Here is a 46,342-nt window from a genome sequence, read left to right as displayed (position 1 = left end):
ATGTCCGGGCGCGGGCCAAGGCCAGTGGCCGCAACCCCGATGACATCAAGTTGTTCTTCGTGGTGTCCCCGACGATCGCTGCCACCGAAGCCGAAGCCCGCGCGAAGGTGGCCCGGTTCGCGGCCGCCCCGAACTTCGAGGAGAAGGCCCTCGTCGGCATCTCGTCGAACACCGAGATCGACTTCAAGCAGTTCGATCTCGACGAACCGCTACCGGCCGACCTGACCACCAACGGCGAACGCGGATCACTGGAACACTTCATGCGCGGCAACGGCGCACCCGGACCCAAGACCCTTCGCGAACTCGTGCGCGAGCGGACCACCCGCGGTTTGGAACTCGTCGGAACCGCCGACCAGGTCGCCGAGAAGATGGGTCAGGCCATGGAGGAGATCGGTGGCGACGGCTTCCTGATCAGCAGAGGTGGGCGCGACCTGTCCCGTGAGTACATCACCGAAGTCTGCGACGGGCTGGTGCCCGCCCTGCAGCGGCGCGGGCTGATGCGCACCGAGTACACCACATCCACGTTGCGCGAGACACTGCGCGAGTTCTGAACGCACACCCCTCACAACAATATTCAGGAGAATCGAGATGCCCAAGAAGTTTCACCTCGGCTGGTTCATGAACTTCATCCCGCCGGAGTGGGACACCGACGATGCTAGCCCAGACGTGCAGAACTGGCCGAACGGTCGGTTCTACGTGGACATGGCGCGAGCCATGGAACGGGCCTGCTTCGACCTCATCATGATCGAGGACACGGTGATGGTGGCCGACGCGTATGGCGGCACCATGGAAGGCGCGCTGAAGCACTCGGCGTTTGCGCCGAAGCACGATCCGATTCCGCTGGCCGTCCAGGTGGCGTGCAGTACCAGCAATCTCGGCGTGGTGTCGACGATGTCGACGAGCTTTTATCCGCCGTATCTGTTGGCCCGGTTGTGTTCGACCGTTGATTCGATTGCGCAGGGCCGGTTCGGGTGGAACATCGTGTCCTCGGCTGAGGATCGGGCGGCGCAGAACTTCGGGCTCGAGGGGTTGCCTGAGCACGACGAGCGTTACAACGTGGCCGAGGAGTATTTTGATGTGGTCAACCAGTTGTGGGATTCCTGGGAGGCCGATGCGGTGGTGATGGATCGCAAGACCCACACGTTCGCCGATTTCAACAAGGTTCACACGATCGATTTCGACGGGAAGTATTTCAAGTCGCGCGGTCCGTTGAACACGGTGCCCTCTCCGCAGCATCGGCCTGCATTCCTGCAGGCGGGTGCATCGCCGAAGGGCCGTCAGTTCGCGGCAGGTGCCGCGGACGCGATCGTCGCGGTGGGTACCGGGCTCGAGGGGATGAAGGAGTACCGCGACGACATCCGGGCGCGGGCCAAGGCCGCTGGGCGAAATCCCGATGACGTCAAACTGCTCTTTGTCGTCTCACCGACCATCGCTGCCACCGAAGCTGAGGCGCGAGCGGAGGTTGAGCGACTGCTCGATCATCCTTCCTACGTGGAGAAATCGTTGGTCAGCATCTCGTCGAACACCGAGATCGACTTCAAGCAGTTCGATCTCGACGAGCCGCTGCCAGCGGACCTGACCACCAACGGTGAACGCGGGTCACTGGAGTACTTCATGCGCGGTGACGGCAGTCCCGGGCCCAAGACGCTGCGCCAACTCGTGCTGCACCGGGCCAAACGTGGTCTGGAACTCGTCGGCACCCCCGAGCAGGTCGCCGAGAAGATGGGTCAGGCCATGGAGGAAGTCGGTGGCGACGGCTTCCTGATCGCCAAGCCCGGCTGGGACCTCTCGCGAAAGTACATCGAGTCGATCTGCGATGGCCTGGTACCGGCTCTGCAGCGGCGCGGGCTCACCCGGACCGCCTACACCACTACGACGTTGCGCGACACGCTCCGCGAGTTCTGAGGACACCGACATCAACCAGACGCCGCGTGGTCAGCGGTGACCACGCCGATACCGCCCGCGACGCCGGCTCATATTCCAGGCGCACATCCATGGAGCTATTCGGTCACCATGGTTCTGGTCGGGTTCATCATGGCGATGACCGCGCCGATCGAACTGCTCTATGCCATCAAACTCGGCCTGTCCACCGCCGAAGTGACCGCGTTCATCTTGGTCTCGGCGCTGGGTATCGTCTCCGTCGATGTGCTCGGTACCCGCGTGATCACCCGTGTCGACGCCCGAGCGTCCATTGCGATCGGACTTGGACTGTTCGCGGCCAGCGAGGGGTGCTTTGCGTTGTCCGAGGGCACAAGTGGGCTGATCGGCTCCCGGGTGCTACAAGGCCTGGCAAGCGCCGTGGTCGCCGGGGCGGCGCTGCAAGTCGCCGTCCGGATGCACAGCCGTCCTCAACAGGTGTTGGGCTCCAATCAAGGGCTCCAACTACTCGGTGCGGCCCTTGGGGCACCTACCGGCGGCACCATCGCCGGGCTGCTTTCCGGGCTGGACGGCTATCGGCTCAGCTTTCTGGTCTGTGCCGGGCTCGGCGTTGTGGTTGCCGTGGCAGCGGTCCTCCTGTTGCCCGGATTGCCGCCCCCGGCCGGAGGTTACCGGCCCCGAATCGGACTGCCGGAACTCAGCTTGCCCCCGGTGTTACGGATGGCGCTCGCGCTGGGCCTATTTGGCAACTACCTACGCAGTGGCATCGAGAACACGGCGCTGCCGTTGGTCGGCCACGCCTACGGCATGTCTGCGGCCAACATCGGCGTCGCGCTGGGCATTCTGTCCGCCGTCCAGATCGGTGTGCTCGCGCTGTCCGGGCGGCTATTCGAGCGAATGCCCCCGGCGCGTTGCCTGGCCGTCGCGCTGCTGCTGGGCATCGCTGCGGTGACCCTGCTGGCTACCGTGCATGATCTTCGAGGGTTCTTCGGGTCGGCCGCTCTGTTCGGGGTGGTCCACGGCATCGCCCTGTCCGCGCCCCCGGTACTGATCGTGGCGCTGAGCCCGAATCCGTCTACTGGCGTCGCCACCTACCGGATCGCGTGCGGAATGGGTTCATTTCTCGGTGCCGGAAGCGTGAACCTCCTCATCGCGGTGCTCGGTGCCGGCGGTGGCCTGGCGGTGGTATCAGGGATCCTGGCGGGAGGTGCGATGCTCGCCCGCAGCACCGCTCGCCGGTTCCCGCCGGCCGCGCCCGCCCCGAGCTGACGGCGCCGGCTGAACAAATGTGACGTTCGGTGAAACGTCATGGCCTGACGCGCAATAGCCCCGCAACGTGATTGATCTGTCCGCGATACCGGTTGCGTGTGAACTTCGCAGCAGAGACGTCCGATGCAGTCGCTACAGGAGGAACCGTGGCAGTCGCACAACCGTATGTACCCGGAATTCGAGTTCCCATTCCTTCAGGCAGAAAAGCCACCCTGGCGGTCAAGGACTACTTTCGCGGCACCTCGGCGCCGAGCTGGCTGGCCTTCGGCGCGCTCGCGGCGATGTTTCTGGTCGCGATCTTCGCCCCGCTACTCGCCCCCTTCGACCCGCTGGTGCCGGCCGGGAAAGCCATGGCCGCGCCCAGTGCCGAGAATTGGCTGGGCACCGACACGGTTGGCCGTGACGTGCTGTCGCGGGTCCTGGTCGGCATGTCCACCAGCTGGTGGGGCGCTCTCGCTGTGGTCGCCTCCGGAGTGCTCATCGGCGGCCTCATCGGCCTGATCGCCGGCGCCGTCGGAGGCGTCGTCGACGCCGCACTGATGCGGATCACCGACGTCTTCCTGTCCCTCCCCGGGCCAATCCTGGCGATCGCGGTGGTGGCCGCGATGGGCCCGTCCTACATCCACACGCTCATCGGGGTCGCGATCGTGTGGTGGCCGCTCTACGCGCGGATCGTCCGTGCCGAGATCCGCAAGCTGCGCGCCTCGCCTCACATGGAGGCGGCCCGCATCGCTGGTGCCGGCCGGCGACGCCAGCTCACCCGCCATCTGCTGCCAGGTGCGGTGCCGGTCACCATCGTTACTGCCAGCCTCGATATCTCGGCTCTGGTGCTGCTGTTGGCCGGTCTGTCCTTCCTGGGACTCGGAGCGCCACAGCCCGCGCCCGAGTTGGGCGCGATGAGTGCCCAGGGTCTGACCCACATCTTCAGTGCCTGGTGGATTCCCATCTTCCCCGCCGTGGCCGTCGGGCTCATCGCCATCGTCAGCAACTTCGCCGGTGACGCGCTGCGCGACCGCATCCGCGACCGCTGAGGAGGAACCGCCATGCTGATGACGCTCGGCCGGCGTTTCCTGGGAGCCGTTCCCGTGTTGCTCGCGCTCGTCGCGGTCGTGTTCACCCTGCAAAAGATCGCTCCGGTCGACCCGGTTGTGGCGTTGGTCGGTGAGAAGGCACCTCCGGAGGTCTACGAGGCCGCTCGGGAGAAACTCGGGCTCAACGATCCGCTACCCGTCCAGTTGCTCGGCTATCTCGGCAAGGCATTGCAGGGCGATCTCGGTGTGTCCACCGTGACGCGGACGCCCGTCGCCGACAACATCCTCGAGTTCCTACCTGTGACTCTGGAATTGGTCTTTGTCGCCGGAATCCTCATCGCGGTCATCGGGAGTTTCCTCGGCCTGGCCACCGCGCAAGGCTGGCGCGGTTCGGGGGTGCTCCGAGTGGTGATGATCTCCGGCGCGTCCGTGCCGGTCTTCCTTGCCTGTTTGTTGGCGATGCTGATCTTTTACCGATGGTTGGATATTCTGCCGGTCACCGGGCAGACCTCGTTCTACGACGCCCCGACCGGGCCAACACATTTCCTGCTGATCGACAGCCTGCTGGCGGGCCGCCCAGTGCTGTTCTGGGATGCACTGAAGCACCTCATCCTGCCGGCGCTGTGTATCGCCATCACACCCGCGGTCGCCGTGGGTCGAGTGTTGCGCAGCAGCCTTGAGGGCACCATGCGGGCCGAGTACATCCGCACTGCCCGGTCCAAAGGCATTGGTGAGAAGAGTATTCTGATTCAACATGCACTACGCAACGCGGTAGGCCCGGTGTTCGCCCTGCTGGGTCTGCAGCTGGCCGGGATGATCGGCAACAGCATCGTGGTGGAGTTGATCTTCGCCCGGCCCGGCATCGGCCTGTTCATCGCCCAGGCCATCTCCAAGGGAGACTTCAATACGATCGCCGGTGTCACGTTGGTGATCGGTGTGCTCTACGTGCTGGCCAACATCATTGTTGATCTCATGCAGGCCGTGGCAGACCCCCGCGTCACCGTCTGAGATGCCCCGGTAGCGCAATCCGCCCGCAACAGCGACGTTTTCGGCCGGAATCGCAGACACTGTGCTATCGAGTGATGACGACTCCACTCGACATTCGGGAAGCGAAAGCCGGCAACTCCTCTCCGTTGCCCCCGGTCGAGTCGAAGCACCACGGACGGTTCGGACGCGGCACCTTGCGCCTGCTGGCGCCGGTGCTGAGCCGGCGCAACCGATTCGGGATCTGGGCCGGGGTGGTGCTCGCCATCATTGCCATGGGCCTGATCGGCCTGGTTCCGCTGATCCAACAGATCATCCTCGACGACACGATCGTCGAACGGCGGCGCTCCCTGCCACTGTGGCTGGGCATCCTGCTTGTCACGGGCCTTGCGAGTTTTGTGGCCAACTATCTGCGGCGTTCCGTCGGCGGGCGTGCGGCGGTCCGCGCCCAGCGCGACCTGCAGGTCAGGGTGCACCATCACATGCAGTATCTGGATGCCTCCCGACGCGACGAGTTGCGGGCCGGCGACATCATGTCCCGGGCCACCTGCGACCTGACCCTGATCCAGATGTTTCTGCAACAACTCGGCGTTGCCTACGGCAACATCGCCCTGCTTCTCGTCTCGCTGGTCGTCATGGTGGTGTTGTCGCCGCTGCTCGCGCTGACCATGGTGGTGTCGGTGCCGACTTTCCTGATCGTGGCGATGCGGTTCCGCAGCAAGTCTTTTCCGGCCAGCTGGATGGACCAACGCTTCCAGGGCAGCGTCGCGGGAGTGGTCGAGGAAGCGGTCACCGGAGTCCGCGTCGTCAAGGCGTTCGGCCAGGAAAGCCAGGAGCAGGACGCGTTGCATGCTGAGGCGGGCAAGCTATTTCAGTCCCGGCTGCGTACCGCGCGGATCACCGCTGTCTATTCGGCCGCACTGGACGCCATTCCGGGGCTGACCCAGCTTGCGATGCTCGCACTCGGGGGGTGGCTGGTGATGGAGGGCCAGGTCTCCCTGGGCGTGTTCCTGGCGTTCGGCAGCTACATCCTGCAACTCGTCGCGCCGGTGCGCTTCCTGTCCGGGCTGATGGCCACCAGCCAACAGGCGCGGGCCGGAGCGCAACGGATCGTGGAGCTGCTTTCGATCGAGTCGCGCGTCCAGGAGCGGCCGGACCCCGTCGTGCTCACCGAACCGGTCGGCTTGGTCGAACTCGACCACGTCGACTTCGGTTATCCCGGTGGCGAGACGGTCCTGCACGACATTTCTCTGCGGGTCGCGCCGGGCGAGACGGTGGCCATCGTCGGCGCGTCCGGGTCCGGCAAATCGACGTTGGCCCACCTGCTGGCCCGCTTCCACGACCCCACCGCCGGGACGGTTCGGATCGACGGGCGCGACATCCGCGACTACAGCCTGACCTCGCTGCGCGCGGCAGTCGGCATCGTCTTCGAGGAGGGTTTCCTGTTCTCGACGACGATCAGGGACAACATCGCATTCGGCCGCCCCGATGCCAGCGATGACGAGGTCGAGCGTGCCGCAGTGGCCGCGCACGCACACGGATTCGTCGCTGGGCTGCCCGAGGGCTACGACACCCTGGTCGGGGAGCGTGGCTTCACCCTGTCCGGTGGACAGCGGCAGCGACTCGCGCTTGCTCGCGCGGCCCTGACCAACCCGACGGTGCTGATCCTCGACGACGCCACCTCCGCAATCGACGCACGCACCGAACACGCCGTCCACCGCTCGCTGGAGGAGGTGCGTGCCCGACACACCACGGTGCTCATCGCGCACCGGCGCTCGACCCTGATGCTCGCCGATCGGGTGATCGTGCTGGACCGCGGCCGGATCATCGACACTGGGACCACCGAGGAGTTGCTGGCACGGTCGGCGCTGTTCCGCGAACTGCTGACCGGACCCGATGCCGAGTCCTCCAGTTCGGCATCAGCTGATCCGCCGGTGACCGCGCTCGATCCGGCGGCCTGGCCCCAGGGTGTCTCGCGGCTGGGTGCGCCGAAGATGAGCAGTTTCACCAGCGAGGCGGCTACCCGGGCGGCCTCGGGATCGCAGGGGCCCGGGATGAGTGGAGATGCCTCCACGCTGGCCGGGCTGTCCAGTGTTTCCCCCAAGCTGACGGACGCGGTGCGGGCACTGCCGCCTCTGCGTGACCAGCCGGACATCGACATGGCAGAGGCGACCGCGCCGGTCCGGGAGCTCTCGATGGCCAGCGTATTCCGGCCGTTCCGCCGGCCGCTGCTGTTGGCGAGCCTGCTGGTGGTGATCGACGGGATGTTGTGGATCTCCGCGCCGATGCTGATTCGGTACGGGCTCGACCATGGTGTGCTGAAGAACTCCCACCGGGCCCTCATCGCAGTGTGCCTGGTGCTTGCGGCGGTGCAGGTGTTGATCTGGATCAACACCAGGGTGATGGTCGTCTACACCCAGCGAACGGCGGAGCGGGTGCTGTTCGGTCTGCGCGTGCGCACCTTCGCCCACCTGCAGCGGCTTGCGCTCAATTACTACGAGCAGTTCATGGCGGGCCACATCATGACCCGGATGACCTCCGATGTGGAGGCCTTCGCCCAGCTTCTCCAGCAGGGCCTGCTGACGGCGATGGTGAGCCTGCTGTCCTGCGCCGGGGTGGCGGTGGCGCTGGCCATCTTCGATCCACAGCTGGCTGTGGCCACCGCAGTGGTGCTGCCGTTCCTGATCGCCGCAACGCTGTGGTTCCGCCGCGAGTCGGGGCGGACCTACCTGCTGGCCCGCGAGCGGGTCTCGGTGCTGTACGGCAACATGCAGGAGAGCCTGGCGGGGGTTGCGGTGAGCCAGGCCTATTGTCAGCAACCGGCCAACGAAGCGCGCTTCGCGGTGCTCGCGGACTCCTACTGCGCGGCGCGGGTTCGCTCGGCGGAGTTGATGGCCCGGTTCTTTCCCTTCCTGCTGCTGCTCAGCATCGTTGCGAAGGTGATCGCCCTCGCGTTCGCGGCACCGCGCCTGGCCGCGGGTGACCTCAGCTACGGCGTCCTCATCGCCTTCCTGCTCTACCTGGATCTGTTCTTCACACCGATTCAGCAGCTGTCCTTCGTGTTCGATCAATGGCTGCAGGCTGGTGTTGCGCTGACCCAGCTGCGCGAGCTGTTGAGGACGCCGAGTACTACCCCTGCGGCGGCGTCGGGCGCCCGGAGGGAGCGGCTCGACGGTCGGATCCAGCTCGAGCACGTCACGTTCGTCTACCCGAGCACCGGCCTGGTCGCGATGAACGATGTCTCCCTGGAGATTCCGGCGGGGCAGACGGTCGCGCTGGTGGGCACCACCGGAGCGGGCAAGTCGACGCTGGTCAAACTCATTGCCAGGTTCTACGACCCTACCTCTGGCACGGTGTTGATCGACGGATTGCCGCTGCGGGAACTCGACTTGGTGGCGTACCGCCGCCAACTTGGCTATGTCCCGCAGGAGCCGTTTCTGTTCTCGGGCACGATCCGCTCCAACATCGCCTACGGCAACCCGGATGCACCCGACCTGCTCGTCGAACAGGCGGCCCGCGCGGTCGGAGCGCACGCCTTCATCGCCGAATTGCCTTACGGCTACCACACTCCCGTCAGTGAGCAGGGCGGGTCATTGTCGGCGGGGCAGCGCCAACTGCTGGGGCTGGCCCGAGCCCTCCTGGTCGACCCGCGCATTCTGCTGCTGGACGAGGCGACGGCAAACCTGGACCTGGCCACCGAGGCGCAGGTGCAGCGCGCAATGGGTCAGGTGTCGCGGGGCCGCACCACGATCGTGATCGCCCACCGGCTGCAGACCGCCCGCGCTGCGCAGCGTGTGTTGGTCGTGGACAACGGGCTGATCGTCGAGGACGGCGCCCACGAGCAGCTGCTGGCACTGGGCGGCCGCTACGCCGCCCTCTGGTCCGCCAACACCCAGCACCACTCAGTGGCGCGACCCCACGAAACGGTGTGTCGCCCAACGGCGCCGGCTTCAGGGAGGCCATCGGGTGAGCGCCGCGGACCCGGGGGAGGGGTCAGGCCGACCGCGACGCACACGCCGTAAAGGCGATCCGGTCACTGCGCATCCGGAACTGCGACAGCGCGCGCGGCTGCCCGCTCGCATCCTCGAGAATGTCCTCCAAGAAGATCATCGGTGCGCCGAGCACAACGCCCACCAGGGCCGCGGACTGTTCGTCGGCCGCGGTAGCGCCGATCGTCGTACGACTGCCGGTGATCTTGACGTCGAGTTGCCGCTCCAGGAACAGGAGGGGGTCTGGCTCGTTGAACTCGAGGTCGCGGGATTGGTCGGGGTGCATCGCGATGTAGCTCACCGAGATGCCCAGCGGCTGCGTGTCCTGCATGAGCAGCGACTCGATCATCAGCACCGTCCAATCGGGCGGGAGCCGCAGGCGCTCGCGCACCAAACGGAGGCCTCCCAGGGTTCGATATTCGAGCGTCTTGAGCTCGGTTCGGATGCTGGCGTCACCACCGAATTCCCTTACGGGAGAGAGTTGGTTGATGCGCAGCTTCACTGCCGCCGCCGAGCGGGTGCCGCGTTTGGGGCTGCGGGTCACCAGACCGTCTTTGGCGAGCTGCTGCAGCACGGCGCGAACGGTGTTGCGGCTCGCCGACAACGCATCGATCAGCTCGCCCTCGACCAGGAACTGGTCACCATGTCCGTTCTGCAGGGTCGAGCGCAGCAGGTCGTAGGTCCGTCGCAGCGAGTTGTTGAGTCGGTCCGGAGTCTGCCGGTTCCTCTGGTAGAGCGTCTCAGGCCGCACGGGGCGGGTCAGGCTGGGTCTCAATGCACACCGCCGCCGGTCCAGAGCTCGTGAAGGCCGATTCCCATGAAATCCTCCTCGTCAGGCGGGTGAGCGGAAGTGGTGACATCAATTAACAAATGGATTTGTTTCAACTCTTCGCCGCTGAGAAGTCGAGCGCTTTACGCGGGTGCTTGGGGCAGGTGATGGGGGTCACGCGGATGTCGAAGCCATGGGTGTAACCAATGCTCTGCGGCGCAATGGAGTCGTTCGGTATCCGACACACCCCGATGACCCGCGCCGCATTGAGTGATCCCACAACTGTTGAACGGCACCGGAACCGGGGTGCCGACGTCGGTGAGGAGGCGCTCAGGTGAATGGCGACAGGAGGATGCATCTGGCCTGGTTCCTCGGCAACGGTTTCGGGGTGCACGACTGGAAGAGCCAGTGGCGCGGCACGGCCGCGACGGACTGGATGAACGGCGAGTTCCACGTCGATTTCATCCGCGCGCTCGAACGTGCCTGCTTCGACTACCTGATCATCGAGGACTCCGCCTACGTGCCCGACGGCTACGAGAAGTCGATGCGGTATTACCTGCAGAATGCGCGGGCGGTACCCAAGCACGACCCCGCGGTCCTGGCCACCGTGATGCTCAGCGCGACACGCAATATCGGCGTCGTACCGACACTCGCGGTGACTGAGTATCAGCCATATCTGCTGGCTCGTTTGGTCGCGACCCTGGACAACCTGTCCGACGGCCGAGCGGGGTGGAACATCGTCACGGGAAGCTCCGACCGGGCGGCCCAGAATTACGGCAAGAAGGGCCAGCCCGCGCATGACCTCCGCTATGAGATCGCCCAGGAGATGACCGACGCTGTCTGCGCTTTGTGGTCCTCGTGGGACGCCGACGCCGTCGTCGCCGACCTGGAGGCCGAGGTCTTCGCCGATCACACCAAGGTGCGTTCGGTGGACTTCAACGGCAGGTTCTTCCGCAGTCGCGGTCCGCTGAACACGGCGCCGCCTCCGCAGGGGCGGCCGGCACTGATCCAAGCAGGCGGATCGTCTGCCGGGCGCGAATTCGCGGCCCGAAACGCGGATAGCATCATCGCCGCCGCGACCTCCGTGGAGGAGATGAAGGAGTACCGCGACGACGTCCTCGGTCGCGCGGAGGCGGCCGGGCGAGATCCGGCCGAGGTCAAGGTGTTGTTCCTGTGCACGCCGTACCTGGGGGAGACCCATGCCGAAGCGGTGGACCGGAAGAAGCGCCACGACGACGAAGTCTGGGCGAACCCCGAGGCAGGGCTGGCGGGACTGGGCTTCATCACCGATATCGACTTCTCGCCCTATGACGTCGACACCCCGCTGCAGGATCTGGCCGCGAAGTTCGAGACCAACGGACACCAGAGTTCGCTGGCCGCGCGTCTGGGGGATCCAGGGCGCACCCTGCGGGAAGTCGCGGCCCAAACCCACGCCGTCGAGCCGGTGGGCACTCCGGCCGAGGTGGCCGACGAGCTCGGCAAGATGATCGGCGAAGTCGGCGGAGACGGCGTGCTGTTCGTGGCCGGGCCCCTCAACCGGCGTGTGGTTGCCGAGATCGCCGACGGCCTGGTGCCAGAGCTACAGGTCCGCGGGCTGGCCCGGACGTCTTACGACTCCCCGCACCTGCGCGGTAACCTGGCGAGCTTCTGAAACCTCACATGATTCGACGAGTCATGGCGCTGAACGCGATTCGGTCGCCGCGCAGCCGAAGCTGGGACAGCGCCCTGGGCTGTCCTGCGTCGTCTTCGATGACATCCTCGAGCCAGATCAGTGGGGCGCCGACATCGACACCCATCAGGTCAGCGGTCTGTTCGTCGGCGGTGACGGCGCCGACGGTGCTACGGCTGGGGCCGATGTCTATCCCGAGCTTCTGCTCCAGAATCGAGATGACGTCCAGCCCTTCCACGTCGATACCGCGAGACTGGCCCTCGCTCACGGCGATGTAGCCGACGGTGACCCCGATCGTGAGCCCGTCGTGCACCAGGAGGCTTTCGATCATCAGGACGCTCCAGCCGACGGGCAGTCCCAGGCGGTCGCACACCACCGGTGGGCGGCCGACCTGCCGGCATTCGATCGTGTGAGTTTCGAGCGGGGCAGACGGTTCGCGGGCGAGCTGGTCCATCGTCTTGAGCTCGTCGATGGGCAGTAGCAGCGAACCAATGGCTCGGGTTCCGTTCTTGGGCTCGCGAGTGACCAGCCCTTCGCGGGCGAGTTGCTGCAGCACCGCCCGGACGGTGCTGCGGCTGGCCGAGAGCGCGTCGGTGAGCTCACGCTCGACAAGAAGAATGTTCCTGCTCGTCGACACGAGCGTCGACCGCAGTAGATCGTAGGTGCGCCGATGTGAGTTGTTCAGTCGATCTGGGCTATGCCGCTGTCGTTGGTAGAGCACCTCGGGACGGATCGACCCGGTGTGCCGGAACGTTGGCCTGCACACCCCGAATGGTTCGCCTGCTGACACCAATTGTGCTCCGATCTTCACAACCCCGATCGGCACATGGAAACAGCCATCTGTAAACGCGCTTTGCCGACAGTGATTCGCCTGTGTTACATCACATCCTGTGTCAGGCGGGTAACGGTAGTGTCTCGACGACTTCGAGGCCGTAGGCGCCGAGTCCGCTCCGATTGACCTGGTGGTTCGTCAGCAGGCGCATATGCCGCACCCCGAGGTGCGCGAGAATCTGCGCACCGACCCCCTGGTCGCGGGCATCGGTGCCGCCGTGCGGGTCTGCGTGGCCACGCAGGTACAGCACGACGCCTCGGCCCTCGGCTGCGACCATCTTCATGGCGTACATCAGCTGCAGGTTGCAATCGCAGCTCTCGGAGCCGAAGACATTGCCCATCAAGCATTCGGTGTGGACACGAACCAGCGTCGGTGAAACAGCCTCCTCGGAGATATCTCCCATCACGAGCGCGAGATGCTCGCGGCCGTCGAAAACTGAACGGAACCCGCACGCCTGGAAGACGCCGTGGTCGGTAGGCAGGCGGCTGGACGCCTTGAATTCGATCAACATTTCGGTACTGCGTCGGTATGCGATCAAGTCTGACATCGTGACGATGGGCAACCGGTGTTCGGCGGCGAAAAGGCGCAGCCGTGAACCCCGCAGCGCCGCCCCGTCGTCATCCACCACTTCGCAGATCACCGCGACGGGTGGCAGCCGCGCCAGCCTGGCCAGGTCGACCGCCGCCTCCGTATGCCCCGCCCGGCGAAGCACCCCCCCTTCGACCGCCCGCAATGGGAAAACGTGGCCAGGCCGGTTCAGGTCGCTCGGCGTGCTGCCGGGGTCTGCCAGTATCGATATTGTCCTGGCCCGATCAGTCGCGGAGATCCCGCTGCCGATTCCCCGGCGTGCGTTCACCGACACCGTGTAGCCGGCTCCATTGGGATCCTGATTGAGCGCCACCATCGGGGGTAACTGCAACCGATCGAGGTCGGATGCCTGCATCGGGACGCAGATGATGCCACTCGTGTGGCGCATCATGAATGCCAATCGATCTGGTGTGGCATGCGCGGCCGCGAGCATGAGATCTGCGTCGCCACCAGGGTTTTCAGCGTCGACCACGATCACCATTCGGCCCGCTGTCAGAGCCGCGACTGCGGCGTCGACCGCACAGCTGGCCGGGTCGTCGGCGCCCGGGTTGCGCAGCGGCGCTTCGATGATTGTCATCCTCAGAATTCGCGCAGGTGGTCGCGCAACATCGTGGTGGTGTAGTCGCCGCGGGCCAGGCCGCGCTTCTGCAGTGCCGGTACCAGACCGTCGGTGATCTCGGTGACATAGCGGCGGTTGAGCCGCATCACCGGACTGGTGATGAGGAAGCCGTCGCCGCCGACCTGTGCCATCACCGAGCCCATCTCCTCGGCGACCTCATCGGGTGTGCCGACGAACTGGACATTGCCCGTGAGTCCGCTGCCCGTGACCAGTTCGCGCAAGGTCTTGTCCTTGCCGCGGGAGATGAAGCTCTCCAGCGACCCGCGCTCGCCGTTGGTCGACACCTCCGGCAGCGGCTCGTCCAGATCGAACTGGGCGAAGTCGATTTCGGTGATCGATGAGATCTCGGCCAGCATGTACTCGATGTACAGCGGATCGTTGAACCAGCGCTCGCGTTTGGCCAACGCCTCCTCGTGGGTGTCGGCGACGATCGGGGAGACGAGATAGAACACCTTGCAGTGCTCAGGATCTCGACCGTGTGCGGTCATCCGGGCGTGGATGTCGTCACGATAGGCCTTCATCGCCTCGATGCCGTTGGCGGGTGCCACGATGGTGTCGGCATGTTGGGCGGCCAGCTCCCGGCCCGGTGGCGACGCGCCGGCCTGGGCGATCGTGGGACGGTACTGCGGGGAGGGGGCGGTGTTCAGCGGTCCACGCGACTTGTAGTACTTGCCCACGAAATCGACGGTGTGCACTTTCTTGTAGTTGGCGAACACCCCGGTCGTGTGGTCGCGTTCGACGGCGTCGGGTTCCCACGACTCCCAGAGCTTGCTGACCAGCTCCAGGTACTCGCTGGCCCGCACGTACCGCTCGTCGTGCTCGTAGAGCTTGTCGAGCCCGAAGTTCTGGGCGGCGCGGTCCTCGGCGGAGGTGACGACGTTCCAGCCGAACCGCCCTCGGGCGATGTGGTCGATGGTGCTGCACAGCCGGGCCAGCAGGAAGGGCGGGTAGAAGCTGGTCGACATCGTGGGCACGACACCGAGGTGACTGGTGGCGTTGGCCATCAGCACCGCAAGCGGAACCGGGTCGTGTTTCGGGTTCACCCCGTGCTTGAGGTCGTACTCCATGGTGCCGCCGTAGGCCGTCGACACCATGAGCTTGTCCTCGATGAGCACGTAGTCGAATTTCGCGCGCTCGAGGTCGCGAGCCATTTCGACGTAGAACTCCCCGGTGAAATCCCGCGCCCCGTCACCCCAGGTGCCGTTCCATTCGTCGGCGACAAAATTGAGGAACCACGCCAGGTGGAACTTCTCGGTCATGCGCAAAGCCAAGTTCAGAGGCGTTACTCCGGGGTGACGTGCGGGTAGCGCCGCGATTGCGCTGGAATCCGGCCGCGAGTCAGCGCAGCGGGTGGTCCAATTCGTCGCGGCGCATCTTGGCCGCCCACACCGCCACTGCGGCGAACAACACCGGTGCCGCCCCCGCCGCCAGGAAGATCACTTCCATCGACACGATCTTGGACAGCGGGCCCACGATCGCGAACGACACCGGCATGAATGCCAGTGACACGAAGAAGTCCAGGCTCGACACTCTTCCGAGCATGTGCGGCGGCACCCGGCGTTGCAGCAGCGTGCCCCAGATCACCATTCCGGCACCGTCGGTCACGCCGATCACGAATGTCGCCGCGGCCATCAGCGGGAACGACGAGGTGACCCCGACGATGGCCAACGGGAGCGAGCCCACGCTCCACATCGCCATCATCACCGTCAGGTATCGACGTGGTAGGCGGGTGGACGACACGCCCAAAGCCCCCAGCGCACTGCCCATCCCGAAGAACGCGAGGATGAAGCCGTAGGTCTGGGCACCATGGGCGAACCGCTCCTGAACGATGAAGGGCAGCAGCACCTCGATCGGGCCGAGCACCACCAGCACGAACATGCTGGCGAACAGCAGCGTCCACAGCAACCAGGGTGTACCCAGAACGAAGACGAACCCGTCGCGCAGGTCCCGCAGTAGCCGCGACCGTTGTTGATCAGGTTGGGAGGCAGCGGCTTCGATGGGCTCGCGGGTAGCCAGCAGAAGCACCAGGCCCACGCCGAACAGGGCGGCCACCACCACGGCCCCCAGCGACGGGAACGTCGCCCCGACCACCAGGCCGGCCACAGCCGGTCCGGCTGCGCGCTGGAACACCGGGCGCACAACACCTTCGACTCCATTGGCGGCCAGGAGTTGTTCGGCGGGCACGATGCGTGGCAACAACGCGCTGTAGGCCGGGAAGAAGAATGCCGCGGCGATGCCCAGGGCGCCGGCCGCCACAGCCATGTGCCAGATCTGCAGTGCCCCAACGAGGCCGAGTGCGGCTACCGCAGAGACGACAACGGTGTTGACGGCCTCGACGGTGATGATGATGGCGCGTTGGCTGATCCGATCGGCCGCCAGCCCGCCGACGAGCACGAAGCCGACGAGGCCTGCGGCCAGGCAGGTCGCTACCAGCGACAGCGACATCGGGTCGTTGTCGAGGGCGATCACCTGCAGCGTCATCACCACGGCCCACATGCCCTCGGCGAAGATGGACACCGACACCGCAGCGATCAGCAGTCGGTACTCACGGGACTGAAACGGCGCGAGCACCCGCCAACCGGCGTGTGCTACCGGTTGTTCGATGTCGGGCTGGATGCTCACCGTCAGATGGTCGCCGACGAGAGGTGGCCACGTCGAACGATTTTCCGGCCGGCGACGACCGTGATCGAACAGCTGTTGAGACTGCACTGGCGGCGGCTCCCACTCGCTCTTCTTCGCCAGGAATGCAGTCTCAACGAGGGAGGGGGGCCGCTCGTCAGGAGTCGGTGAAGTTCGCGGCTCTGCGCTGCTGGAAGGCCCGCGTGCCCTCGCGGAAATCGTGGGAGTCCAGCAGCGCCAACTGGCCCTGCTTCTCGAGTTCGAGCGCGCCTTCCAGTTCGGTCAGCGCCGCGGTGTTGATCGCGTCCTTGGTCTTGCGCAGTGCGATCGCCGGACCGGATACCAGCGTCGAGACCACCTGGTCGACGGCGGCGTCGAACTCGTCGGCGGGATGGACGGCGCTGACCAGGCCCCACCCGTACGCGTCGGCGGCCGAGATCCGCTCCGCCAGCAGCGCCATCCGCATGGCGCGGATACGGCCCACCGCCGCGGCGATCAAGGCTGACGCCCCACCGTCGGGCATCAAGCCGACCTTGGTGAACGCCAGCATGAAAAATGCCTTCTCCGAAGCCAATACGATGTCACACGCCAGTGCCAAGGAGGCGCCGACGCCGGCGGCGGCACCCTGGACCACGGCAACCGCCGGTTGCGGGAGGCTCACGATCGCACGGATGCAGCGATTGGCGGCATCCAGCACGTCGGCCGGCGTTCCCGCGGCGCCGGGGTTGGCGTGGTCTTCCTCGCTGATTCCCGCACCGGAGGAGAATCCACGGCCGGCCCCACCGATGCGAACCACCCGCACCCGCGGGTCCTGCGCGGCCCGTTCCAGGGTCTCGGCGAAGGTGGTCAGCATCGGCGCGGTGAGCGAGTTAAGGCTCTCCGGCCGGTTCAACGTCACGACCAGCACCCCGTTGTCGAGCGCGACGGTGAGGTCGTCGAAACCCTGATAACTGCCCGAGTGTGCCTCGGCGCCGGAATCGATGGTGGTCATGCACGTCCCCTTGTCTGGGGTTCGATGCCCCGTGGCCGTCCGACTTGGTTATACAAGTAAGCTATGTCGGCGGTCAACTGAGCGATTTCGATGGAGGGCGGTTTGGCATGGCTGGACCACTGCAAGGACTGCGCGTCGTGGAACTGGCCGGTATCGGCCCGGGCCCGCACGCGGCGATGATTCTCGGTGACCTCGGTGCCGACGTGGTTCGCGTCGAGCGCCCGGGAAAGGGTCCCGGGCCGGCGACCAAGCCCGGAGGCGACTACCTGCTGCGCAATCGGCGGTCGGTGACCGCCAACCTCAAGAGCGACGAGGGTCGCGAGCTGGTGCTGCGGCTGGTGGCCAAAGCCGACGTGCTGATCGAAGGGTTCCGCCCCGGTGTCACCGAACGTCTGGGCCTCGGTCCCGAGGACTGCGCGAAGGTCAACGACAAGCTCATCTATGCGCGGATGACCGGCTGGGGTCAGGACGGCCCGCGTGCCCAGCAGGCCGGCCACGACATCAACTACATCTCGCTGAACGGAACATTGCACGCCATCGGGCGCGCCGGCGAACGACCGGTGCCACCGCTGAACCTCGTCGGTGATTTCGGCGGGGGCTCGATGTTCCTGCTCGTCGGCGTGCTCTCGGCGCTGTGGGAGCGGGAGCGCTCCGGCAAGGGGCAGGTCGTCGACGCCGCGATGGTGGACGGGTCGAGCGTGCTGTCGATGATGATGTGGGCGTTCCGCGGGATGGGCATGTGGAGCGACGAACGCGGCGTCAACATGCTCGACACCGGCGCGCCGTACTACGACACCTATACCTGCGCCGACGGGCGCCACATAGCGGTGGGCTGCATCGAACCGCAGTTCTATGCCGAGTTCCTCAAAGGCATCGGCCTGGACGGCGCCGACCTGCCCGACCAGAACGACATGAGCCGCTGGCCGGAGCTCAAAGAAGCCTTCACCACGGCAATCGCCGCCCACGACCGCGATCACTGGGCCGGGGTCTTCGCCGGCACCGACGCGTGCGTGACGCCGGTGCTGTCGTTCGCCGAAGTCGAATCCGAGTCGCACAACACCGAGCGCGACACCTTCTACCGCGAGAACGGCTACCTGTACCCGGCGCCCGCGCCGCGGTTCTCGCGCAGCGCCCCGCCTGCGCCGAAGCCGCCGGGGGTTCCCGGCGCGGACACCGAAGCTGTTCTGCAGGAATGGGTTTAGAGGAAACACGGGCAACAAGGACAGAGGAAGGAATCGATCTGTGGAGATCAAAGACGCGGTGGCGGTCGTCACCGGAGGCGCATCGGGCCTCGGTCTCGCGACGACGAAACGGCTGCTCGACCGGGGAGCGTCGGTCGTCGTCATCGACCTCAAGGGTGAGGACGCGGTCAAGGAACTGGGCGCGCGTGCCAAGTTCGTCGAGGCCGACGTCACCGACCCCGAGCAGGTCTCGGCTGCACTCGACGCCGCCGAGGAGATGGGCCCGCTGCGCATCGACGTCAACTGCGCCGGGATCGGCAACGCGGTCAAGACACTGGGCAAGGACGGACCGTTTCCGCTCGACGGGTTCACGAAGGTCATCCAGGTCAATCTGATCGGAACCTTCAACGTGATCCGACTTGCCGCTGAGCGCATCGCCAAGACCGGGCCGATCAACGGTGAGCGCGGCGTCATCATCAACACCGCATCGGTCGCGGCATTCGAGGGTCAGATCGGGCAGGCGGCGTACTCGGCGTCCAAGGGTGGTGTCGTCGGCATGACCCTGCCGATCGCGCGCGACCTGTCGCGCGAGTTCATCCGCGTCTGCACCATCGCGCCCGGGCTGTTCAAGACCCCGTTGTTGGGCTCGCTGCCGGAAGAAGCGCAGGCCTCGCTGGGCAAGCAGGTTCCCCACCCGGCCCGTCTGGGTGACCCCGACGAGTACGGCGCGTTGGCAGTGCACATCGTCGAGAACCCGATGCTCAACGGTGAGACGATCCGCCTCGACGGCGCGATCCGCATGGCGCCGCGATGAGCGCTTGCGCGAAGAGTAGACAACACAGGGAGCATTCCGTATGACTATTTCGACGAAGTTCACCGAGGCGTTCGGCGTCGAGCATCCGATCGCCCAGGGTGGCATGCAGTGGGTCGGCCGGGCCGAACTGGTTGCGGCGGTTGCCAATGCGGGTGCATTGGGTTTCATCACCGCGCTGACCCAGCCGACGCCGGCCGATCTGGCCAACGAGATCGCCAAGACGCGGGATCTGACCGACAAGCCGTTCGGGGTGAACCTGACGATCCTGCCCGCGATCAACCCGCCGCCGTATGACGAGTACCGCCAGGTGATCGTCGACGCGGGCATCAAGATCGTCGAGACTGCGGGCTCCAACCCGGCACCTCATCTGCCGATGTTTCACGACAACGGCATCAAGGTGTTGCACAAGTGCACGTCGGTGCGGCACGCGGTCAAGGCGCAGAGCCTCGGTGTGGACGGCATCAGCATCGATGGTTTCGAATGCGCCGGGCATCCGGGTGAGGACGACATCCCGGGCCTGGTGCTGATCCCGGCCGCTGCCGACAAGATCGAGATCCCGATGATCGCCTCGGGCGGGTTCGCCGACGCCCGCGGCCTGGTCGCTGCGCTGGCGCTCGGCGCCGACGGCATCAACATGGGATCGCGGTTCATGTGCACCGTCGAGTCCTGCATTCACGCCAACGTCAAGGAAGCAATCGTGGCCGGCGACGAGCGGGGCACCGAGCTGATCTTCCGCAGCCTGCACAACACCGCAAGGGTCGCTTCGAATGCGGTGTCGCGTGAGGTGGTGGAGATCCTCAAGGGCGGCGGTCAGTTCGAAGACGTCAAGGACCTCGTCGCCGGAGTGCGCGGCCGCCGGGTGTTCGACGACGGCGACATCGACGCCGGCATCTGGACGGTCGGCACGGCCATGGGACTGATCAACGACATCCCGACCGTCGGTGATCTGGTCGCACGGATTGTCGGTGAGGCGGAGCGCCTGATCAGCGAGCGACTGGCCGACATGGTGGTTCCGGCCGCGGAGAAGGCTGCTGTCTAGCGGGAGATGTGACAGAGACGAAGGGGCGCATCGAAGCAGCGCGCGCCGGAGTCCGGCTACCGATCAGCGAGGAACGCGCGCCCCGGTGGGGCGCGCGTTTTTCACACTGCGGTGGGGAGGGCGTGCTCGTCGTCGAGCTGCTCCGCGGTGACTCCCTCTACCAGGACATCGCCGTGGTAGAGAGCCTCGAAGTCAACCTTGATGACATCAGCACTGGTGTCGTCGATCCACATGTACTGAACAGTAACCACCGCCATTAAGGAATCTGTGAGCCGCGATTCGGAAAATGGTGGCAATCGTTACCGCTCGGTAGGGTCGGCGATCTACCGGCGGGTAGCCATCACGGTGTCGGTGTCGTGAGGTGGATCGGATTCACGCCGTACAGCGCCACCCAGGTCAGCACCGCTGCGGCGAACGCGAGGACCAGGAGGCCGACGGCGACCCGCTTCGGCCAGTGCGTCCGGTTGAAGGCCAGACGGTCGACGGAGTAGCCGCCCGCCCCGGTGAACAGCAGCGCGACCGCGCCGACGCCGATCAGGAACGGGATGTTGAACGGTTCGGACCAGAAAGCCGTTCCGGAGACGTTCACCGCCCACGCGCACAGCATTGAGCCGACCGCGGCACATGCCGCCAGCGGAGTGAGCGCCCCGAGTATCAGTCCGATGCCGCCCAGCGTCTCGGCCGCAGTCACCATGAACGCCGCGACCTTTGGCAGCCGCCATCCGGCATCGGCCATGAACTGGGAGGTGGTGGTGAGGTCGAGGGCCTTGATCAGGCCTGCCTGCAGGAGGGCTGCGCCCACCCCGAGTCTCAGCAGCAGCAGGCCGATGTCGCCGCCCCCGGTGGTCGAACGGGTGGCTTGTTCGGTCGTCATCGGGGACGAATCTATCGCCTTGGCCGAGTTCTGTGCAGTGGGCTGGTTCATGATCATGTCGACTCGACACCGCCCACAAAGTCATCGCCGCCCCCCGGTGCCACCTATTGACCCACTAAGTTATCGCTGATAACTTAACGGCGATTTTCACGGAGGTGGCACGTGCTCCAGCGCATCGCTTCGGCGGCGATTGCAGCACCGCGGCGGATCCTGGGCGCCGCGCTGCTGCTGATGATCGGCTGCGGGATCGTCGGCGTGCCGGTGACCCAGCACCTGTCCGCCGGCGGCTTCCAGGACCCGACGTCGGAGTCTGCCCACGCCTCCGCGCTGCTGGTCGACAAGTTCGGCCAGGGCGACATGGAATTGGTGATCAGCGTGACCGCCGAGGACGGCGTCGAGGGCGTCGCCGCGACGGACACCGGCACCGACATCGCCGCCCGACTGGAGCGATCCCCGTACGTCGCCAACATCACCTCGGCGTGGACGGCGCCGCCCGCCGCGGCCCCGGCACTGATCAGTGAGGACGGCAAGACCGGCCTGATCGTCGCGGGTATCACCGGCGGCGAGAGCGCCGCCCAGCGGCACGCCAAAGAACTGACCGACGAACTCGTCTACGACCGTGACGGGGTCACCGTGCGGGCCGGCGGCGTCGCGATGACCTACGTGCAGATCAACACCCAGAGCGAAAAAGATCTGCTGACGATGGAAGCCATCGCGATCCCGCTGAGCTTCGTTGTGCTGGTATGGGTGTTCGGCGGGTTGCTCGCCGCCGCGCTGCCGATGGCGGTCGGCGCGTTCGCGATCCTGGGCTCGATGGCGGTGCTGCGCGCCGTCACGATGGTCACCGACGTCTCGATCTTCGCGCTGAACCTGACGATCGCGATGGGCCTCGCGCTGGCCATCGACTACACCCTGCTGATCATCAGCCGATACCGCGACGAACTCGCCGACGCTGGCCGTTTAGTCGGCTCCGCCGACGCTGGCCGTTTAGTCGGCTCCGCCGACGCTGGCCGTTTAGTCGGCTCCGCCGACGCTGGCCGTTTGATCGGCCCCGAGGATCGTCACCGCGCGCTGGTGCGCACCATGGTGACCGCCGGCCGCACCGTGCTGTTCTCGGCGATGACGGTCGCGCTCGCCATGGTCGCGATGGTGCTGTTCCCGATGTACTTCCTGAAGTCCTTCGCCTACGCGGGCATCGCCGTGGTGGGGTTCGCGGCCGTGGCGGCCATCGTGGTGGCGCCCGCCGCGATCGTCCTCGCCGGCGACCGATTGGACTCGCTGGACGTGCGCAAGCTGTTGCGGCGCATCCTGCGCAGGCCCGAACCCGCACCAAAGCCGATCGAGCAGATGTTCTGGTACCGGTCGACCAAGTTCGTCATGCGGCGGTCGGTGCCGATCGCTGTCGCGGTCGTCGCGCTGCTGGTGTTGCTGGGTGTCCCGTTCCTCGGCGCCCAGTGGGGCTTCCCCGACGACCGGGTGCTGCCGTCATCGGCGTCGGCACGCCAGATCGGTGACGCGCTGCGTGAGGACTTCGCGGTCGACTCCTCGACGAACGTCACCGTCGTGATGCCGAGCACAGAAGGGGTCAGCCCTGACGCGTTCGACGGCTACGCCGCCGAACTGTCCCGCGTCGACGACGTCTCCTCCGTCTCCGCGCCGCGCGGCACATTCGTCAACGGGTCAGTGGTCGGTCCGCCGTCGGCTGCCGCGGGTTGGGCCGACGGCAGCGCCTTCCTCACCGTGGCGAGTTCGGCACCGTTGTTCTCCGACGATTCCGAGACCCAACTCGACCGGTTGCACTCGGTGGCGCCCCCGGCTGGTCAGCAGGTACAGCTGACCGGCCTCGCCCAGATCAACCGGGACAGCGCCGGCGCGATCACCTCCCGGTTGCCGATGGTTCTGGCCATCATCGCCGCGATCACGTTCGTGCTGCTCTTCCTGATGACCGGAAGCGTGGTGCTGCCGCTGAAAGCGTTGGTGCTCAACGTCTTGTCACTGACCGCGGCATTCGGTGCGCTGGTGTGGATTTTCCAGGACGGCCACCTCGGTGCACTGGGCACCACACCGACCGGCACGCTGGTGGCCAACATGCCGGTGCTGCTGTTCTGCATCGCCTTCGGGCTGTCCATGGACTACGAGGTGTTCCTCATCTCGCGGATCCGCGAGTACTGGCTCAAGTCCGGAAAGACGGCCGCGGACAACGACGAGAGCGTCGCCCTCGGGCTGGCCCGAACCGGCCGTGTCGTGACCGCAGCGGCGCTGGTGATGTCGATCTCTTTCGCGGCGTTGATCGCGGCTGAAGTGGCGTTCATGCGGATGTTCGGTGTCGGCCTCACGCTGGCGATACTGGCCGATGCCACCCTGGTCCGGATGCTGCTGTTGCCGGCCTTCATGCACATGCTGGGTCGCTGGAACTGGTGGGCACCCAAACCGCTGGCTCGATTGCACGAACGAATCGGCTTCAGCGAGAACGCCGGAGATGATCGAGCGGCGGGTCCGCCCCCGGTGGCTGAACGCGTCGCATCGGGACGAGAAGCCGGTTAACGTGACCGGCCAGCGGCTGCGGCGGCACCGTGCCCCCCGGGGTTCGGGCGATCAGCTCAGGGACGAGATCCTGGGCGCCACCACCGATCTGCTGTTGGAAACCGGTGACGCGAAAGCAGTGTCGATCCGGTCGGTGGCCGAACGGGTCGGGGTCACACCGCCGTCGATCTATCTGCACTTCGCCGACAAGGACGCGTTGCTGGACGCGGTGTGCGTGCAGTACTTCGAAAAGCTCGACGCAGAGATGCAGGAAGTCGCCGGGTACGCGGGCAATGAGGGTTCTTCGCTGGTCGACGTGTTGCGGGCTCAGGGATTGGCGTACGTGCGCTTCGCGCTGAAAACGCCCGAGCTGTACCGGATCGCGACCATGGGGGAGGGGCATCCCGGCAGCGATGTCGACATGACACTGAACAGTTCGGCGTTCGTCCACATGCGCGCGTCGGTGCAGGCGTTGATCGACCAGGGAATCTATCCGCCGGGCGACCCCACCATGCTGGCTCTCGAACTGTGGACCGCAGCTCACGGAGTGGCGGCGATGCTGATCTCCCGTCCCTATCTGCCGTGGGGGGATGTCGAGGACTTCGCCGACCGCGTGCTGCGAGCGATGTGTTTCGGGCATGTTGTATCCGGGGCCGTCCGGCCCTCCGATTCCCCATGCGAGATGGTGACTTGGCTGAAGGAGACCGTTGATGAGCGACACCGTCGATAACCCGTTCTTCGCGCGGCTGTGGACGGCGATGTCCGCGCGAGAACCTGAATCGCTGCGCCGCCTCCGGCGGGAGAACCTGGCCGGGCTGTCGGGCCGGGTCCTGGAGGTCGGGGCCGGCACCGGCACCAACTTCGAGTTCTACCCCGACACCGTCACCGAGGTGGTCGCCGTGGAACCCGAGCACCGGCTTGCGGTGCTGGCCGAACGTGCCGCGTCGTCGGCCCCGATACCGGTCACGGTCGAAACCGAGACCGTGGAGAAGTTCCTCGACGGTGGGCAGTTCGACGCGGTGGTGTGCTCGCTGGTGCTGTGTTCCGTCGACAATCCGGAACAGGTTGTGGGACAGCTGTTTTCGGTGCTACACCCCGGCGGTGAGCTGCGCTACCTCGAACACATCGCAGGCGCCGGGGCCCGCGCGCGCCTGCAGAGATTCGCCGACGCGACGTTCTGGCCGCGGCTGCTGGGCAACTGCCACACGCACCGCCACACCGAGGCCACGATCGTCGGTGCCGGATTTCAGGTGACCGGCGCCCGCCGTGACTGGACCTTCCCAGCCTGGGTGCCGCTTCCGGTCGCCGAGTTCGCGATCGGCGTCGCGATCAAGCCGGCCTGACCGCGGGAGGCCCTCAGCTGAGCAGGGCCGGTAGCCGCTGCAACAGCCCGGGCAGCACGGTCGCCGCCGACTCGCGAAGCGTCACCGTCGCGCTCGTCGACAGCGGGGTGGGCTCGGGATTGACCTCGATCACCGGGGTGCCGTTGGCCACCGCCAACTCGGGAAGCCCGGCGGCCGGGTAGACCACCGATGAGGTGCCGACCGCCACGACCAGGTCGGCGCCGACGACGGCGTCCACCGACTGCTGCCACGCGTCATCGGGCAGCGCTTCGCCGAACCACACCACATCGGGCCGGATCAGCCCGCCGCATTCGCACTGCGGCGGCGTCACGGACTCGGCCGGCTCGGGCATCGCCGGGATTTCGCCTGCGTACGCGGATTGGCATTCGTCGCAACGGAAATCGAACAAGCTTCCGTGGACGTGGTACACCCGGCTGCTGCCGGCGCGCTCGTGCAGGTTGTCCACATTCTGCGTCACGACGTGCACGTCGGCGTAGTCCTCCCACGCAGCCACCGCGCGATGGGCATTGTTCGGTGCGACGGCCCGCATCATGTGGTGGCGCCACAGATACCAGGCCCACACCCGCTCGGGGTGCTCGCGCCAGCCCTCCGCACTGGAGATCTCGTAGGGGTCGACCTTGGCCCACAAACCCGTCTCGACGTCGCGGAATGTCGGCACTCCGCTCTCGGCGGAGATCCCGGCTCCGCTGCATACCGTCACCTGCACCCCACCAAACTAGCCGCTGTGGGTGATACTGGGCACGTGGCCGAGTTGGGGGATTGGGTACGCGTTGATCCGCACGCTGCCAGGCCGCTGTTCGACCAGCTCAGATCGCAGATCATCGACGGCATCCGAGACGGGCAGCTCACTCCGGGCACCCGGCTGCCGACGGTCCGCGAGCTGGCTGGTCAGATCAACCTGGCAGTCAACACCGTGGCGCGCGCGTACCGAGAGTTGGAAACAGCGGGCATCCTCGAAACGAGGGGACGTTTCGGGACTTTCGTGGCGCGTTCGGATCCCGCCGACGCCGCGATGGCCACCGCGGCGAACACATACGTTTCCGCGGCGCGGGCGCTCGGTATCGACAAAAAGGAGGCCCTGCGCTACGTGGAGACGGCCTTCGGCTGATCAGCCGAACTCGAGCAGGGTCGTGACCGGCCGTACCGGGTCGAGCAGCGGAGTGCGCTGCACTGTCCAGATCAACGCGTTGAGCAGCGCCCCCCGGGCCCGCTCGGGCGGCACGTCGTGCACAGCGCGTACCCCGGGAACGGTGTTGACCAGGTCCGCGGCCTCCGAGACCGACAGCGTGAACGGCATCGGCGGCACCCGGTAACGCAGGGACGTCCGCACGCCGCGTCGCGCCAGGGCGGCGAAGGCCGCCGGCGGCAGGTCGAACATGAACCGGCCGCCGGGAAACCGTGCCGCGCACTCGGTGATCAGCGCCATCGCCTCGTCGGGCTGCAGATACATCAACAGCCCCTCCGCGGTGATGAAGACGCCGTGTTCGGTGGTCACCTTGTCCATCCAGGCGAAGTCCAGCGCCGATTGTGCGCACATCGTCACCCGGTCGGAAGCGGGCAGCAGCTTGCGGCGCAGCTCGACCATCGGCGGCAGATCGACGGTCAACCAGCGAAACTCATGACCCACGTCGGCGGCGTCGAGACGAAAGAAACTCGTCTGCAGACCCTCGGCGAGCGCCACCACGGTTGCCCTGGGGTGGTCGAGCAGGTATCGCCTGGCCTGCTTGTCGAAAGTCAACGCGCGCAACGCCATATCCTGGCGCCGGGTGAACCCGAACTTGGCGAAGTCGTACTGGATGGAATCGACGAGGTGGACCGCCATCGGGTCGTCGAGGATGCCGTCGGGTCGCCTGGCCTCCGACGCGCGTACCAGCAACGTCAGCAGGGCAGTCTCTGACACCCCGGTCAGATCGACGGTGTGCTTTCCGGTCATCGGTGATGTCTCTCCGCTCCGCGCTATCTGCGCAGTACCTTGTCGAGGGTGCGCAAGTTGCGCGTGGTGGTCGACGACTTGTAGCGCTTCTTGCCCATCGTCTTGCCGATGGTGCTGTCGAGTGTGCCGGTACGGGGCACCTGCCAGTAGAGCACCCCGGCCCCGGCGGTGATCTTCTCCCCGGCTCCGGCATCGGTTGCGAGCTCTGTGAGTTCGCGCAGCACGGCCTCGTCGCTGACGAACGTGACGTAGGAGTGGTGGCCCTCGACCTCGCGCTCGAACGGGTACGCCGCCGAAATCTCTGCGATCGCGTCCATTTCGTAGCACAGCACCCAAGCGTCGTACCCGAACTCGTCACGCAGGGCCTGCTCGGCCTTCCTCCTGACCGCGGCCACCCCGGATCGACTGTCGAGCAGAACGTTGCCGCTCGCCAGGATCGTCGTGACATCGGTGAATCCGGCGTCCTGCAGCACCTGGGCGACAGCGGACATCTTGAGGTTGACACCGCCCACGTTCACCCCACGCAGAAATGCGGCGTAGCGCGGCATCAGCCGAACTCCAGCAGAGTGACGCTCGGCCGGATGCTGCGCAGGATTCCGCGGTCGAGCGACGGGTGGGACGCGATCTTGAACCAGCCCCGGCCCGCCGGCAGCCGCATGTCGTGCGCCGTGCGTACCCCGGGGACGTTTCCGGCCAGCGCGGCACTCTCGTCGGCGCTCAGCGCGAACGGCATCGGCGGTGCCACGTAGCGTCTGGAGAGTTTCAGCCCCCGCAGGGTCCGGCCGCTGAACCAGTGCGGGATCGAGTCGAACATCATGGCTCCGCCGGGGAAGCGGCGCGCACAGTCGGTGATGAGCCCGAGCGCCTCGTCCGGCTGCAGATACATCAACAATCCCTCGGCGGTGATGAACACCCCGTGCGTGGCGTCCACGCGGTCCATCCAGCTCCGGTCCAACGCCGACTGCGCCAGCCCGACGATGTGGTCCTCGGCGGGCAGGAGGCGCTCCCGCAGCTCCATGACCGGCGGCAGGTCGATGGAATACCAGGCGGAGTCGGCGTTGGCACGGTCGCGGGCCAGCCGCCAGTAACTGGTTTGCAGACCCTCGGCCAGGGCGACCACCGCGGCCTTCGGGTGGGTCAGCAGGTACTGGCGCGTCGCCGCGTCGAACGCCTGGGCCCTCAGGGCGTGTACCTGGCCCGGTCTGCCGAACTTGTCGTAGTCGTAGGCGATGGCGTCGAGAAGGGTGATCGCCCACGGATCTCGGATCACCCCATCGGAGCGTTTGGCCTCGACGGCACGGTTGCGCAACGTCCACAGCGTGGTGGCGGACACGCCGTCGAGGACGCTGCCGTCGATTACCGGGTTTCGGGCCATCTGTTCGATCATCCCAGACCGATGTGAGTCGTAGGCTCTTGTCATGACGCGCGATGCCTTCGACGACAAGCTGCTGGCCGTGATCGCCGGGAACTCGCTGGGCGTGCTGGCCACCATCAAACGTGACGGGCGGGCGCAGCTGTCCAACGTCTCCTATCATTTTGATGCTCGCGCGCTGACCATCTCGGTGTCGATCACCGAGCCCAGGGCCAAAACCCGCAATCTGCGCCGCGACCCTCGCGCCGCGCTGCACGTCAGTTCGGATGACGGGTGGTCCTACGCGGTGGCAGAAGGCGACGCCGAGCTGACCCCGCCGGCCGCCGACCCGGGTGACGACACCGTCGAGGGGTTGGTCGCGCTGTACCGCGAGATCTCGGGCGAGCACCCCGACTGGGACGACTTCCGCCGGGCCATGGTCGACGATCGGCGGGTGCTGATGACCCTGCCCATCTCCCACGTCTACGGCATGCCGCCGGGGAGGCGTTGAGGCGCTAGGCTTCGGTCATGGCACCCACGGAGTCGGCAGGGTCAACGGAGTCGTCCCAGGACGACACCGAGCGCGAGGACGACACCAAGCGCAAGTTCCGCGAGGCGCTCGAGCGCAAGAAGTCCAAGTCCGCCGCAGGCTCGGCGCACACCGACATCGGGGCCAAACAGCCACGGGCGCACGGGCCGCTGGAGAGCCGTCGCGAATTCCGCCGCAAGAGCGGCTGATCGGCCCGAACTTCTCAACTCCCGACGAGCCGGGCCCGCACGCACCGTTATTCCGCCGGAACGGCATTCCAGCAGGCGCCGCCCGAGATGCGGCCTGCTGGAATACCGTTCCGGCGAAGAGTGGCGCTTAGTGGGCAACCGCCTTCTCGGCGCCGATCCCGGTCAGCGACCGCACCTCCATCTCGGCGGCGACCTTCGGATCCTCGTCGTCAGGCGACGTCAGGGTCCCGACGATGCCGAGGATGAAGGCCAGCGGGATCGACACGATGCCCGGGTTGGCCAGCGGGAAGAAGGAGAAGTCGACGCTGCTGATCATCGACGTCGGCCCGCCCGACACCGCCGGGGACAGCACAATCAGCACGATGGTCGAGATCAGACCGCCGTACATGCTCCACAGCGCGCCGCGGGTGTTGAACCGCTTCCAGTACAGCGAGTAGACGATCGTCGGCAGGTTCGCCGCCGCGGCGACCGCGAACGCGAGAGCCACCAGGAATGCGACGTTCTGTCCGTTGGCCAGGATGCCCAGGCCGATCGACATTGCGCCGAGCACGACCGCGGTGATCCGCGACACCCGCACCTGTTCGGCCTCGGTGACCTTGTGGTCCTTCCTCAGCGTGGCGTAGATGTCGTGGGCGAACGAGGCCGAGGCTGTGATCGTCAGGCCGGCGACCACCGCCAGGATGGTGGCGAACGCCACCGCCGAGATCACTCCCAGCAGGATCACGCCGCCCAGTTCGAACGCCAGCAGCGGGGCCGCCGAGTTGACTCCGCCGGCTGCGCCGAGGATGCGGTCCGGACCGACCAGCGCCGCTGCGCCGTAGCCCAGCACCAGCGTGAACAGGTAGAACGCGCCGATCAGGGCAATCGCCCAGACCACCGAACGCCGGGCCTCCTTGGCGGTGGGCACGGTGTAGAAGCGCATCAGCACGTGCGGCAGACCTGCGGTGCCGAGCACCAGGGCGATCGCCAGCGAGATGAAGTTGATCTGCGAGGTCAGCGACCCGCCGTACTGAGCGCCCGGGGCGAGCACGTCCCGGTCGGCCACACCGGCGGTGGTGGAGCCACTGATCGCCGACTGCGCGGCGCCGAGGATCTCGGAGAAGTTCGCGCCGAACTTCGCGAACACCATGATCGTCATGATTCCTGCACCGGCGATCAGCAGGACGGCCTTGATGATCTGCACCCACGTGGTGCCTTTCATGCCGCCTACCAGTACGTAGGTGATCATCAAGATGCCGACGACGGCGATGACGATGGACTGGCCCGAACGGCTCTCGATGTTGAGCAGCAGCGCCACCAGGCCACCGGCACCGGCCATCTGGGCGAGCAGGTAGAACAGCGACACCGTCAGCGTGTTCGTTGCCGCAGCAAGTCGCACCGGTCGTTGCTTGAGTCGGAAGCTCAGCACATCGGCCATCGTGAATTTGCCTGTGTTGCGCAGCAATTCGGCCACCAGAAGCAGAGCCACCAACCAGGCGACGAGGAAGCCGATCGAGTACAGGAAGCCGTCGTAACCGTAGACCGCGATCGCGCCGGCGATGCCGAGGAAGCTAGCGGCCGACAGGTAGTCGCCCGCGATCGCGATGCCGTTCTGCGTGCCCGAGAACCCGCGCCCGCCGGTGAAGAACTCCGCGGCCGTGGCGTTCTTCTTGCTGGCACGGATCACCACCACCATGGTGACGATGACAAACAGGCTGAAGATGCCGATGTTGGCGATCGGGTTGCCGACCGTCTCGGATTGAGCCAGAAAAGTGGTCATTTGAGCAGCTCTTCCTCAAGTTCGGCGCGGATCTTGCTCGAGCGCGGATCGAGTTCGCGGTTGGCGAACCGCACGTAGATTCCGGTGATCACGAAGGTGGACAGGAACTGGCCCAATCCGATGATCAGGCCGATATTGATGTCACCCCACACCCGGGTGCCCATGAAGTCACTGGCGAAGGCACCCAGGGCAACGTAGATGGCGTACCAGAGTAGAAAGATCGCTGTCATGGGGAACACGAAGCGGCGCAACCTACTTCGGAGTTCCTGGAATTCGGGACTGGCTTGGACTTCCAGATAGCGTTCGCCGCTGATCGCCTCTGGGCGAATGGGAGAATCTGTCTCGGACACCTTGATCTCACGCTCCTGACTGAGTGAACCGGTACTGCGGTGAACCTAGTTGAGATGTGGGTCACATACCCAGGCCTGACGGGGGGTCACACGCTGAGGCCGGGAGTGGTTGCGGTGAGCGGTCGATCGCCGACGACGAACGGTGAAAGGTGTCAGCTCACCCTGGGCATCCGCTCGATGCCCATCCCCAGGTTCTCCGGAACATGCATGCGCGCAAAGGTCTGCGCCACATCGGACGGCACCGTCGTGCGGGTGGCGCGGCTGACGACGATCATCGTCGCGAAAGCCAGCGGGACACTGATCGCCGCCGGGTAACCGATCAGTACGGCCGGCCACCCGCCGATCGCGTTCTCGTCGATTCCGCCGGCCACCGCGACGGTCACGGCGCCACCGGACAGCAGCCCGCCCACCACCAGGCCGCACGTCGCGCCCATCGCCGTCAGTCCCCGCCACCAGATGCCCAGCACCAGCAGCGGGCACAGCGTCGACGCCGCGACGGCGAATGCCAGGCCGACACTGCGGGACAACTCCAGTCCGCCAGAGACCGCCAGCGCCAACGGGATCGGGATCAGCCCGCCGACCACCGCCGCCAGCCGGAAGTCGCGCACCCGGCCGGGCAACACGTCGGTGGCCAGTGCGCCCGCCAAGCTCACCAGCAAACCGGAGGACGTCGCCAGGAACGCGGCGATGGCGCCCGCGGCGACCAGTGCGGCCAGCAGTTGCCCGACGGGCCCGGCGATCGCCGAGGACGGCGCCAACAACACCGCCGCGTCGGCAGTTCCGGTGATCAACAGCTGCGGGACGTAGAGCCGGGAGAAGATCCCCAACAGCGTTGGGAACAGATAGAACAGCGACAGCAGCGCGATCACCGCGAGCGCAGTGCGTCGTGCGGCCCGGCCGTCGGGGTTGGTGTAGAACCGCACCAGCACATGCGGTAGGCCCATCGTCCCCAGGAACGTCGCCACCATGGTGGACAGCACTTGATACATCGGGTGCGGGCCACCGAGGCCGCCACCGGACGCGATCCAGTCGGTGCCGGCGGCCGGGGTGCCCGCCAGCACCGGTGTCGCCGCGCCGGCCGCCAGGGTCAGTGTGCTGCCCGCGCCCAGGGTGTGTTCACCGGCCGACCCGACCGATGCCCCCTCGACGCGGCGACCATCGAGTGTGCCCGTCACCTCGATTCCCGCCGGCTCGGAGACCTGAACGACCACATCGGTCTCGACGGCGACCGTGGTGGCCTGCTGCACCGTCGGCGGGAGCGGACCACCCAGCTCACCGCCGCGGTCGGTCAGGAACAGCGCGGTCAGCGCGAGCGCCGGGATGGCGACCGCGGTCAGCTTGAGCCAGTACTGGAACGCCTGCACGAACGTGATCGAACGCATCCCGCCGGCGACCACATTGGTGATCACGATGGCGCCGACCGCCACTGGGCCCAGCCACACCGGAAGGCCCAGAAGCGTTTTCAGCGTCAAGCCGGCACCCTGGTACTGCGGTACCAGATAGAAGATGCAGATGACGACGACGACGAGCATCGCGACCTTGCGTAGCCGCGCCGACCCGAGTCGGAACTCGGCGAAGTCGGGAACCGTGTAGGCGCCCGACCGCCGAAGCGGCGCCGCGACGAACAACAGCAGCCCGAGATAACCCGCGGTGAAGCCCACCGGATACCACAGGGCGTCGGCGCCGTACTTGGCGATCAACCCGGCGACGCCGAGAAACGATGCGGCCGAGAGATATTCACCCGAGATTGCGGCGGCATTCCAACGCGGGCCCACCGTGCGGGAGGCGACGAGGAAGTCCGAGGTGGTGCGCGAGAAACGCACGCCGTAGACGCCGATCGCCACGGTGGCCACCGCGGCGGCGAGCAGTGCGACAGCTGTCAGCGGTTCGCCGGTCATGGCTCTGCGTCGACGACGCCGACGAAGTCGCGTTCCGCCTGCTCGGCCAGCCGGACGTAGAACCAGCCGATGCCGTACACCAGTGGATAGGCCAGACCGGCGAGAACCAGCCAGTTCAGCCGGATGCCGAACACCGCGACCGCAGCCAGATCCGGGAAGATCGCGTTGAGCAACGGGATGGATCCGATCAGCAGCACCACAACCGCAGCCAATCGCAGAGCCAGGCCCAGTTGGGCCCGCACCAGGCCGCGTACCAGTGCGTCACCGACCTGTGTCTGCTCCTGGACCTCCACCCGGGTGCGCACCATCCGCGCGCCCCGGCGATGGGCGAGGACAACGCGCTGGCGCTGCGGGACGCCACCGCTAGTCATCATTGCTCCCGGTGGGTCTGAGATTGCGCATGGGATTCCGCACCACCCTGTCACGCAGTTCCCGGGCCTGACGGCGGCTGACGGGAAGCTCGACCGCCGGCGACGCGCCGTTGGCTCGCAGCCGCACCAGGACGGCGCCGTCGGTGGAGCGCAGGCCCGTCACCAGGCGCAGGGCCACCAGATACGAGCGGTGCACACGCTGGAAACCGTGATCGCGCCAGCGGGTTTCGAGCGTGCCCAGCGGGATGCGCACCAGATGTGAGCCCGACGCCGAGTGCAGTCTGGCGTAGTCGCCCTCGGCTTCCACCCAGCCGATGCTGTCGCGCGGCACCAGATGGGTGACGCCGCCCAGTTCTGCCGGGATCACGTCGGGTTCTGTGCCCCCGAGCCCGCCGGCGTCGCCTCCCTCGCCCGCCCGAGCCGCACCCGGGTCGGTCGTCTGCGCTGTCATGACCCGGCGGACCGCTTCGTCCAGGCGGTCGTCACGGATCGGCTTGAGCAGGTAGTCGACCGCGCCCACGTCGAAAGCCGCCACGGCCTTGTCGTCATGGGCGGTGACGAACACGATCGCGGGCGGTTGGGAGAAGTTGGTCAGGACCCCGGCGAGTTCGATGCCGGACAGGCCGGGCATGTTGATGTCCAGGAACACGGCGTCGATGGTGCGCGCGTTGAGTTCCCGCAATGCCGAGGNGGCGTCGCCGGCGCGCAACACCTCGGCGACATCGGGGTGCTTGCCGAGCAGGTAGGCCAGCTCGTCGAGGGCCGGGGCTTCGTCGTCGACCGCGAGAACAGTGAGTGGTTTCACCATCACCCTCCCGCCCCGAACGCGGCGCCGCTGGCCCGCACACCCGACCGGAACTTCGGCACCCTCATCACCACCTTGGTGCCTGCGCCGATCGCCGTTTCGACCACCAGACCGTAATCGTTTCCGAACGCCGCGCGCAGCCGATGGTCGACATTGGTCAGGCCGACATGCGCCGAGTTGCCCTCTGCGGCCGGCACACCGTCGGAGAGAGGATCTCCGGGACCGGTCCGAAGCGCGTCGGGGTCGATTCCCACCCCGTCGTCCTCGACGGTGATGACGCAGTCGGAGCCCTCGTCGCGGGCGATGAGTTCGATCGATCCGCCACCGCGGCCGGCGAAACCGTGTCGAACGGCGTTCTCCACCAGCGGTTGTAGCGCCAGGAACGGGACGACGACGTTGAGGACCTCCGGCGCCACCCGCAGGGTGACCTTCAGCGCGGTGCCGAAGCGGGCCCGTTCCAGATTGAGGTAGCGGTCGATGTTGCGGAGCTCGTCGGCGAGGGTGGTGTACTGCCCGGCGGCACGGAACGAGTACCGGGTGAAGTCGGCGAACTCCAGGATCAGCTCACGGGCGCGGTCGGGATCGGTGCGGACGAACGAGGCGATCGTGTTGAGCGCGTTGTAGATGAAGTGCGGGCTGATCTGCGCGCGTAAGGCCAGGACTTCGGCACGGTCGAGTCGGGCCCGGGAGGCGTCGAGTTCTGCGAGTTCGATCTGGCTGGCCGCGTAGCGGGCGACCTCGCCGACGGCGCCCAGCATCCCGGGCGCGGGGGAGCGTGTCGTCACCACCACGAGCACGCCGAGCATGTCGCCGATCTCGGCCAGCAGCGGCTGCGCGACGACGGTGGCGGCGTTGGCGTGCGTCAACACCCGGCGCTCTCCCGAGATCGATTGTCCCGCGGCGCCGTCGCAGGCCTCGAGGATGACCTCATCCCAGATCACGTGATCGGCGGGGTCGCGGGCGAGAAGCTGGCCGTCACTGCTGTACAGCGCCAGCCCGCCGGTACCGGTGAGTCCCCGGAGGAACGGAGCGGCGGTCTCCGCGGAGTCGGTGTCGAGGCCCTGGCGCAGGGCCCGAGCGGCCAGCGACGCGGTGTGCAGCGCGGCGTGGACGGCGCGTTCGGTGGGGGTGGCGACGACCCGCCTGGTGCGGACGGCGAGCACCACCGCGGCCATCGCCGCCAGGATCAGCGCGGCCGTCAGTGCTATCGCGAGCTCGCCCGACATGTCACCTTCTGTGCAGTTGTGGCCACCTTAAACGGGTGGTGCGGCGAAGCTGCGGATAGTTCGGGATCCTGCGGGTGGCCTTTTAGCCGGTGCTACTGAACGGGGCACGCGTACTTGGTGGCCACTTCCATCACCCGCTGCTGCGCTCCGGGGCCGATGACCCCCTGTGCTGCCAGTTCCAGACCGATGTATCCGGGGATGCCGCCGATGCACGCCTGGTGTGCAACGCGCCAGGCGGTGTCCGGATTGAGGTTGTAACCGTTGCGTTGCAGGCCTTGCATGTACTCGTCGAAGGCCGGTGTGCCCTGGTCGGGTATCGCGTTCGCGGTTGCGGCCAACACGATTGCGGTAGCGACCGCCGCCACGAGAGGTGCGATCACCCTTCTCATGTCTGTCTCCTAGGGGCGTATCGACCGGATGTCGTCTCCACGATCGCACACCCGCGGCCTCACCGACCCCCGAACGGAACTGACCTGATCGCTCTGCACCCCGTCGTCCTAGACTGGCGGGGTGCCCACCTTGCAGCTGGTCCAGGACCCGGAAGCCGACGCACTGCTGGAAGCAAACCCGTTCGCCCTGCTGGTCGGGATGCTGTTGGACCAGCAGATCCCGATGGAGGTGGCGTTCGGCGGCCCCAAGAAGATCGCAGATCGTATCGGTGGTTTCGACGCCCGGGTGATCGCCGACTACGACGCCGAGGAGTTTGCCGCGCTGTGCTCGCAAACGCCTGCGATACACCGGTTTCCGGGCTCGATGGCCAAGCGGGTACAGGCGCTGGCGCAGGTGATCGTCGATGAGTACGGCGGCGACGCGGCTGCGTTGTGGTCCGACGGCGCCGACGGCAAGGACGTGCTGCGTCGACTCAAGGCGCTGCCGGGGTTCGGTGAGCAGAAGGCGAAGATCTTCCTCGCGCTGCTGGGCAAGCAGTACGGGGTGACACCGAAAGGTTGGCGTGCCGCGGCCGGCGACTACGGCAAGGCGGGCACGCACATGTCGGTGGCCGATGTGTTGGACGCAGGATCGCTACAGAAGGTGCGCACCTACAAGAAGGAAGCCAAGGCCAAGAACAAAGAGGCGAAGGCCGCCAAGGCCTGAGCGTCCCGGGGTCACGCTCGGTGCGCAGTCTCGGTGTGATGGACCGCGTCGAGAGCAGCCAGGTCGCTGAGCACCTCGGCCACCACCCGGCCGGCGGCGGTGGCGGTGTCCAGACCGTTCTGCAGGCAGCGCAGCGTGATGCCGCGGGTCGCGAGGTCGGCGACGGTCTGGGCGACCTCCGCGGCGGAGCGGCCCAGCCTGGCGAGCGCCACGACCACCACCGAGTCACCCGGGCGGGCGTAGCTGCGCAGCGCCAGCAGCCCCGGGCGCATCTTGTCCGCGGATCCTGCTGACCTGTCGGTGAAGATCCGGCGCGGGTCCACGCCCGCGGCGGTGAGCTCGGCGACCTGATCCTCGAGGTCCTGCTCGATACCTCCGGCCGTCGCGTAACCCAACGTGACCGTCACCGTTCCAAGGTCTCACGAGCCGCGGCCCGGGTCCCACAGGCTCGCCGTCGCACCGTCCGAAGGACAGGTCCTGGCCCATACGGACGTCGCTGCTGTGTCATTGTGAAGGTATGAAGACTCACCTGAACTGCCCGTGCGGCGAAGCGATCACCGGCAAGGACGAGGACGATCTGGTGGAGAAGGCTCAAGCCCACCTGTCCGAGGTGCATCCCGGCCGCGACTACGACCGCGACGCCATCCTCTTCATGGCCTACTGATCACCGCGAAATGGGATTCCAGGTCGTGATTGCGGGAGCAGGAACGACCCGGAACCCCATTTCGGCGCACAGCGTCAGGGGACGACGGTCGAGCCGATCGTCGGCATGAACTGACACTGCTTCTCGGTGGTGGTGACCTGGCCGAAGATCGTCGACATGATGCTGCCCGATCCGGTGTCGGCGATGGCAGTGAGCGTGGTCGGCCCCTCGGGGTTGATGTCCGGGCGGGGCGTGAGGGTGGCGCTGCCGGACTTGCCGGTGCTCAGGTTCACCCAGGTGACGTTCAGGGGCAGCTTCTGCTCAGCGGCGGGAGCGGGAGTACCGATCGCGGTGAAGACGTACGCGGTCTGACCGGGTCCGGGGCCCGGAGCTGGGATCTTGGCGGGACCGGCCACCGAGATCGCGGTGGCCAGGACGTTTCCGCCGTCGGCCAGGCAGCCGTTGCTGATCGACGGATACAGGAAGTCCTGCGTGACGGGTGCATCCGGTCCGAAGGCGGGGGCGCCGCCGGGCGCTGGGCCGCCGGGGCCGGGCGCGGGCGCCGGTGCGGGAACCGCCTCGGGCGCCGGTGCGGGGGCGGGGCCGGGCGCCGCAGCGGGAACCGGCTCATGGGCGACCCCGGGCGCGGCCTGCGGCAGTGCCTCGGGTGCCGCCTGCGGCAGTGCCTCTGGTGCGGCCTGCGGCAGTGCCTCGGGCGTCGGACCGACCGCGTGTGCCGGGTTGACCCCCGCCGGTAGGTGCGCCGCAGGGCCGGCTGTCGCTCCGGTGGCCGGGACGTGCGCCACCGGGTGGGCGACGAACTGGTTGACCGCCGACGCGACCTCGCGGGAGGGCAGCGGCGCCGCCGCGTCTCCGGCGAACACCGCGGCGGCGGCCATCAGCATCGATGCCGCATTGGTCGGGTCAGACGCCGCCTGCTGGATGACGGGTCCGATGCTCTCCATCGCGGGCAGGCCCGGAGCCTGCAGTCCGTCGATCGGTGCAGTAGCGGTCACCGGTTGGGCGTGTGCGACTCCGGTGAGGCCGACCATCAGCAGCGCGGTCGACGAGCCCACCGCCATCGCGGTGGTGAGCCTCGTCTTGGTCGTTGGCATGTTTCCCCAATGCGTTCGGTGGGTCAGGTGGCGGGTATCGGATCCGAGCGTCAGGGCAGGGCTGACAACGGTGTGAACGCCGGGCCGACGGGGGCGGCGGGAGGTGCCGGCGCGGGTACGGCCGGTGCCGCAGCGCCCCCCGTGGGCAGCAGGCCGGCCAGCGGAGAGCCGGTCGGCAGCAGCGAGATAAGGCCGCCGGGGACACCCAGCTGATCGGTCAGTGCGGCCGGCAGCAACGACGGTGTCGCGGTCGACGCGGGGGCGGCCGGAACCGTCGCTCCGGGGACCGTGGTGGTGTTGCCGGGCAGGACGCTCGCCGCACCGGGCAGTGTGGCCGCCGGCTGCGGCAGGGTGATCGATGCGCTGGCTTCCGCGGGGGTGGCGACGGTGGCCGGTGTGGTCTGCGCGGTCGGCGCGGCGTTGCCCATCACGTTCGCGAACGTCTGCACGAGCTCGGTAGCGGCCTGTGGATTCGTCGCGAGCTGCTGCAGGAAGGGCAGACCGGGCACCTCGGGAGCCGGGGCCGGAGCGGGCGCAGGTGCTGGCTGCGCCGCCGCGGAGGTGCTGAGCGCCAGCGCAGCCGAGACCGCTCCCGCCGCTGCGATCATCGTGGTTGCGAACAGTTTCCCGGTGCGATGCATGGTTCTCCCAATCGGTTTGATGGCACGCCTGAAACCCGAAGCTAGCCGGTTACTAGAGTTACTCAAGTGACACGTGTGGCATTTATGCAACCGTTACTGCACCGAAGGCCGATGGTGACCGCTCGATAGAGTCGGTCGGCATAGACGCCACCGCTTCCGCCCCCGCACCGCCCGGCTCCCGCCTGGCGGCCGGGCTGTCGGCTGCGGCACCGGTGCTGCTGATCATCAGCATCAGTGCCCGCCTCGCGTGGACCTACCTGCTGCCCACCGGCGCGAACTTCGTTGACCTGCATGTGTATCTGGGTGGCGCGGCCGCTGTCGACAACCCCGGCACGCTCTACGACTACGTGTATGCCGACCAGACCCCGGACTTTCCGCTGCCGTTCACGTATCCACCGTTTGCGGCGGTGCTGTTCTACCCGTTGCACCTGCTGCCATTCGGGGTGGTGGCGCTGGCCTGGCAACTCGGCATCGTCGCGGCGCTCTACGGCGTCGTGCGCGTCAGCCAGCGGTTGCTTCCGGACCGGGAAGGGTCGGCGGGTGCCGGTCGGCGTGTCGCGATGCTGTGGACGGCAGTGGGCATCTGGATCGAACCGCTGCGCAGCACCTTCGACTACGGCCAGGTCAACGTCCTGCTGGTGCTGGCCGTCCTCTGGGCCGTGCTGAGCACGAGATGGTGGCTGTCGGGTCTGCTGGTGGGGTTGTCGGCCGGCGTGAAGCTGACGCCGGCGGTGTCCGGGTTGTACCTCGTCGGCGCCCGACGCTGGGCCGCGGCGGTGTTCTCCGCGGTGGTGTTCTTCCTGACCGTCGGCGTGTCGGCCGTGGTGGTCGGTGGTCAGGCCCGCTACTACTTCACCGAACTGCTCGGCGACGCGAGCCGGGTCGGCCCGATCGGGACGTCGTTCAACCAGTCGTGGCGTGGTGCGATCTCCCGGATCCTCGGCTACGACGCCGGCTATGGACCCGTCGTTCTGGCGGGTATCGCCGTGACAGCGGTGCTGGCGCTGCTGGCGTGGCGCGCGGTCGGCGGAGCCCGGGACCGCCTCGCCGCCATCGTGATCGTCCAGTTGTTCGGTCTGCTGCTCTCGCCGATCTCGTGGACGCACCACTGGGTGTGGGTGGTGCCGCTGATGATCTGGCTGCTGCACGGCCCGCTACGGGACCAGCTGGGCGCGCGGATCCTCGGCTGGGGCTGGCTCGCCCTGACGGTCGTCGGGGTGCCGTGGCTGCTCAGTTTCGCGCAGCCCAGCATCTGGACGATCTCTCGGCCGTGGTACCTGGCGTGGGCCGGCCTGATCTACATCGTCGCCACGCTGGGCACGCTGGCGTGGATTGCCGCTACTGCCCGACGATCCGGTTGATCTCGCCCGCCATCGCCACGTCCTTGTCGGTGATGCCCCCTTCGGAGTGCGTGACCAGGGCGAAAGTTACTGTCCGCCAACGGATGTCAATGTCCGGATGGTGGTCCTGCGCCTCGGCGTGCTCGCCGACGCGTTTCACGGCTTCGATGCCGTCGAGGAACGCGGGGAACTTCACCGAGCGGCGCAGGACGCCGTCGGCGCGCTCCCAGCCGTCGAGATCGGGCAGTGCGGCGTCTACTTGGTCGTCCGTTAACACAGCCATGTCTTCGAAGGTATACCGTTCGCGGCAGTGTCAAACCCAGCGATGCCAAACCCGCCGATGTCGAACCCAGCGATGCCACACCAGGCGCCGAACCTGATCGTGGTCGCCGGCGCGTTGATCCACGACGCGGCCCTGCTCGTCGCCCAGCGTGCCCGGCCTCCCGAACTGGCCGGGTTGTGGGAACTGCCCGGCGGCAAGGTCGCTTCCGGCGAGACGGATGCCGCGGCGCTGGCGCGTGAGCTCCGTGAGGAACTCGGCATCGAGGTCGCCGTCGGCGGTCGCCTCGGCGGCGACGTTGCGCTGAGCGGCACGACGACGCTTCGCGCCTACCTCGTCACCCGGCTCGACGGGGACCTGCACCCCGTCGAGCACCGGGCGCTGCGGTGGGTCCGTGTCGATGAACTTCAGGACCTACCCTGGGTGCCCGCCGACACGGCGTGGCTTCCGCAGTTGGCGGCACTGCTGAAGTGAGGCAGATCCTCAGGGCGTCTTGGTTTCGGTCTCCTCGCTGTCGGTGACGTGCTCGCCGTTGAGGGGGTCCACCGGCTCCTCATACGTCACCTCGCCGGTGGTCGGGTGCACCACGTAGGAGTCGGGATGAACCGAGCGCACCTGGACCAGCCCGGCCAGGGTGGCCGAGACGTCGTGGCGCCGCGACGCGGTCATCTCCTCCGGCACCGAGATGTGCAGCAGCCGCGGAGTGGTCGCCAGGTCGTAGCGGAACGCCCGCAACATCGACACACACGCTGCGACCATCACCAACGAGAACGGCACCGCCGTCGCGATCGAGGCGGTCTGCAGCGCGGTCAGGGAACCGGCGCCACCAACCAGCAGCAGCACCGCAGCGACCAGCCCCTCCATGACCGCCCAGTAGACCCGGGTCACCCGGGGGGTCTCCAGCTCTCCACCCGTGGACAGGATGTCGATGACCAGCGACCCCGAATCCGATGAGGTGACGAAGAAGAACACGATCACCGCGATCGCGAGCACACTGGTGATCGTCGCGATCGGCAGCGTGCTGAGAAGCTGGAACAACGATGTGTTGGTGTCCACGGCGCCGTCCACCAGCATGTCGCCGCTCTCCCGCTGCCGAAGGATCGCCGAATCGCCGAAGATCGTGAACCACAGCGCGCCGATCACACTCGGGACGAGCAACACCGCGCCGACGAACTCCCGGATGGTGCGACCCCGCGAGATGCGCGCGATGAACATGCCGACGAACGGCGCCCAGCTGATCCACCAGCCCCAGTAGAAGACGGTCCAGCCGCCCAGCCACTCGCCGTCGGAGAACGGCGCGGTGCGCAGCATCAAATCCGGCAGCGACTGGATGTAGATACCGAGGTTCTGCACGAAGGCCTGCAGCAGGAACAGGGTGGGGCCCAGCAGCATGACGAACAGTGCGAGCGCGGCGGCCATCATCATGTTGATGTTCGACAGCCACTTCAGGCCCTTGCTCACACCGGTGACCACCGAGATCGTCGCGACGAGCGTGATCAGGGCGATCATCCCGACCGTCCACCAGTTGTTGATCTGGATCCAGCCCAGGTACTCCAGGCCCGCCGCGATCTGGGTGATCCCGAAACCGAGGGAGGTCGCCACGCCGAACAGGGTGCCGACGACAGCGGTGACGTCGATCGCGTGGCCGATGGGGCCCTCGATGCGCTCCCGTCCCAGCAGCGGCTCGAGCAACCAGCGCACCGACAGCGGCCGGCCGCGGCGGTAGGTCATGTAGGACATCCCGAGGCCGATGACGACGTAGATCGCCCACGGGTGCAGGGCCCAGTGGAACAGCGTCAGCGACATGGCCTGATTGGCCGCGGGAGCCGTCTCTCCCGGGATCCCGCGCGACTCGGGTGGGCTCACGTAGTGGGTCAGCGGCTCGGCCACGCTGTAGAACACCAGGCCGATGCCCATACCGGCGCTGAACAGCATCGCCAGCCACGCCATGAAACTGAACTCGGGTCGCTCTTCGTCGGCGCCCAGTCGGATGGTGCCGATGCGGGAGACGCCGCAGTAGATGGCAAACACCACGAAGCCCGTGGTGACCAGCACATACCACCAGCCCACACCGTCGGTGATCCAGCCGTTGAGGTTGGTGAAGGCATCCTCCGCCGACGAGGAATACGCGACCGCAAAAATGATGAGCCCGAGGATGATGATCGAGGAGGGGATGAACACGGCGGGTTCCAGGCCCCGCCAGGCGTTCACCAGCGGGTTCTGCCGCTTGCCGTCCGCTTTCGTCTGGTCCGATGGGGTCGGCACGATTACCGCCTCCTCGTGGTCGTCGTTGTCGTATTCGTCGTCATCGTCCGTTACGTATCTGGTCGGTTTCGGTGTCGAGGGCCGCGTCGGCGCGGATCAGACCATACCTTTCCGCAAGCGTCGGCGCGGCTCCAACCTGCGATTCGCGGCGGGGTCCGGTCAAGATCGGCGGGCGCGTTTGAAGACCTTGGCCAGCTCTTTGCCCCGAATTCCGTTGAGTTCGGCCTTGTGGACTTTCTGCACGACGACCGGGCAGCGCTTGCAACGCGGCTTGCTGCGGCAACACTTCTTCTTGGGTTTCAGATCGGCGAGTCGGCCGGGCTTCAAGTGAGCTGTCTCTCTCGTTTTCGTGATCGGTGCGCTGCACTGCGACAATCACGACGTGAATGCACGCCCCGATTTCCGCAACGTCGCCATTGTGGCCCACGTCGACCACGGCAAGACAACCCTGGTCGACGCGATGCTGCGCCAATCCGGGGCGCTGAGTCACCGCGGCGATGACGCTATCGAACGCCTGATGGACTCCGGTGACCTGGAGAAGGAAAAGGGCATCACCATCCTGGCGAAGAACACCGCCGTCCACCGGCACCACCCCGACGGCGGGATGACGGTGATCAACGTCATCGACACCCCGGGGCACGCCGACTTCGGCGGCGAGGTGGAACGCGGCTTGTCGATGGTCGACGGCGTGCTGTTGCTGGTCGACGCGTCGGAGGGCCCGCTTCCCCAGACCCGGTTCGTGCTGCGCAAGGCCCTGGCCGCCCATCTGCCGGTGATCCTGGTGGTCAACAAGACCGACCGGCCGGACGCCCGGATCGCCGAGGTGGTCTCCGACAGCCACGACCTGCTGCTCGACGTCGCCTCCGACCTCGACGAGGAGGCGCAGAAGGCCGCCGAGGACGCGCTCGGTCTGCCCACGCTGTACGCGTCCGGACGGGCGGGCATCGCCAGCACCACCGAACCCGCCAACGGTGAGAACCCCGACGGTGAGAACCTCGACCCGCTCTTCGATGTGCTGCTCGAGCACATCCCGCCGCCACAGGGAGATCCGGAAGCCCCGCTGCAGGCGTTGGTGACCAACCTCGACGCCTCGGCGTTCCTCGGCAGGCTCGCGTTGATCCGCATCTACAAGGGCCGGATTCGCAAGGGCCAGCAGGTGGCGTGGATGCGTGAGGTGGACGGCCATCCGGTCATCACGAACGCCAAGATCACCGAGTTGCTCGCGACCGAAGGCGTCGAACGGACCAGCACCGATGAAGCGGTTGCCGGTGACATCGTGGCCGTCGCCGGGATGCCCGAGATCATGATCGGCGACACCCTCGCCGACGTTGAGCATGCGCACGCGCTGCCACGGATCACCGTCGACGAACCCGCCATCTCGGTGACCATCGGCACCAACACCTCGCCGCTCGCCGGCAAGGTCTCCGGTCACAAGCTCACCGCCCGGATGGTCAAGAGCCGCCTCGATCAGGAACTGGTCGGCAACGTGTCGATCAAGGTCGTCGACATCGGCCGTCCGGACGCCTGGGAGGTCCAGGGCCGCGGCGAGTTGGCGCTGGCTGTGCTCGTCGAGCAGATGCGTCGCGAGGGCTTCGAGCTCACGGTCGGCAAGCCGCAGGTGGTCACCCGGACGATCGACGGCAAGCTGCACGAGCCGTTCGAGGCGATGACGATCGACTGCCCCGAAGAATTCGTGGGCGCCATCACCCAGTTGATGGCCGGCCGCAAGGGACGCATGGAGGAGATGGCCAACCATGCCGCAGGCTGGGTGCGGATGGACTTCATCGTCCCCAGCCGCGGACTGATCGGCTTCCGGACCGACTTCCTGACCCTGACCCGCGGCACCGGCATCGCCAACGCCGTCTTCGAGGGCTACCGGCCGTGGGCCGGCGAGATCCGGGCCCGCCACACCGGTTCCCTGGTGTCGGACCGCTCGGGCACGGTGACGCCGTTCGCGATGATCCAGCTGTCCGACCGGGGCCAGTTCTTCGTTGAACCCGGCGATGACACCTACGAGGGTCAGGTCGTCGGGATCAACCCCCGGGCCGAGGACCTCGACGTCAACGTCACGCGCGAGAAGAAGCTCACCAACATGCGCTCCTCCACCGCTGACGTGATGGAGACGCTGGCCCGGCCCCTCGAGTTGGGACTCGAACAGGCGATGGAGTTCTGCGCCGAGGACGAGTGCGTGGAGGTGACGCCCGAGATCGTCCGGGTGCGCAAGGCCGAACTCGACGCGACCACCCGGGGGCGTGCCCGTTCACGCGCCAAGGCGCGCAACTGACCGATGGATACCCTGTAGGGCGTGCCGACGACTCCACGACGCGTCAGCGCCGTCCGTTGGTCGGCACTGGCGGCGCTTCCCATGACGCTGGCCCTGTTCACCGGTTGTACGGTCAGCCCGCCGCCGGCGCCGCAGAGCACCGACACCACCGAGCCGACGCCGCCGCCGCCGATGAGGGCGACGCAGATCATCATGGCGATCGATTCGATCGGCCCCGGGTTCAACCCGCACCTGCTGTCGGACCAATCCCCGGTGAACGCGGCGATCAGCTCGCTGGTACTGCCGAGCTCGTTCCGGCCGATACCGGACGCCGGCACGCCGACCGGGTCGCGCTGGGAACTGGACACCTCGCTGCTGGAGTCCGCGGAGATCACCAGTGAGGATCCGTTCACGGTGACCTACCGGATCCGTCCCGAGGCGCAGTGGACCGACAACGCGCCGATCGGGGCGGACGACTTCTGGTATCTGTGGCGCCAGATGGTCGGGCAGCCCGGGACGGTGGACCCCGCCGGCTATGACCTGATCACCGGGGTGCAGTCGCTCGACGGCGGCAAGACCGCGGTGGTGACGTTCTCGCAGCCCTACCCCGCCTGGCGGGAGCTGTTCAACAACATCCTGCCGGCCCACATCGTCAAAGATGTGCCCGGTGGTTTCGCCGCCGGGCTGACGCAGGCGATGCCGGTCACCGGGGGCCAGTTCCGGGTGGACACCATCGACCCGCAGCGCGATGAGATCCTGTTGGCGCGCAACGACCGCTACTGGAGACAGCCCGCCGCACCCGACCTGATCCTGTTCCGTCGCGGGGGTTCGACCGCCGCGTTGGCCGACTCGATCCGCAACGGGGACACCCAGGTCGCGCAGGTGCACGGCGGCGCCGTGGCGTTCGCGCAGCTGTCGGCGATCCCCGATGTGCGCACGGCGCGGATCGTCACGCCGCGTGTCCTGCAGCTCACGTTGCGCGCGCAGCAGCCCGATCTCGCGGATGCTCGAGTGCGGCAGGCGATCATCGGTCTGCTCGACGTCGACCTGCTGGCCGCGGTCGGCGCGGGTGACGACAACTCAGTCACCTTGGCGCAGGCGCAGGTGCGCTCACCCTCGGACCCCGGTTACGTCCCCACGGCACCGGCGGCGATGACGCGGGAGGCGGCGATGACGCTGCTCGCCGAGGCCGGATACCAGATCGACCCGGTGTCGACCACCAGCCCGGCCCCGCCC

The 46,342-nt window shown here is 67.0% G+C and carries 46 protein-coding genes; 22 read left to right on the top strand and 24 right to left on the bottom strand.

The features are described from left to right. The 6 genes from BEMPMBAN_RS26775 to BEMPMBAN_RS26750 all read left to right on the top strand — a co-directional run. Nucleotides 1-551 (top strand): LLM class flavin-dependent oxidoreductase (locus BEMPMBAN_RS26775; protein ID WP_159234579.1); only part of this gene is annotated, 551 nt, incomplete at its 5' end. 37 nt (nucleotides 552-588) lie between these two features. Further along, a complete protein-coding gene (locus BEMPMBAN_RS26770) occupies nucleotides 589-1,905 on the top strand; it encodes an NtaA/DmoA family FMN-dependent monooxygenase (protein WP_159234578.1) in 1,317 nt (438 codons plus the stop codon). A 108-nt stretch (nucleotides 1,906-2,013) separates the two neighbouring features. Beyond that, nucleotides 2,014-3,147 carry an MFS transporter gene (locus BEMPMBAN_RS26765; RefSeq protein WP_159234577.1) on the top strand — a complete coding sequence of 378 codons (1,134 nt, stop codon included), beginning with the start codon at nucleotides 2,014-2,016 and terminating at the stop codon, nucleotides 3,145-3,147. A 146-nt stretch (nucleotides 3,148-3,293) separates the two neighbouring features. Then, nucleotides 3,294-4,178: an ABC transporter permease gene (locus BEMPMBAN_RS26760; RefSeq protein WP_159234576.1), complete on the top strand. Its 885-nt coding sequence runs from the start codon at nucleotides 3,294-3,296 to the stop codon at nucleotides 4,176-4,178. Between the two features lie 12 nt (nucleotides 4,179-4,190). Further along, the gene (locus BEMPMBAN_RS26755; RefSeq protein ID WP_159234575.1) at nucleotides 4,191-5,186 is read left to right on the top strand and encodes an ABC transporter permease; all 996 of its coding nucleotides are present in this window, start codon (nucleotides 4,191-4,193) and stop codon (nucleotides 5,184-5,186) included. A 74-nt stretch (nucleotides 5,187-5,260) separates the two neighbouring features. Next, a complete protein-coding gene (locus BEMPMBAN_RS26750; RefSeq protein WP_159234574.1) occupies nucleotides 5,261-9,184 on the top strand; it encodes an ABC transporter ATP-binding protein in 3,924 nt (1,307 codons plus the stop codon). On the opposite strand, the gene BEMPMBAN_RS26745 is transcribed toward BEMPMBAN_RS26750, so the two are convergent. After that, a complete protein-coding gene (locus BEMPMBAN_RS26745; protein WP_234897725.1) occupies nucleotides 9,156-9,902 on the bottom strand; it encodes a GntR family transcriptional regulator in 747 nt (248 codons plus the stop codon). The genes BEMPMBAN_RS26750 and BEMPMBAN_RS26745 overlap by 29 nt on opposite strands. Before the next feature lie 352 nt (nucleotides 9,903-10,254). Between BEMPMBAN_RS26745 and BEMPMBAN_RS26740 the strand changes: the two genes are divergently transcribed. Then, a complete protein-coding gene (locus tag BEMPMBAN_RS26740; RefSeq protein ID WP_234897724.1) occupies nucleotides 10,255-11,571 on the top strand; it encodes an NtaA/DmoA family FMN-dependent monooxygenase in 1,317 nt (438 codons plus the stop codon). Nucleotides 11,572-11,575: 4 nt separating this feature from the next. Here the strand turns inward: BEMPMBAN_RS26740 and BEMPMBAN_RS26735 are convergent, their stop codons facing one another. The 5 genes from BEMPMBAN_RS26735 to BEMPMBAN_RS26715 all read right to left on the bottom strand — a co-directional run bounded on the left by BEMPMBAN_RS26735 (nucleotide 11,576) and on the right by BEMPMBAN_RS26715 (nucleotide 17,238). After that, complete coding sequence (locus tag BEMPMBAN_RS26735; protein WP_272952254.1) at nucleotides 11,576-12,310, bottom strand: GntR family transcriptional regulator; 735 nt, start codon at nucleotides 12,308-12,310, stop codon at nucleotides 11,576-11,578. A 172-nt stretch (nucleotides 12,311-12,482) separates the two neighbouring features. Continuing rightward, entirely contained in the window at nucleotides 12,483-13,586 is a 1,104-nt protein-coding gene (gene ribB / locus BEMPMBAN_RS26730) for a 3,4-dihydroxy-2-butanone-4-phosphate synthase (RefSeq protein ID WP_159234571.1), read from the bottom strand. Between the two features lie 2 nt (nucleotides 13,587-13,588). Further along, nucleotides 13,589-14,887, bottom strand: coding sequence for an NtaA/DmoA family FMN-dependent monooxygenase (locus BEMPMBAN_RS26725; RefSeq protein WP_159234570.1), 1,299 nt, complete (start codon nucleotides 14,885-14,887; stop codon nucleotides 13,589-13,591). A gap of 79 nt (nucleotides 14,888-14,966) precedes the next feature. Next, nucleotides 14,967-16,232 (bottom strand): tetracycline efflux MFS transporter Tet(V), encoded by a 1,266-nt coding sequence (gene tet(V) / locus BEMPMBAN_RS26720; protein WP_200846134.1) that lies wholly within the window; start codon nucleotides 16,230-16,232, stop codon nucleotides 14,967-14,969. A gap of 172 nt (nucleotides 16,233-16,404) precedes the next feature. Continuing rightward, on the bottom strand, nucleotides 16,405-17,238 hold the full coding sequence (locus BEMPMBAN_RS26715; protein ID WP_159234568.1) for an enoyl-CoA hydratase: 834 nt from the start codon (nucleotides 17,236-17,238) through the stop codon (nucleotides 16,405-16,407). A 107-nt stretch (nucleotides 17,239-17,345) separates the two neighbouring features. On the opposite strand from BEMPMBAN_RS26715, the gene BEMPMBAN_RS26710 reads away from it, so the two are divergent. The 3 genes from BEMPMBAN_RS26710 to BEMPMBAN_RS26700 are packed head-to-tail and all read left to right on the top strand — an operon-like array spanning nucleotide 17,346 to nucleotide 20,272. Further along, nucleotides 17,346-18,440, top strand: a complete 1,095-nt coding sequence (locus BEMPMBAN_RS26710; RefSeq protein WP_159234567.1) for a CaiB/BaiF CoA transferase family protein — start codon at nucleotides 17,346-17,348, stop codon at nucleotides 18,438-18,440. A 40-nt stretch (nucleotides 18,441-18,480) separates the two neighbouring features. Further along, on the top strand, nucleotides 18,481-19,233 hold the full coding sequence (locus BEMPMBAN_RS26705; protein ID WP_159234566.1) for a 3-hydroxyacyl-CoA dehydrogenase: 753 nt from the start codon (nucleotides 18,481-18,483) through the stop codon (nucleotides 19,231-19,233). Nucleotides 19,234-19,273: 40 nt separating this feature from the next. Continuing rightward, complete coding sequence (locus BEMPMBAN_RS26700) at nucleotides 19,274-20,272, top strand: NAD(P)H-dependent flavin oxidoreductase (RefSeq protein ID WP_159234565.1); 999 nt, start codon at nucleotides 19,274-19,276, stop codon at nucleotides 20,270-20,272. Between the two features lie 101 nt (nucleotides 20,273-20,373). On the opposite strand, the gene BEMPMBAN_RS32980 is transcribed toward BEMPMBAN_RS26700, so the two are convergent. Next, a complete protein-coding gene (locus tag BEMPMBAN_RS32980; RefSeq protein WP_159234564.1) occupies nucleotides 20,374-20,505 on the bottom strand; it encodes a hypothetical protein in 132 nt (43 codons plus the stop codon). Between the two features lie 107 nt (nucleotides 20,506-20,612). Continuing rightward, nucleotides 20,613-21,146 carry a DoxX family protein gene (locus tag BEMPMBAN_RS26695; RefSeq protein WP_234897721.1) on the bottom strand — a complete coding sequence of 178 codons (534 nt, stop codon included), beginning with the start codon at nucleotides 21,144-21,146 and terminating at the stop codon, nucleotides 20,613-20,615. A 162-nt stretch (nucleotides 21,147-21,308) separates the two neighbouring features. Here BEMPMBAN_RS26695 and BEMPMBAN_RS26690 point away from each other — a divergent pair, with 162 nt between their 5' ends. The 3 genes from BEMPMBAN_RS26690 to BEMPMBAN_RS26680 are packed head-to-tail and all read left to right on the top strand — an operon-like array spanning nucleotide 21,309 to nucleotide 25,012. Beyond that, the gene (locus BEMPMBAN_RS26690) at nucleotides 21,309-23,690 is read left to right on the top strand and encodes an MMPL family transporter (RefSeq protein WP_159234563.1); all 2,382 of its coding nucleotides are present in this window, start codon (nucleotides 21,309-21,311) and stop codon (nucleotides 23,688-23,690) included. A 1-nt stretch (nucleotide 23,691) separates the two neighbouring features. Continuing rightward, nucleotides 23,692-24,399 (top strand): TetR/AcrR family transcriptional regulator, encoded by a 708-nt coding sequence (locus BEMPMBAN_RS26685; RefSeq protein WP_234897720.1) that lies wholly within the window; start codon nucleotides 23,692-23,694, stop codon nucleotides 24,397-24,399. Continuing rightward, entirely contained in the window at nucleotides 24,380-25,012 is a 633-nt protein-coding gene (locus BEMPMBAN_RS26680; RefSeq protein WP_159234561.1) for a class I SAM-dependent methyltransferase, read from the top strand. The genes BEMPMBAN_RS26685 and BEMPMBAN_RS26680 overlap by 20 nt, the downstream gene beginning before the upstream one ends. 13 nt (nucleotides 25,013-25,025) lie before the next feature. Here the strand turns inward: BEMPMBAN_RS26680 and BEMPMBAN_RS26675 are convergent, their stop codons facing one another. Then, nucleotides 25,026-25,739 (bottom strand): NAD-dependent deacylase, encoded by a 714-nt coding sequence (locus tag BEMPMBAN_RS26675; protein ID WP_200846132.1) that lies wholly within the window; start codon nucleotides 25,737-25,739, stop codon nucleotides 25,026-25,028. A 36-nt stretch (nucleotides 25,740-25,775) separates the two neighbouring features. On the opposite strand from BEMPMBAN_RS26675, the gene BEMPMBAN_RS26670 reads away from it, so the two are divergent. Beyond that, nucleotides 25,776-26,141, top strand: coding sequence for an Rv1152 family transcriptional regulator (locus BEMPMBAN_RS26670; RefSeq protein ID WP_159234582.1), 366 nt, complete (start codon nucleotides 25,776-25,778; stop codon nucleotides 26,139-26,141). Here the strand turns inward: BEMPMBAN_RS26670 and BEMPMBAN_RS26665 are convergent, their stop codons facing one another. From BEMPMBAN_RS26665 to BEMPMBAN_RS26655, 3 genes are read right to left on the bottom strand one after another with little or no spacing between them, the layout of a single operon-like run. Continuing rightward, nucleotides 26,142-26,966, bottom strand: a complete 825-nt coding sequence (locus tag BEMPMBAN_RS26665) for a class I SAM-dependent methyltransferase (RefSeq protein WP_159234560.1) — start codon at nucleotides 26,964-26,966, stop codon at nucleotides 26,142-26,144. Nucleotides 26,967-26,989: 23 nt separating this feature from the next. Next, nucleotides 26,990-27,514, bottom strand: coding sequence for a DUF1697 domain-containing protein (locus BEMPMBAN_RS26660; RefSeq protein WP_159234559.1), 525 nt, complete (start codon nucleotides 27,512-27,514; stop codon nucleotides 26,990-26,992). Continuing rightward, nucleotides 27,514-28,353, bottom strand: coding sequence for a class I SAM-dependent methyltransferase (locus tag BEMPMBAN_RS26655; RefSeq protein WP_234897719.1), 840 nt, complete (start codon nucleotides 28,351-28,353; stop codon nucleotides 27,514-27,516). Before BEMPMBAN_RS26655 ends, BEMPMBAN_RS26660 begins: the two co-directional genes overlap by 1 nt. Nucleotides 28,354-28,384: 31 nt before the next feature. Between BEMPMBAN_RS26655 and BEMPMBAN_RS26650 the strand changes: the two genes are divergently transcribed. Beyond that, the gene (locus BEMPMBAN_RS26650) at nucleotides 28,385-28,828 is read left to right on the top strand and encodes a PPOX class F420-dependent oxidoreductase (RefSeq protein ID WP_159234557.1); all 444 of its coding nucleotides are present in this window, start codon (nucleotides 28,385-28,387) and stop codon (nucleotides 28,826-28,828) included. Nucleotides 28,829-28,845: 17 nt separating this feature from the next. Then, nucleotides 28,846-29,055 carry a DUF5302 domain-containing protein gene (locus BEMPMBAN_RS26645; protein ID WP_159234556.1) on the top strand — a complete coding sequence of 70 codons (210 nt, stop codon included), beginning with the start codon at nucleotides 28,846-28,848 and terminating at the stop codon, nucleotides 29,053-29,055. A gap of 127 nt (nucleotides 29,056-29,182) precedes the next feature. Here the strand turns inward: BEMPMBAN_RS26645 and BEMPMBAN_RS26640 are convergent, their stop codons facing one another. The 7 genes from BEMPMBAN_RS26640 to BEMPMBAN_RS26610 form a co-directional block, all read right to left on the bottom strand. Further along, nucleotides 29,183-30,814, bottom strand: a complete 1,632-nt coding sequence (locus BEMPMBAN_RS26640) for a monocarboxylic acid transporter (protein ID WP_159234555.1) — start codon at nucleotides 30,812-30,814, stop codon at nucleotides 29,183-29,185. Next, complete coding sequence (locus BEMPMBAN_RS26635; RefSeq protein ID WP_159234554.1) at nucleotides 30,811-31,164, bottom strand: DUF485 domain-containing protein; 354 nt, start codon at nucleotides 31,162-31,164, stop codon at nucleotides 30,811-30,813. Before BEMPMBAN_RS26635 ends, BEMPMBAN_RS26640 begins: the two co-directional genes overlap by 4 nt. A gap of 152 nt (nucleotides 31,165-31,316) precedes the next feature. Next, complete coding sequence (locus BEMPMBAN_RS26630; protein ID WP_159234553.1) at nucleotides 31,317-33,062, bottom strand: sodium/solute symporter; 1,746 nt, start codon at nucleotides 33,060-33,062, stop codon at nucleotides 31,317-31,319. Continuing rightward, nucleotides 33,059-33,433 carry a DUF485 domain-containing protein gene (locus BEMPMBAN_RS26625; protein ID WP_159234552.1) on the bottom strand — a complete coding sequence of 125 codons (375 nt, stop codon included), beginning with the start codon at nucleotides 33,431-33,433 and terminating at the stop codon, nucleotides 33,059-33,061. Before BEMPMBAN_RS26625 ends, BEMPMBAN_RS26630 begins: the two co-directional genes overlap by 4 nt. Beyond that, entirely contained in the window at nucleotides 33,426-34,241 is an 816-nt protein-coding gene (locus BEMPMBAN_RS26620) for a LytR/AlgR family response regulator transcription factor (protein WP_159234551.1), read from the bottom strand. The genes BEMPMBAN_RS26625 and BEMPMBAN_RS26620 overlap by 8 nt, the downstream gene beginning before the upstream one ends. Continuing rightward, entirely contained in the window at nucleotides 34,241-35,464 is a 1,224-nt protein-coding gene (locus tag BEMPMBAN_RS26615; RefSeq protein WP_159234550.1) for a sensor histidine kinase, read from the bottom strand. Before BEMPMBAN_RS26615 ends, BEMPMBAN_RS26620 begins: the two co-directional genes overlap by 1 nt. A 92-nt stretch (nucleotides 35,465-35,556) precedes the next feature. After that, nucleotides 35,557-35,853, bottom strand: a complete 297-nt coding sequence (locus BEMPMBAN_RS26610) for a DUF732 domain-containing protein (protein WP_159234549.1) — start codon at nucleotides 35,851-35,853, stop codon at nucleotides 35,557-35,559. Nucleotides 35,854-35,974: 121 nt separating this feature from the next. Between BEMPMBAN_RS26610 and BEMPMBAN_RS26605 the strand changes: the two genes are divergently transcribed. Further along, nucleotides 35,975-36,559, top strand: coding sequence for an HhH-GPD-type base excision DNA repair protein (locus BEMPMBAN_RS26605; RefSeq protein ID WP_159234548.1), 585 nt, complete (start codon nucleotides 35,975-35,977; stop codon nucleotides 36,557-36,559). Between the two features lie 11 nt (nucleotides 36,560-36,570). Here BEMPMBAN_RS26605 and BEMPMBAN_RS26600 read toward each other — a convergent pair whose 3' ends face one another. After that, the gene (locus BEMPMBAN_RS26600) at nucleotides 36,571-36,966 is read right to left on the bottom strand and encodes a recombinase family protein (protein ID WP_159234547.1); all 396 of its coding nucleotides are present in this window, start codon (nucleotides 36,964-36,966) and stop codon (nucleotides 36,571-36,573) included. Nucleotides 36,967-37,076: 110 nt separating this feature from the next. Here BEMPMBAN_RS26600 and BEMPMBAN_RS26595 point away from each other — a divergent pair, with 110 nt between their 5' ends. Next, nucleotides 37,077-37,223: a DUF1059 domain-containing protein gene (locus BEMPMBAN_RS26595; protein ID WP_081660094.1), complete on the top strand. Its 147-nt coding sequence runs from the start codon at nucleotides 37,077-37,079 to the stop codon at nucleotides 37,221-37,223. Nucleotides 37,224-37,297: 74 nt separating this feature from the next. Here BEMPMBAN_RS26595 and BEMPMBAN_RS26590 read toward each other — a convergent pair whose 3' ends face one another. Together BEMPMBAN_RS26590 and BEMPMBAN_RS26585 are read right to left on the bottom strand one after the other, a co-directional pair. After that, the gene (locus BEMPMBAN_RS26590; protein ID WP_159234546.1) at nucleotides 37,298-38,317 is read right to left on the bottom strand and encodes an Rv1157c family protein; all 1,020 of its coding nucleotides are present in this window, start codon (nucleotides 38,315-38,317) and stop codon (nucleotides 37,298-37,300) included. 50 nt (nucleotides 38,318-38,367) lie between these two features. Continuing rightward, nucleotides 38,368-38,958 carry a hypothetical protein gene (locus BEMPMBAN_RS26585; protein WP_159234545.1) on the bottom strand — a complete coding sequence of 197 codons (591 nt, stop codon included), beginning with the start codon at nucleotides 38,956-38,958 and terminating at the stop codon, nucleotides 38,368-38,370. A gap of 125 nt (nucleotides 38,959-39,083) precedes the next feature. Between BEMPMBAN_RS26585 and BEMPMBAN_RS26580 the strand changes: the two genes are divergently transcribed. Continuing rightward, the gene (locus BEMPMBAN_RS26580; RefSeq protein ID WP_425295016.1) at nucleotides 39,084-40,319 is read left to right on the top strand and encodes a mannosyltransferase; all 1,236 of its coding nucleotides are present in this window, start codon (nucleotides 39,084-39,086) and stop codon (nucleotides 40,317-40,319) included. Here BEMPMBAN_RS26580 and BEMPMBAN_RS26575 read toward each other — a convergent pair. Next, nucleotides 40,297-40,581 carry a 4a-hydroxytetrahydrobiopterin dehydratase gene (locus BEMPMBAN_RS26575; protein ID WP_159234544.1) on the bottom strand — a complete coding sequence of 95 codons (285 nt, stop codon included), beginning with the start codon at nucleotides 40,579-40,581 and terminating at the stop codon, nucleotides 40,297-40,299. The two genes, BEMPMBAN_RS26580 and BEMPMBAN_RS26575, sit on opposite strands and share 23 nt — an antisense overlap. A gap of 72 nt (nucleotides 40,582-40,653) precedes the next feature. Here BEMPMBAN_RS26575 and BEMPMBAN_RS26570 point away from each other — a divergent pair, with 72 nt between their 5' ends. Next, a complete protein-coding gene (locus tag BEMPMBAN_RS26570) occupies nucleotides 40,654-41,052 on the top strand; it encodes a (deoxy)nucleoside triphosphate pyrophosphohydrolase (protein WP_159234543.1) in 399 nt (132 codons plus the stop codon). A 9-nt stretch (nucleotides 41,053-41,061) separates the two neighbouring features. Here BEMPMBAN_RS26570 and BEMPMBAN_RS26565 read toward each other — a convergent pair whose 3' ends face one another. Beyond that, nucleotides 41,062-42,843: a BCCT family transporter gene (locus BEMPMBAN_RS26565; RefSeq protein WP_159234542.1), complete on the bottom strand. Its 1,782-nt coding sequence runs from the start codon at nucleotides 42,841-42,843 to the stop codon at nucleotides 41,062-41,064. A 382-nt stretch (nucleotides 42,844-43,225) separates the two neighbouring features. Between BEMPMBAN_RS26565 and typA the strand changes: the two genes are divergently transcribed. Together typA and BEMPMBAN_RS26555 are read left to right on the top strand one after the other, a co-directional pair. Then, a complete protein-coding gene (typA, locus tag BEMPMBAN_RS26560; protein WP_159234540.1) occupies nucleotides 43,226-45,127 on the top strand; it encodes a translational GTPase TypA in 1,902 nt (633 codons plus the stop codon). Nucleotides 45,128-45,208: 81 nt separating this feature from the next. Continuing rightward, nucleotides 45,209-46,342: ABC transporter family substrate-binding protein (locus BEMPMBAN_RS26555; RefSeq protein ID WP_200846133.1), on the top strand; the 1,134-nt coding region annotated here is incomplete at its 3' end.

The sequence above is a fragment of the Mycolicibacterium austroafricanum genome (genome assembly GCF_902705885.1).
Taxonomy (GTDB): domain Bacteria; phylum Actinomycetota; class Actinomycetes; order Mycobacteriales; family Mycobacteriaceae; genus Mycobacterium; species Mycobacterium vanbaalenii_A.
Note: the sequence above shows the minus strand (reverse complement) of the source record. Positions and strands in the feature narration are given on the sequence as shown.

Excerpts from the sequence above, each read along its gene's own strand:
- BEMPMBAN_RS26770 (WP_159234578.1), top strand. The coding sequence starts at position 589 with ATGCCCAAGAAGTTTCACCTCGGCTGGTTCATGAACTTCATCCCGCCG.
- BEMPMBAN_RS26765 (WP_159234577.1), top strand. The coding sequence starts at position 2,014 with ATGGTTCTGGTCGGGTTCATCATGGCGATGACCGCGCCGATCGAACTG.
- BEMPMBAN_RS26755 (WP_159234575.1), top strand. The coding sequence starts at position 4,191 with ATGCTGATGACGCTCGGCCGGCGTTTCCTGGGAGCCGTTCCCGTGTTG.
- BEMPMBAN_RS26750 (WP_159234574.1), top strand. The coding sequence starts at position 5,261 with ATGACGACTCCACTCGACATTCGGGAAGCGAAAGCCGGCAACTCCTCT.
- ribB (WP_159234571.1), bottom strand. The coding sequence starts at position 13,586 with ATGACAATCATCGAAGCGCCGCTGCGCAACCCGGGCGCCGACGACCCG.
- BEMPMBAN_RS26725 (WP_159234570.1), bottom strand. The coding sequence starts at position 14,887 with ATGACCGAGAAGTTCCACCTGGCGTGGTTCCTCAATTTTGTCGCCGAC.
- BEMPMBAN_RS26715 (WP_159234568.1), bottom strand. The coding sequence starts at position 17,238 with ATGACCACCATCGATTCCGGCGCCGAGGCACACTCGGGCAGTTATCAG.
- BEMPMBAN_RS26710 (WP_159234567.1), top strand. The coding sequence starts at position 17,346 with ATGGCTGGACCACTGCAAGGACTGCGCGTCGTGGAACTGGCCGGTATC.
- BEMPMBAN_RS26700 (WP_159234565.1), top strand. The coding sequence starts at position 19,274 with ATGACTATTTCGACGAAGTTCACCGAGGCGTTCGGCGTCGAGCATCCG.
- BEMPMBAN_RS32980 (WP_159234564.1), bottom strand. The coding sequence starts at position 20,505 with ATGTGGATCGACGACACCAGTGCTGATGTCATCAAGGTTGACTTCGAG.
- BEMPMBAN_RS26695 (WP_234897721.1), bottom strand. The coding sequence starts at position 21,146 with ATGACGACCGAACAAGCCACCCGTTCGACCACCGGGGGCGGCGACATC.
- BEMPMBAN_RS26680 (WP_159234561.1), top strand. The coding sequence starts at position 24,380 with ATGAGCGACACCGTCGATAACCCGTTCTTCGCGCGGCTGTGGACGGCG.
- BEMPMBAN_RS26665 (WP_159234560.1), bottom strand. The coding sequence starts at position 26,966 with ATGACCGGAAAGCACACCGTCGATCTGACCGGGGTGTCAGAGACTGCC.
- BEMPMBAN_RS26660 (WP_159234559.1), bottom strand. The coding sequence starts at position 27,514 with ATGCCGCGCTACGCCGCATTTCTGCGTGGGGTGAACGTGGGCGGTGTC.
- BEMPMBAN_RS26655 (WP_234897719.1), bottom strand. The coding sequence starts at position 28,353 with ATGATCGAACAGATGGCCCGAAACCCGGTAATCGACGGCAGCGTCCTC.
- BEMPMBAN_RS26650 (WP_159234557.1), top strand. The coding sequence starts at position 28,385 with ATGACGCGCGATGCCTTCGACGACAAGCTGCTGGCCGTGATCGCCGGG.
- BEMPMBAN_RS26645 (WP_159234556.1), top strand. The coding sequence starts at position 28,846 with ATGGCACCCACGGAGTCGGCAGGGTCAACGGAGTCGTCCCAGGACGAC.
- BEMPMBAN_RS26640 (WP_159234555.1), bottom strand. The coding sequence starts at position 30,814 with ATGACCACTTTTCTGGCTCAATCCGAGACGGTCGGCAACCCGATCGCC.
- BEMPMBAN_RS26630 (WP_159234553.1), bottom strand. The coding sequence starts at position 33,062 with ATGACCGGCGAACCGCTGACAGCTGTCGCACTGCTCGCCGCCGCGGTG.
- BEMPMBAN_RS26625 (WP_159234552.1), bottom strand. The coding sequence starts at position 33,433 with ATGACTAGCGGTGGCGTCCCGCAGCGCCAGCGCGTTGTCCTCGCCCAT.
- BEMPMBAN_RS26615 (WP_159234550.1), bottom strand. The coding sequence starts at position 35,464 with ATGTCGGGCGAGCTCGCGATAGCACTGACGGCCGCGCTGATCCTGGCG.
- BEMPMBAN_RS26610 (WP_159234549.1), bottom strand. The coding sequence starts at position 35,853 with ATGAGAAGGGTGATCGCACCTCTCGTGGCGGCGGTCGCTACCGCAATC.
- BEMPMBAN_RS26595 (WP_081660094.1), top strand. The coding sequence starts at position 37,077 with ATGAAGACTCACCTGAACTGCCCGTGCGGCGAAGCGATCACCGGCAAG.
- BEMPMBAN_RS26590 (WP_159234546.1), bottom strand. The coding sequence starts at position 38,317 with ATGCCAACGACCAAGACGAGGCTCACCACCGCGATGGCGGTGGGCTCG.
- BEMPMBAN_RS26585 (WP_159234545.1), bottom strand. The coding sequence starts at position 38,958 with ATGCATCGCACCGGGAAACTGTTCGCAACCACGATGATCGCAGCGGCG.
- BEMPMBAN_RS26575 (WP_159234544.1), bottom strand. The coding sequence starts at position 40,581 with ATGGCTGTGTTAACGGACGACCAAGTAGACGCCGCACTGCCCGATCTC.
- BEMPMBAN_RS26570 (WP_159234543.1), top strand. The coding sequence starts at position 40,654 with ATGCCACACCAGGCGCCGAACCTGATCGTGGTCGCCGGCGCGTTGATC.